This window comes from Tepidiphilus succinatimandens, from assembly GCF_006503695.1.
Lineage (GTDB): Bacteria > Pseudomonadota > Gammaproteobacteria > Burkholderiales > Rhodocyclaceae > Tepidiphilus > Tepidiphilus succinatimandens.
Window position 1 is genome coordinate 57,672 of record NZ_SBIK01000009.1, and the last position, 50,590, is coordinate 108,261.

46 protein-coding genes and 1 pseudogene (1 of these 47 running past the window's edge) are annotated in these 50,590 nt (G+C 67.2%); 16 read left to right on the forward strand and 31 right to left on the reverse strand.

Annotation, left to right across the window (positions count from 1 at the left end):
* A protein-coding gene (locus EPD82_RS06850; protein WP_141056220.1) for a DUF2062 domain-containing protein crosses the window boundary here: on the forward strand, positions 1–564 show its 3' portion. The gene continues 6 nt to the left of window position 1, outside the view; 564 of the gene's 570 nt are visible here — the last part of the coding sequence; the start codon falls outside the window, past its left edge; the stop codon is at positions 562–564.
* Positions 565–588: 24 nt separating this feature from the next.
* On the opposite strand, the gene EPD82_RS06855 is transcribed toward EPD82_RS06850, so the two are convergent.
* The gene (locus tag EPD82_RS06855; protein WP_055422829.1) at positions 589–1,293 is read right to left on the reverse strand and encodes an ABC transporter ATP-binding protein; all 705 of its coding nucleotides are present in this window, start codon (positions 1,291–1,293) and stop codon (positions 589–591) included.
* Positions 1,286–2,536, reverse strand: a complete 1,251-nt coding sequence (locus tag EPD82_RS06860) for a lipoprotein-releasing ABC transporter permease subunit (protein ID WP_141056221.1) — start codon at positions 2,534–2,536, stop codon at positions 1,286–1,288. Before EPD82_RS06860 ends, EPD82_RS06855 begins: the two co-directional genes overlap by 8 nt.
* Positions 2,537–2,587: 51 nt before the next feature.
* On the opposite strand from EPD82_RS06860, the gene EPD82_RS06865 reads away from it, so the two are divergent.
* The 5 genes from EPD82_RS06865 (at position 2,588) to EPD82_RS06885 (ending at position 9,907) form a co-directional block, all read left to right on the forward strand.
* A complete protein-coding gene (locus tag EPD82_RS06865) occupies positions 2,588–3,625 on the forward strand; it encodes a hypothetical protein (RefSeq protein WP_055422831.1) in 1,038 nt (345 codons plus the stop codon).
* Positions 3,622–5,340, forward strand: coding sequence for a single-stranded-DNA-specific exonuclease RecJ (recJ, locus tag EPD82_RS06870; RefSeq protein WP_141056222.1), 1,719 nt, complete (start codon positions 3,622–3,624; stop codon positions 5,338–5,340). Before EPD82_RS06865 ends, recJ begins: the two co-directional genes overlap by 4 nt.
* A gap of 39 nt (positions 5,341–5,379) precedes the next feature.
* Positions 5,380–6,484 (forward strand): peptide chain release factor 2 gene (gene prfB, locus EPD82_RS06875; protein ID WP_141056223.1). Its coding sequence is split into 2 segments (ribosomal slippage): positions 5,380–5,460 and positions 5,462–6,484, totalling 1,104 coding nucleotides; the frame shifts between segments, so codons are not numbered across the junction.
* A 17-nt stretch (positions 6,485–6,501) separates the two neighbouring features.
* Positions 6,502–7,329, forward strand: coding sequence for a type I methionyl aminopeptidase (map, locus tag EPD82_RS06880; protein ID WP_141056224.1), 828 nt, complete (start codon positions 6,502–6,504; stop codon positions 7,327–7,329).
* Positions 7,313–9,907 (forward strand): [protein-PII] uridylyltransferase, encoded by a 2,595-nt coding sequence (locus EPD82_RS06885; protein ID WP_141056225.1) that lies wholly within the window; start codon positions 7,313–7,315, stop codon positions 9,905–9,907. Before map ends, EPD82_RS06885 begins: the two co-directional genes overlap by 17 nt.
* On the opposite strand, the gene EPD82_RS06890 is transcribed toward EPD82_RS06885, so the two are convergent.
* From EPD82_RS06890 to EPD82_RS06915, 6 genes are read right to left on the reverse strand one after another with little or no spacing between them, the layout of a single operon-like run.
* The gene (locus tag EPD82_RS06890; RefSeq protein ID WP_055422834.1) at positions 9,892–10,728 is read right to left on the reverse strand and encodes an undecaprenyl-diphosphate phosphatase; all 837 of its coding nucleotides are present in this window, start codon (positions 10,726–10,728) and stop codon (positions 9,892–9,894) included. The genes EPD82_RS06885 and EPD82_RS06890 overlap by 16 nt on opposite strands.
* Positions 10,729–10,759: 31 nt before the next feature.
* A complete protein-coding gene (locus EPD82_RS06895) occupies positions 10,760–11,149 on the reverse strand; it encodes a diacylglycerol kinase (RefSeq protein ID WP_055422835.1) in 390 nt (129 codons plus the stop codon).
* A 9-nt stretch (positions 11,150–11,158) separates the two neighbouring features.
* Positions 11,159–12,466 carry a 23S rRNA (uracil(1939)-C(5))-methyltransferase RlmD gene (rlmD, locus tag EPD82_RS06900; RefSeq protein ID WP_141056226.1) on the reverse strand — a complete coding sequence of 436 codons (1,308 nt, stop codon included), beginning with the start codon at positions 12,464–12,466 and terminating at the stop codon, positions 11,159–11,161.
* A 4-nt stretch (positions 12,467–12,470) separates the two neighbouring features.
* Complete coding sequence (gene bamC, locus EPD82_RS06905) at positions 12,471–13,616, reverse strand: outer membrane protein assembly factor BamC (protein WP_141056227.1); 1,146 nt, start codon at positions 13,614–13,616, stop codon at positions 12,471–12,473.
* Positions 13,617–13,634: 18 nt separating this feature from the next.
* On the reverse strand, positions 13,635–14,525 hold the full coding sequence (gene dapA / locus EPD82_RS06910; RefSeq protein WP_055422838.1) for a 4-hydroxy-tetrahydrodipicolinate synthase: 891 nt from the start codon (positions 14,523–14,525) through the stop codon (positions 13,635–13,637).
* A 51-nt stretch (positions 14,526–14,576) separates the two neighbouring features.
* Positions 14,577–15,503, reverse strand: a complete 927-nt coding sequence (locus tag EPD82_RS06915) for a histone deacetylase family protein (RefSeq protein WP_055422839.1) — start codon at positions 15,501–15,503, stop codon at positions 14,577–14,579.
* A gap of 109 nt (positions 15,504–15,612) precedes the next feature.
* Between EPD82_RS06915 and EPD82_RS06920 the strand changes: the two genes are divergently transcribed.
* From EPD82_RS06920 to EPD82_RS06930, 3 genes are read left to right on the forward strand one after another with little or no spacing between them, the layout of a single operon-like run.
* On the forward strand, positions 15,613–16,539 hold the full coding sequence (locus EPD82_RS06920) for an AAA family ATPase (RefSeq protein WP_141056228.1): 927 nt from the start codon (positions 15,613–15,615) through the stop codon (positions 16,537–16,539).
* Entirely contained in the window at positions 16,536–17,519 is a 984-nt protein-coding gene (locus EPD82_RS06925; RefSeq protein WP_141056229.1) for a DUF58 domain-containing protein, read from the forward strand. The genes EPD82_RS06920 and EPD82_RS06925 overlap by 4 nt, the downstream gene beginning before the upstream one ends.
* A complete protein-coding gene (locus EPD82_RS06930; protein WP_141056230.1) occupies positions 17,516–19,543 on the forward strand; it encodes a transglutaminase TgpA family protein in 2,028 nt (675 codons plus the stop codon). The genes EPD82_RS06925 and EPD82_RS06930 overlap by 4 nt, the downstream gene beginning before the upstream one ends.
* Here the strand turns inward: EPD82_RS06930 and rpoS are convergent.
* From rpoS to pilM, 19 genes are all read right to left on the reverse strand, one after another.
* Positions 19,525–20,493 carry an RNA polymerase sigma factor RpoS gene (gene rpoS / locus EPD82_RS06935; RefSeq protein ID WP_141056231.1) on the reverse strand — a complete coding sequence of 323 codons (969 nt, stop codon included), beginning with the start codon at positions 20,491–20,493 and terminating at the stop codon, positions 19,525–19,527. The genes EPD82_RS06930 and rpoS overlap by 19 nt on opposite strands.
* A gap of 14 nt (positions 20,494–20,507) precedes the next feature.
* Positions 20,508–21,368 carry a M23 family metallopeptidase gene (locus EPD82_RS06940; RefSeq protein ID WP_141056232.1) on the reverse strand — a complete coding sequence of 287 codons (861 nt, stop codon included), beginning with the start codon at positions 21,366–21,368 and terminating at the stop codon, positions 20,508–20,510.
* A 23-nt stretch (positions 21,369–21,391) separates the two neighbouring features.
* Entirely contained in the window at positions 21,392–22,048 is a 657-nt protein-coding gene (locus EPD82_RS06945) for a protein-L-isoaspartate(D-aspartate) O-methyltransferase (RefSeq protein ID WP_055422844.1), read from the reverse strand.
* The gene (gene surE / locus EPD82_RS06950) at positions 22,045–22,803 is read right to left on the reverse strand and encodes a 5'/3'-nucleotidase SurE (RefSeq protein ID WP_055422845.1); all 759 of its coding nucleotides are present in this window, start codon (positions 22,801–22,803) and stop codon (positions 22,045–22,047) included. Before surE ends, EPD82_RS06945 begins: the two co-directional genes overlap by 4 nt.
* 57 nt (positions 22,804–22,860) lie before the next feature.
* A complete protein-coding gene (locus EPD82_RS06955) occupies positions 22,861–23,244 on the reverse strand; it encodes a sirohydrochlorin chelatase (protein ID WP_141056233.1) in 384 nt (127 codons plus the stop codon).
* The gene (locus tag EPD82_RS06960; protein ID WP_141056234.1) at positions 23,241–23,993 is read right to left on the reverse strand and encodes a tRNA threonylcarbamoyladenosine dehydratase; all 753 of its coding nucleotides are present in this window, start codon (positions 23,991–23,993) and stop codon (positions 23,241–23,243) included. The genes EPD82_RS06955 and EPD82_RS06960 overlap by 4 nt, the downstream gene beginning before the upstream one ends.
* Positions 23,990–24,949 (reverse strand): MBL fold metallo-hydrolase, encoded by a 960-nt coding sequence (locus tag EPD82_RS06965; RefSeq protein ID WP_141056235.1) that lies wholly within the window; start codon positions 24,947–24,949, stop codon positions 23,990–23,992. Before EPD82_RS06965 ends, EPD82_RS06960 begins: the two co-directional genes overlap by 4 nt.
* 177 nt (positions 24,950–25,126) lie before the next feature.
* A complete protein-coding gene (gene ssb, locus EPD82_RS06970; RefSeq protein ID WP_141056236.1) occupies positions 25,127–25,603 on the reverse strand; it encodes a single-stranded DNA-binding protein in 477 nt (158 codons plus the stop codon).
* Between the two features lie 13 nt (positions 25,604–25,616).
* Positions 25,617–26,816, reverse strand: coding sequence for an MFS transporter (locus tag EPD82_RS06975; RefSeq protein ID WP_055422850.1), 1,200 nt, complete (start codon positions 26,814–26,816; stop codon positions 25,617–25,619).
* Positions 26,817–26,891: 75 nt separating this feature from the next.
* A complete protein-coding gene (locus EPD82_RS06980; RefSeq protein ID WP_055422851.1) occupies positions 26,892–28,358 on the reverse strand; it encodes a glutamate synthase subunit beta in 1,467 nt (488 codons plus the stop codon).
* A 23-nt stretch (positions 28,359–28,381) separates the two neighbouring features.
* Complete coding sequence (locus EPD82_RS06985; RefSeq protein ID WP_141056237.1) at positions 28,382–33,061, reverse strand: glutamate synthase-related protein; 4,680 nt, start codon at positions 33,059–33,061, stop codon at positions 28,382–28,384.
* Between the two features lie 219 nt (positions 33,062–33,280).
* Positions 33,281–34,399, reverse strand: a complete 1,119-nt coding sequence (locus EPD82_RS06990; protein WP_055422853.1) for a deoxyguanosinetriphosphate triphosphohydrolase — start codon at positions 34,397–34,399, stop codon at positions 33,281–33,283.
* A gap of 1 nt (position 34,400) precedes the next feature.
* Positions 34,401–35,480 (reverse strand): 3-dehydroquinate synthase, encoded by a 1,080-nt coding sequence (gene aroB / locus EPD82_RS06995; protein ID WP_055422854.1) that lies wholly within the window; start codon positions 35,478–35,480, stop codon positions 34,401–34,403.
* Positions 35,473–36,033 (reverse strand): shikimate kinase, encoded by a 561-nt coding sequence (locus EPD82_RS07000; protein ID WP_088178253.1) that lies wholly within the window; start codon positions 36,031–36,033, stop codon positions 35,473–35,475. The genes aroB and EPD82_RS07000 overlap by 8 nt, the downstream gene beginning before the upstream one ends.
* 118 nt (positions 36,034–36,151) lie before the next feature.
* Positions 36,152–38,311: a type IV pilus secretin PilQ gene (locus tag EPD82_RS07005; RefSeq protein ID WP_141056238.1), complete on the reverse strand. Its 2,160-nt coding sequence runs from the start codon at positions 38,309–38,311 to the stop codon at positions 36,152–36,154.
* Positions 38,308–38,850, reverse strand: a complete 543-nt coding sequence (locus EPD82_RS07010; RefSeq protein ID WP_055422856.1) for a pilus assembly protein PilP — start codon at positions 38,848–38,850, stop codon at positions 38,308–38,310. Before EPD82_RS07010 ends, EPD82_RS07005 begins: the two co-directional genes overlap by 4 nt.
* The gene (locus tag EPD82_RS07015; RefSeq protein WP_055422857.1) at positions 38,847–39,515 is read right to left on the reverse strand and encodes a type IV pilus inner membrane component PilO; all 669 of its coding nucleotides are present in this window, start codon (positions 39,513–39,515) and stop codon (positions 38,847–38,849) included. The genes EPD82_RS07010 and EPD82_RS07015 overlap by 4 nt, the downstream gene beginning before the upstream one ends.
* On the reverse strand, positions 39,512–40,102 hold the full coding sequence (locus EPD82_RS07020) for a PilN domain-containing protein (protein WP_055422858.1): 591 nt from the start codon (positions 40,100–40,102) through the stop codon (positions 39,512–39,514). Before EPD82_RS07020 ends, EPD82_RS07015 begins: the two co-directional genes overlap by 4 nt.
* On the reverse strand, positions 40,099–41,169 hold the full coding sequence (gene pilM, locus EPD82_RS07025; protein WP_028874316.1) for a type IV pilus assembly protein PilM: 1,071 nt from the start codon (positions 41,167–41,169) through the stop codon (positions 40,099–40,101). Before pilM ends, EPD82_RS07020 begins: the two co-directional genes overlap by 4 nt.
* A 120-nt stretch (positions 41,170–41,289) precedes the next feature.
* On the opposite strand from pilM, the gene EPD82_RS07030 reads away from it, so the two are divergent.
* Genes EPD82_RS07030 through EPD82_RS07055 form a run of 6 tightly spaced genes read left to right on the forward strand, consistent with a single transcriptional unit; the run spans position 41,290 to position 47,462 of the window.
* Complete coding sequence (locus tag EPD82_RS07030; protein ID WP_141056239.1) at positions 41,290–43,680, forward strand: penicillin-binding protein 1A; 2,391 nt, start codon at positions 41,290–41,292, stop codon at positions 43,678–43,680.
* 14 nt (positions 43,681–43,694) lie between these two features.
* The gene (locus EPD82_RS07035) at positions 43,695–44,261 is read left to right on the forward strand and encodes a YqgE/AlgH family protein (protein WP_055422860.1); all 567 of its coding nucleotides are present in this window, start codon (positions 43,695–43,697) and stop codon (positions 44,259–44,261) included.
* Positions 44,245–44,721, forward strand: a complete 477-nt coding sequence (gene ruvX, locus EPD82_RS07040; protein WP_141056240.1) for a Holliday junction resolvase RuvX — start codon at positions 44,245–44,247, stop codon at positions 44,719–44,721. Before EPD82_RS07035 ends, ruvX begins: the two co-directional genes overlap by 17 nt.
* On the forward strand, positions 44,718–45,242 hold the full coding sequence (pyrR, locus tag EPD82_RS07045) for a bifunctional pyr operon transcriptional regulator/uracil phosphoribosyltransferase PyrR (RefSeq protein WP_141056241.1): 525 nt from the start codon (positions 44,718–44,720) through the stop codon (positions 45,240–45,242). Before ruvX ends, pyrR begins: the two co-directional genes overlap by 4 nt.
* Complete coding sequence (locus tag EPD82_RS07050) at positions 45,220–46,191, forward strand: aspartate carbamoyltransferase catalytic subunit (protein ID WP_055422863.1); 972 nt, start codon at positions 45,220–45,222, stop codon at positions 46,189–46,191. The genes pyrR and EPD82_RS07050 overlap by 23 nt, the downstream gene beginning before the upstream one ends.
* Positions 46,188–47,462 carry a dihydroorotase gene (locus tag EPD82_RS07055; RefSeq protein WP_141056242.1) on the forward strand — a complete coding sequence of 425 codons (1,275 nt, stop codon included), beginning with the start codon at positions 46,188–46,190 and terminating at the stop codon, positions 47,460–47,462. Before EPD82_RS07050 ends, EPD82_RS07055 begins: the two co-directional genes overlap by 4 nt.
* On the opposite strand, the gene EPD82_RS07060 is transcribed toward EPD82_RS07055, so the two are convergent.
* The 4 genes from EPD82_RS07060 to EPD82_RS07075 are packed head-to-tail and all read right to left on the reverse strand — an operon-like array spanning position 47,459 to position 49,885.
* Positions 47,459–47,761: a DUF167 domain-containing protein gene (locus EPD82_RS07060; protein WP_141056243.1), complete on the reverse strand. Its 303-nt coding sequence runs from the start codon at positions 47,759–47,761 to the stop codon at positions 47,459–47,461. The two genes, EPD82_RS07055 and EPD82_RS07060, sit on opposite strands and share 4 nt — an antisense overlap.
* On the reverse strand, positions 47,758–48,351 hold the full coding sequence (locus EPD82_RS07065; RefSeq protein WP_141056244.1) for a YggT family protein: 594 nt from the start codon (positions 48,349–48,351) through the stop codon (positions 47,758–47,760). Before EPD82_RS07065 ends, EPD82_RS07060 begins: the two co-directional genes overlap by 4 nt.
* Entirely contained in the window at positions 48,351–49,169 is an 819-nt protein-coding gene (gene proC, locus EPD82_RS07070) for a pyrroline-5-carboxylate reductase (protein ID WP_055422867.1), read from the reverse strand. The genes EPD82_RS07065 and proC overlap by 1 nt, the downstream gene beginning before the upstream one ends.
* The gene (locus EPD82_RS07075; RefSeq protein WP_141056245.1) at positions 49,166–49,885 is read right to left on the reverse strand and encodes a YggS family pyridoxal phosphate-dependent enzyme; all 720 of its coding nucleotides are present in this window, start codon (positions 49,883–49,885) and stop codon (positions 49,166–49,168) included. The genes proC and EPD82_RS07075 overlap by 4 nt, the downstream gene beginning before the upstream one ends.
* 72 nt (positions 49,886–49,957) lie before the next feature.
* Here EPD82_RS07075 and EPD82_RS07080 point away from each other — a divergent pair.
* A pseudogene (locus tag EPD82_RS07080) lies at positions 49,958–50,473 on the forward strand (type IV pilus twitching motility protein PilT); the annotation flags it as partial.
* Positions 50,474–50,590: the final 117 nt, after the last annotated feature.

Sequence of the window (50,590 nt, forward strand, 5' to 3'; positions counted from 1 at the left end):
CGCTGGTTCAAACGCATTCTGCCCAATCACGAAGTCGTACGCGACAACCGCTGGCTGAGACCGTTTCGCAACACCCTGCTCCACCCGCGCCTATGGCACATCAACCGCCGCTCGGTATCGGCGGGTGTGGCCATCGGCCTGTGGTGCGGTCTCATCCCCGGGCCGTTCCAGATGCTCACGGCCGCGCTCCTGTGCGTGCTCTTTCGCGCCAATCTACCGGTTGCCGTATTCACCACCCTCTATACGAACCCCCTCACCATCCCGGTCATCTATTTCGTCGCCTACCAGATCGGCAGTTTTCTGCTCGGACGAGAAAACGGCGGCTTTCAGCCCGCGCCCGAATGGGGTGAGCAAAGCCTGAGAGAATGGATGGATCAGGCGTTCGCCTGGGTGGCCTCCTTGGGGACGCCGCTCTTTCTCGGCCTCTTCGTGCTGGCAAGCACGCTTGCCATTGCAGGCTATTTCCTCGTGCGCGCCTGGTGGCGATGGCATCTCGTGCACCAGTGGCGCCGGCGTCGGAGCCGACGTCGCATGGCGACGACTTCCCTTGCACCTAAAAAGTAGCAGGGATGAGCTGACATCACTACATCATACTGCTACCAGCCGCCCCGCTTCCAGCACGAGCCGGCGGTCGAGCCGGGAGGCGAGCCGCTCGTCGTGGGTGACGACCACGAGCGCCATGCCGCGCGTGCGGGTGAGCGAGAGCAGCAATTCGAAGACGCGCTCGGCGTTCGCCCGGTCGAGGTTGCCGGTGGGTTCGTCGGCGAGCAGGCAGGGCGGCTCGGTGACGAGCGCCCGGGCGATCGCCACGCGCTGGCGCTCCCCGCCCGAGAGCTGGGACGGGAAGTGCGCCAGCCGCGCTTCCAGCCCCACCTCGGTCAGCAGCGCCCGCGCTCGCTCCAGCGCCTCGGCCCTGGGCCGGCGCCGGATCATCCACGGCAGCGCCACGTTCTCGAGCGCAGTGAATTCTGGCAGCAGATGGTGGAACTGATAGACGAAGCCGAGCATGGCGTTGCGCAGCCGGCCGCGGGCGGCTTCGTCGAGCGCGAACACCGCCTGCCCCGACCAGCCCACTTCGCCGCTACTGGGCCGGTCGAGCCCGCCCAGCAGGTGCAGCAAGGTGCTCTTGCCCGAACCGGAAGCCCCGACGATGGCCACACGCTCGCCGGCCATCACCGTCAGATCCACGCCGTCGAGGATGGTGAGCGGCGCGCCCGCGTCGAGGTATACCTTGCTCAGCGCCCGCGCCTCCAGTACCGGCGTTTCGGCCCCCCTGGCCGTCGTCTCACTCATGGCGCAGCGCCTCGGCTGGCTGCAGGCGCGAAGCGCGCCAGCTGGGATAGAGGGTGGCGAGCAGCGTGAGCACGAACGAGCCGGTGAGCACGCGCAGCACGTCGGCAGCGAGCACCTTCGAGGGTAGCTCGCTCAGGAAATAGATCTCCTTGTTCCACAGGGTCGCCCCGGTGAGATGCTCCAGCGCCGGCACCACCACGTCGAGGTGATGGGCGATCGTCAGCCCCAGCGCGAGCCCCGCCGCCAGCCCCAGCACGCCGATGGTGGTGCCCTGCACGACGAAGATCCCCATGATGGAAGCCGGGCTCGCGCCCAGGGTGCGCAGAATGGCGATGTCGGCGGTCTTGTCCTGCACTGCCATCACCAGCGTGGAGACGATGTTGAACGCGGCCACCGCCACGATGAGAAAGAGGATGAGCGTCATCATGGTCTTCTCCAGCTGCACGGCGCGGAAGAAATTGGCATGCGTCTGCGTCCAGTCGCGCAGCCACAGGCCGGCGGGCAGCGTCGGGGCGAGTTGGCGCACCACAGCCGGGGCGGCGAAGAGGTCGCGCACTTTCAGGCGCACCCCCGAGACCGCCTCTCCGTAGCGATAGAGCGCCTGGGCATCGCGCAGATGCACCAGCACCAGACCCGAATCGTATTCATACATCCCCGATTCGAAGAGTCCGACCACGCGGAAGGCGCGCACCCGTGGCATGACACCGGCCAGCGTGGCCGTGGCCGTGGGTGCGATCAGCGTTACTTCGTCCCCCAGACCCACGGCCAGGCGCCGCGCCAGATCCGTGCCCAGCACGATCCCGTAGGAATGCGGCTGCAAGGCCTCCAGGCTGCCGGCGCGCAAATAGTCGGCGAACTGTGCGACGCCGCGCTCGAGCGAGGGCTCGATGCCCCGCACCCCCACGCCCTGCACGCGGCCGTTGCCGCTCACCATCGCCTGTTCCTGGATGAAGGGCGCGGCGCCGAGTACCTCCGGATGCCGTCGCACCCGGTCGAGCACCGCCGGCCATTCTTCGAGCATGCCACTCTGGGCCGTGACCTCGATGTGCGAGGCCACCCCCAGGATGCGATGGCGCAGTTCGTCCTGAAAGCCGTTCATCACCGACAACACCACGATGAGGGCGGCCACGCCCAGCATCAGGCCCAGCATGGAGACCAGCGAGATGAACGACACAAAGGCGTTGCGCCCGCGCGTGCCGCGTTGCCGGCGGGTATAGCGCCAGCCGATGAACCATTCGTACATCGTCCCTTTTCCGTTTTCCGTGGCGTGCGCCGTCGACGGTACAATCGCCGCATGAGTCCGACCGTCGTCCTCCCCGGCCTGCTCTGGCCCAACGCCGGCGCGCACGGCCTGCTCGACGGCCTCCCGCAGCCCACGCTCGAACGATGGCTCGCCGTGGGCGCCTGCCGTCGCGAATCGCCGCGATCATACCGCGAAACGCTCGCCGCCGTGCTGGGACCGGCGCCGGCGCCGCTGGCCGAACTGCGCCGCCGCGGTGAAGAAGAGAAAGCGCCGCCTGCCGCCGGAGGGTCCCTGCTGTGCGCCGACCCAGTGATGCTGACGCTCGCACGCGACCGCATCGTCGTCACCGAACCGGGCGAAGCCGGGCTGAGCCCCGAAGAAGCCGCTGCCCTCGCTCCGGCCCTCTCCGCCTGGCTCACGCAGATCGCTCCGGACTGGATCCTCGGGTTCGATTTCGTTGCGCCGCAGCGCGGCTACCTGCGGCTCGCCGCTCCCGTCGAGGGCGTGCGCTTCGCCCCGCTCGACGAAGCCTCCGGCCGCTCGCTCGACGCCCTCTTGCCCCAAGGGGAAGACGCCCGGCGCTGGCGGCGGCTGATGAACGAGCTGCAAATCTGGCTGCACGCCCACCCCATCAATGCCGAGCGCCGCCGCCGGGGATGGCCCACCGTCGATTCGCTGTGGCTCTGGGGCAACGAACGGCCGGCGGCGAACGCCGTCCCTCCCCGCCGCGTGCTGGGAGCACGCACGCTCGATCCGCTTGCGCGCGGCTGGGCGGGCGCCGCTGGCCACGACCTCGTACTCGCCGAGCGCGATGCGGGCCAGGAATTCGACGTGGCGCTCCTCGATGCCGCCGAGAACCCCTGCCGCCGGCTCGATCTCACCGGCTGGCGCACGGTCCTCGCCGCCCTCGAGCGCGACTGGCTCGCCGCGCTCGATGCCCGCCTGCCACGCCTTTCGCTCTTGCTGCCGGGCGACAAGGCGAGCCTGCGCCTGGAGATCACCCCATGGCGCCGCCGTCTCGCACCCCTGAGCCGCCTTGTTCGCCGCCCGCGCACACTCGCGCGGCTGCTGGAGGAAACCGCCCCATGACCCCTCGCCCCATCGTCCGCTCCACGCCTCGCCGCGCCCTGGAGCGGCTGCTCGCAGCCGGCATCGACCCCTTGCTCGCGCGCCTCTACGCCGCCCGCGGCATCGAGCACCCCGCCGAGACCGACACGGCGCTCGCGCGCCTCTTGCCCCCCGAGGCGATGAAAGGCACGCGCGAGGCGGCAGAGCTCTTGGCCGAGGCGATCGACGCGCAGGCGCGCATCGTAGTCATCGGCGACTACGACTGCGACGGCGCCACTGCCACCGCCGTGGCGGTGCGTGCCCTGCGCGCCATGGGGGCGCACGTCGATTTTCTCGTGCCCAACCGCTTCACCTATGGCTACGGGCTCTCGCCCGAGATCGTGGCGCTCGCGGCCGAACGCTTCGCGCCGGACGTGCTCATCACCGTCGATAATGGCATCGCCAGCGTCGAAGGGGCCGCGGCCGCCCGCGCGCTCGGCATGAGCCTCGTCATCACCGATCACCATCTTCCCGGCGACGTCCTCCCCGAGGCCGATGCCATCGTCAACCCGAATCAGCCCGGCTGCGACTTCCCCAGCAAGGCGATCGCCGGCGTGGGCGTCGTCTTCTACGTGATGCTGGCGCTGCGCGCCGAGCTGCGCCGCCGCGGCACCTTCTCCACCCGCCCCGAACCCAATCTCGCTCAACTGCTCGATCTCGTCGCTCTGGGGACGGTCGCCGACGTCGTACGGCTCGATCACAACAACCGCATTCTGGTGGCCCAGGGGCTGGCGCGCATCCGCGCCGGCCGGATGCAGCCGGGCATACGCGCCCTCTTCCAGGTGGCCAGGCGCGATCCCGCCCGCGCCACCGCCCAGGACCTGGGATTCTTCCTCGGCCCCCGCCTCAACGCCGCCGGGCGGCTGGAAGACATGAGCCTGGGCATCGCCTGCCTCATCGAAGACGACCCAAGCCGCGCATTGGAACTCGCGCAGCGGCTCGAGGACATCAACCGCGAACGGCGCGGGATCGAAGCGCAGATGCGCGAGCAGGCCGAACTCGCGCTCGATGCCCTCACGCTCGAGGGGCGCGCCACGCTCACGCTCTTTCATCCCGAATGGCACCAGGGCGTGATCGGCATCGTCGCCGGACGCATCAAGGAGCGCCACCATCGCCCCGTCTTCGCCTTCGCCCCGGGCGATGAAGATCTGCTCAAGGGCTCCGGCCGTTCCGTGCCCGGGCTGCACCTGCGCGATGCGCTCGACTGGATCAGCAAGAAACACCCGGGGCTCTTGCTGCGCTTCGGCGGGCACGCCATGGCCGCTGGCGTGACGCTGCGCGCCGCCGACCTCGCCCGCTTCGAGCAGGCTTTCGAAGAGGCGGCGCAGACGATCGGCACCGAGGCGCTGGGCGTGGCGGAGCTGCCCACCGACGGCTCGCTCCCCCTCGAAGCGCTCACGCTCACCACCGTCGGCCGGCTCGAGGGCGAAGTCTGGGGACAGGGCTTTCCCGCCCCCCTCTTTCTCGACACCTTCACCGTGCTCGAGCAGCGCCTCCTCAAGGAAGCGCACCTGCAGCTCAAGCTGCACCGCGACCGCCAGCCGTGCGAGGCGATTTTCTTCGGCCATGCCGAACCGCTGCCGGCCCAGGTCGAACTCGCCTACCGGCCGGTACGCGACGCCTGGAACGGCGTCGAGCGCTTGCGGTTGCAGATCGAACTCGCCCGCCCGGCCGGGGTCGAACCGGACAGCGTATAATTCCCGAGCAAAATTTTCAACCATTTTTCAGGAGCAACGATGGACGCCCAAGCGATCAACGAACTCGAAGCCCGCATCCACGGCCTGGCCGAGCGCGGTGCCGACTTACGGAGGTATCTTTGACTACGCCGAGAAGAAAAGCCGGCTCGAAGAAGTCAACCGCGCCCTCGAAGACCCGGCGGTGTGGAACGACCCCGAGCAGGCGCAGAAACTCGGCAAGGAAAAGCGCGCGCTCGAAGACGTCGTCCTGACGCTCGAAGAGGTGGCCGACTCGGCCCAGGCGCTCGCCGAGCTCTTCGAGCTCGCCAAGGAAGAGGGCGACGAAACCTCGCTCGAGCAGCTCATCCCCGAAGTCGAAGCGGTCGAAGCCAGGCTGCACGAACTCGAGCTGCGCCGGATGTTCTCCGACCCCATGGATCCGGGCAACTGCTTCATCGAGATCCAGGCCGGAGCCGGCGGTACCGAAGCGCAGGACTGGGCGGCGATGCTCGAACGCATGTACCTGCGCTACTGCGAGCGCAAGGGCTTCCAGACCGAGCTGCTCGAAGAATCCGAGGGGGAAGTGGCCGGCATCAAGGGAGCGACCATCAAGGTCTCCGGCCCCTATGCCTACGGGCACCTGCGCACCGAGACCGGCATCCACCGGCTGGTACGCAAGAGCCCGTTCGACTCCAACGCCCGGCGTCACACCAGCTTCGCCTCGGTCTTCGTCTACCCCGAAGTCGACGACTCCATCGAGATCGAGATCAACCCGGCGGATCTGCGCATCGACACCTACCGCGCCTCGGGCGCCGGCGGGCAGCACGTCAACCGCACCGATTCGGCCGTGCGCATCACGCACCTGCCCACGGGCATCGTCGTGCAGTGCCAGAACGACCGCTCGCAGCACAAGAACAAGGCCGCGGCCATGTCCATGCTGCGTGCCCGGCTCTACGAACACGAGCTGCGCAAGCGCCGCGAGGAACAGCAAAAGCTCGAAGAGAGCAAGAGCGACATCGGCTGGGGGCACCAGATCCGCTCCTACGTGCTCGACCAGTCGCGCATCAAGGACCTGCGCACCGGCTATGAGGTGGGCAACACCCAGGCCGTGCTCGACGGCGATCTCGACGGCTTCATCGAAGCCTCGCTCAAACAGGGCGTCTGACCGGAAGCGAACGAACGATGGCGATCTATACCAATCCCGAAGACCTGGAAAAAATGCGCGTCGCTTCGCGGCTGGCCGCCCAAGTGCTCGACTACATCGCCCCCTACGTGCAGCCGGGCGTGACCACCGAGGAGCTCGACCGGCTCTGTCACGACTACATGGTCAACGTCCAGGGCACCATCCCCGCGCCGCTCAACTACACCGGCGGCGGCAGCCGGCCCTACCCCAAGTCGATCTGCACCTCGGTCAACCACGTCGTCTGCCACGGCATCCCCGCGCCGAAGAAACTGAAGAAAGGCGACATCCTCAACATCGACATCACCGTCATCAAGGACGGCTGGCACGGCGACACCAGCCGCATGTTCGTCGTGGGCGGCGAGACGAGCATCCTCGCCAAGCGCCTGGTGGAGGTGACGTTCGAATGCATGTGGCTGGGTATCGCCCAAGTGCGGCCCGGGGCGCGCCTGGGCGACATCGGCGCCGCCATCCAGCACCATGCCGAACGCCACGGCTTCTCCGTGGTGCGCGAATACTGCGGCCACGGCGTGGGGCGCAAGTTCCACGAAGACCCGCAGGTGCTGCACTACGGCAAAGCCGGCACCGGCATCGAGCTCAAGCCCGGCATGATCTTCACCATCGAACCGATGATCAACGCCGGCCGCGCGGCCACCTCGGTGCTGCCCGACGGCTGGACCGTCATCACCAAGGATCGCAGCCTCTCGGCGCAATGGGAACACGCGGTGCTGGTCACCCACACCGGCGTGGAAGTACTCACCGTCTCGCCCGGCTGCCCGCCGCCGCCCGAGATCGTGCGCGAGCGCTTCGGCCATGGCTTCATCGGCTGAACACCTCGCCCCGCTCAAGGACGAACTCGCCACGGGGCGCGAAGCGTTCGCGCGCGCCTTCCTCGAAGGCTCCCTCTCGCCGGCGCGCTATCTCGCGCGCCACGCGCACCTGGTCGACGAAACCCTGCGCCGCCTGCTCGAAACCCATCCCTTGCCGCGCGGCGCGGCGCTCCTGGCCGTGGGCGGCTACGGCCGCGGCGAGCTCTATCCCCACTCCGACATCGACGTCCTGATCCTGCTGGCCCAAGCGGCGGATGCCGAAGACGAGGCCCGGGTGCACGCCCTCGTCGCCGCGCTGTGGGACGTGGGGCTGCAGGTGGGCGCGAGCGTGCGCACCCTCGAACAGTCGCTCGCGCTCGCCGACGAGGACATCACGGTAGCCACGAACCTGCTCGAATCGCGTCTGGTGGCCGGATCGCGCGTGCTCTATCGCACGTTCCGCGAACGCTATCGTACCTGGCTCGACCCGCGCGCCTTCTATGAAGCCAAGCGCCAGGAACAAGAGCAGCGCCACGCCCGCATGCTCGGCTCCCCTTTCGCGCTGGAGCCCAACTGCAAGGAACACCCCGGCGGGCTGCGCGACCTGCAGCTGCTCGTGTGGATCGCCCGGGCGCTCGGCTACCGCGGCGGCTGGTCGGCGCTCGCCGCCAAAGGTCTGCTCACTCCCACCGAAGCGCAGGCGTTGTCGCGCTGCCAGAGCTTCCTCGCCCGCGTGCGCATCCATCTGCATCTACTCTCGCGCCGCGCCGAAGACCGGCTGCTCTTCGACCACCAAGAGCAGCTCGCCCAGCGCCTGGGCATCGCCGGGCGCGACGGGCGGCGCCCCGCCGAAGTCTTCATGCGCCGCTACTACCTCACCGCCAAGCAGGTGCTGCAGGTCAACGCCATCCTCATGGCCACCTTCGCCGAAGCGCTCTTTCCCGAACGTCAGCGCCTGCCTTTCCCCATCAACGAGCGCTTCCAGCAGCGCGGCGACCGGCTCGACGTGGTGAGCGAGGAGGTCTTCGTGCGCCACCCGGAAGCCCTCCTCGAAGTCTTCCTGCTGCTCGCGCAACGAAGCGAGCTCACCGACTTCACCGCCCGCACCCTGCGGCTGCTGTGGGCGCACCGCGAGCTCATCGACGACGCCTATCACCTCGAACCGCGCCACCAGGCGCTCTTTCTCGACCTGCTGCGCCAGCGCCGCGGCATCGTGCACGGCCTGCGGCGGATGAACCAATTCGGTATCCTCTCCCGCTATATCCCCCCCTGGCGGCGCATCATCTGCCAGATGCAGTACGACCTCTACCACGCCTATACCGTGGATACCCACACGCTGATGGTCGTGCGCAACCTGCGCTGCTTCACCATGGGAGAACACGCGCACGAATACCCCGCGATGAATGCGCTCATGTTCGAGTTCGGGCAGCCTTGGCTGCTCTACCTCGCGGCGCTCTTCCACGACATCGGCAAGGGGCGGGGTGGAGATCATTGCGTGATCGGCGCGGAAGAGGCCGAACGATTCTGCCGCGAACACCGGCTCGCCGAGCCGGACGCCGAGCTCGCCGTCTGGCTGGTGCGCCATCACCTGGAAATGTCGCGCACCGCGCAGAAAGAAGACATCAGCGATCCGGAGGTCGTGGCGCGCTTCGCCGCCCTGGTGGGAGATGAACGCCGCCTCATTGCCCTCTACCTCCTCACCCACGCCGATATCCGCGGCACCAGCCCCAAAGTGTGGACGCCGTGGAAAGAGCGCCTGCTGCAGGATCTGTTCGAAGCCACGCGCCGCCATCTGCGCCAGCGCCGCCAGGGCCTCGCGCACGATCCGCTCACCGCCCGGCTCGAAGATGCCCGCCGGCTGCTGCGCTTCCATGGTCTGCGCCCCGAGGCCGAAACCCCTTTCTGGCGCACGCTGGATACCGCCTACTTCCTGCGCCATTCCGCCGAAGAGATCGCCTGGCACACCCGCATCCTCTACGGCCGTTTCCAACAGGAAGAACCCGTGGTGCGCGCGCGGCTGCTGCCCGACGGCGAGGGCAGCGGCATCCAGCTCATGGTCTATACGCGCGACGCTCCCGAGCTGCTCTTGCGGCTCATCGCCGGTCTCGCCCAGTTGGGGCTGGACGTGTGGGAGGCGAAGATCCACACCACGCACGCCGGCTATGCGCTCGACAGCTTCGTGTTGCGTGCCCCGGACGATCTGCCGGCGCGCGAACTACTGCCCCTGCTCGAGTACGAACTGCCGCGCCGGCTGATGCAGGAAGGCCCCCCGCCTGAACCCGATCTCGGCGGACGGCGCCTGCCGCGCCTCGTGCGCCACTTTCCTTTTCCGCCGCAGATCCATCTGCGTCCGGACGAGCGCGGTCAGCACTACGTGCTGAGCGTGACCGCCGTCGACCAGCCGGGACTGCTCTACAAGATCGTGCGCACGCTCGCGCGCCACGGCATCGCCATCGACATGGCGCGCATCGACACCCTGGGCGAGCGGGCCGAAGACACCTTCCTCATCCGCGGCGAGATGCTCGAAGCGCCCGAGCGGCGCAACGCCCTGGCGGCCGAGCTCGCCCGCGCGATCGCCCTGCCTCAAACGGCGAAATAAGCCCAGACGACGAGCGCGAGCGCCAGCCGGTACCACGCGAAGCCGACGAACGAGTGCCGCGCGACGAAACCGAGCAGAAAGCGCACCGCCGCCAAGGCCGAAACGAAGGCCACGGCGAAACCCAGCGCGATCGCCGTCAGATCGTCACGGCTCAAGGCCGACCAGCTCTTGGCCAGATCGTAGAGCACCGCCGCGAACATGGTCGGAATCGCCAGGAAGAAAGAGAATTCGGTGGCCGCCTGGCGCGATAGGCCGAACGCCATCCCGCCGATGATCGTCGCTCCGGAACGTGAGGTTCCGGGAATGAGCGCCAGACTCTGCGCGAATCCCACCTTCAAGGCATCGGCGGGCCGCATGTCGTCGACGGACTGGATGCGCAGCGCCGGGCGCCAGCGCTCCACCACGAAGATGAGCACCGCCCCCAGCGCCAAGGCGAGCGCCACCGTCAGCGGCGAGAAGAGGTAGGTCTTGATCGCCTTGTGCGCGACGAGGCCGATGAGCGCCGCCGGCAAAAAGGCGACGAACAGATTGAGGACGAAACGCCGCGCCGCCGGATCGTGCCCCAGGCCCTGGGTCACCCGCCAGAGCCGATCGCGGTAATACCAGCACACGGCCAGGATCGCCCCCAGCTGAATGGCCACGTTGAAGACCTTGCTCGCCTCGTCCGTATGCCCCAGCAGATCCTGCACGATGATGAGATGTCCCGTCGAAGAGATCGGCAAAAATTCGGTCGCCCCTTCCACCATCCCCAAGACGGCTGCTTCCCACCAAGATATCCCTGACACCGGTAAGATCCCCCATGAATGGCCGCGCTCCGGCATGCGGTAAGGCTCCCCAAGCCGCCGGCGCGCCTCAATCGAACACCCTCATCCACAGCACCCCGCCCCACACGAGCGCAGCGCACGCGATCGACAGCAAGACCGCCGCGCTGCCCAGATCCTTGGCCCGCCCCACGAGGGGATGGGCGTCGGGATGCACCAGATCGCACACTGCCTCGATCGCCGAATTGAGCAATTCGACCACCAGCACCGCCAAGGTCACGGCAACCAGCAGCGCCCGCTCGGCCGGGCTGCGACCCAAAAGCCAAGCTGCCGGCACAGCGAGCAAAAAGACGATCACCTCCTGACGGAACGCCACCTCGTGGCGCCAGGCGGCGCGCAAGCCGCGCCAGGAATAGACGAAGGCGACGAAGGCATGCCGCCATCCCCCCTCGTTCTTGCGCCGCGCCGCCTCCTGCTGCACCGCCCGCCCTCAGCCGGCCCGCTCGAAGCGCGCGATCGACTCGACGTGCGCCGTGTGCGGAAACATGTTCGCCACCCCGGCCGATTCCAGCCGATAGCCCTTCTCATGCACCAGCACCGCCGCGTCGCGCGCGAGCGTGGCCGGGTTGCACGAGACATAGACGATACGGCGCGGCCCATGAACCGGATCGATCGCCTTGACGAGCTCGATCGCCCCGTCGCGCGGCGGATCGACCAGCCACTTGTCGAACGCCCCGAGCGCGGCGAGGCTGTCGGGCGTGACGGTGAAGAGGTTGGCGGCATCGAAGCGGCAACGTTCGGCCAGGCCGTTTTTTTGCGCATTCTCGAGGGCCCGCGCCACCAGAGCTTCCGACCCCTCGATGCCCAGCACCTGCGCGCCGCGGCGGGCGATCGGCAGGCTGAAGTTGCCCAGCCCACAGAAGAAATCGGCGATGCGCTCCCCGGGGCGTGGCTCGAGCAGGTCGATCGCGCGGCGCACCAGCAAGCGGTTGACGGCGACGTTCACCTGGGTGAAATCGGTCGGTGCGAAGAAGAGCGTCAGGCCGAACTCCGGCAGCCGGTAGGCGAGCGGCCGTCCCTCGCCGATGAAGAGCGGAACGATCGAATCCGGCCCGCCGGGCTGCAGCCACACCTGCACTCCGTGACGCTCGCCAAAGGCGGCGAGTGCTTCGAGGTCGGTCGGCAGCAACGGCACCAGATGGCGGAAGACGAGGACGGTGGTTCCGTCGTCGCCCACCGCCACTTCGAGCTGGGGAATGCGGTCGGGGCAGGAAAGCTCGCCGATGAGGGTGCGCAGCGCCGGCAGCAGGGCCGAGACGTGCGGCGGCAGGATCTCGCAGCGCGTCATGTCGGCGATGTAGCTGCTCTTGCGCTCGCGAAACCCTACGAGCACGCCGCCTTTCTTCGGCACCAGGCGCACCCCGATGCGCGCGCGGCTGCGGTAGCCCCAGTAAGGCCCGTGGATGGGCGCGAGCAGACGCTCGGCGCGCAGCCGGCCGATGTGCCACAGCGCGTCTTCCAGCACCCGCTGCTTGGCCGCCACCTGCGCCGCCGGCTCGAAGTGCTGCAGGGCGCAGCCCCCGCACACCCCGAAGTGCGGGCAGCGCGGCGCCGCGCGCTGGCTGGAGGGGCGGATCACCCGCACGAGCCGCCCCAGCTCGTAGCTCGGGCGGCGCCGCAGCACGGCGAACTCGACCAGCTCGCCGGGCAGCGCCCCTTCGATGAAGACGGCCTTGCCCTCGACGTGCGCCACGCCGCGGCCCTCGAGATCGAGCGATTCGATGCGGACCCGATCCACGGTCTTACTTCAGCTCTTCGTAGAGCAGTTCGAGGATCTGCTTGGCTGTCTTCGAGGTATCCGGCTGGCTGTCGGGCGTGAGCACCTGCACCACCGCCGTATCCCCTTGCCCCCGCACCCGCACGCGGTACTGCGAATTCTGCTGCGGCTTGTCGCTGCCCTTCCAGAACGCGAGGCGCGAGAACCACCCCTGGCTCTCGCCGGTGTCGGCATCCGGATCGAGGTAGCGCACGACGTAGATGCCGTCGGCCGGATCGCGGTCTTCGACCGTGAAGCCGATGCGGTCGAGCGCAAGACCCGTGCGCCGCCACGCCCGGTCGAAGTTGTCCTCGACCACCAAACGGGCGAGGTTGCCGTCGGTTTCGAGCCGCGCGCGCTGATTGGGCTGGGCCTGCACCAGCATCTGCTGCGCCTGCTCCTCCTTCACGCCGAGATAGACCATGAGGCGGCGCAGCATCTCGGCCTCCAGATCGGGATCGGGCGGTCGCGGCTGCCAGATCGTGCGATCCTTGGCCTCGGTGGGATAGATTTCCTGCATGCCGCGGTGCGAAATGTAGACCTCGATCTCGCCGGGGCGCTTGCCCGGTTCGATGCGCATGCGGAACTTGTCGCGCTCGGGCGTGGAGTAGAGGCTGTCGACGAGCTTGCCGAGCGTGTTGCGGATGAAGTCCTGCGGAATCTTCGCCCGGTTCTCCGCCCAGTCGGTCTCGAGCACGCCGATGTCGGGCCGATCGACCGCCAGCGAAAAGCCCATGGTGAGCCAGAAATCGCGCAGCTTGGGCCAGATCGCATCGGGCGTGCCCTCGACCACGAGCCAGCGCTGCGTGCCGGCGCGCTCGATGCGCATACCCGCCTTCGGCTCGACCAGCACCTCGCGCTGCGAGGCCTCCTTGGGCGCGTTGCGCTCGGCGACGTAGGCCGAGAACGTGGCCCCGCCCTTGCCGGAGGTGGTCGGCACGACGAAGCGGTCTTCCTTGGCCGGAGAGATGAGATCGGGCGGCACCTCGAGCGGTGCCACCTTCTGCTCACTGCGGTAATCGATCTTCTTGCCTTCGAGCAGCTCGCTGCTGCTGCTGCAACCAGAGAGCACGCCGACGGCCGCCAGCGCCGCGAGCGAGCCGGCCAGTTCGCGTGGGAGGAAATGCTTCATGCAGTCGTTTCCAGGAGATCAAAGCGGGAGCGTGATACCGGCGCGCGCCAGGGCGGCGCGAACGCGGTCATGATAGACGGAAGACAGGGGCGTGAGCGGCAGGCGGATGCCGTCGGCGATGCGGCCCATGCGTGCCAACGCCCATTTCACGGCAATGGGGTTGGCCTCGCAGAAAAGGTCGCGGTGCAGGCCGACCAGCCGCCGGTTGAGCTCGCGCGCGCGAAGAGCGTCGCCTGCCACCGCCGCGGCGCACATCTCGTGCATCAGCCGCGGCGCGACGTTGGCGGTGACCGAAATCGTGCCGTGGCCGCCAAGCAGCATGAAGGCCATCGCCGTCATGTCGTCGCCGGAGTAGAGCAGGAACCCTTCGGGGGCGCGGTCGATGAGATCGCAGGCCCGGTCGAGATTGCCGGTGGCATCCTTGATGCCGACGATGTTGGGAATCTGCGCCAGGCGCAGCGTGGTGTCGTTGGCCAGGTCGGCCACCGTGCGCCCCGGCACGTTGTAGAGGATCATCGGCAGGTCCACCGCCTCGGCGATGGCGCGGAAATGCCGGTAGAGCCCTTCTTGCGTCGGGCGGTTGTAATAGGGCACGACCGAGAGGTGCGCCGTGGCCCCGGCCTCCTTCGCCGCCTGGGCGAGGTAGATCGCCTCGCGCGTCGCGTTGGCCCCCGTGCCGGCGATGATGGAAATGCGCCCGGCGGCATGCGCCACCGCCACGCGGATGAGCTCGACGTGCTCTTCGAACGAGACGGTGGGCGATTCGCCGGTGGTGCCGACCACCACGATGCCGTCGGTTCCTTCAGCCACGTGCCAATCGATCAGGGCCTTGAAGCGCTCCCAGTCGAGACTGCCGTCTTCATGCATGGGGGTGACGATGGCGACCAGGGAGCCAGTGATGCGGTTCATGCGTGCGATTCCTGAAAAGGTGGCACAAAGCGTGTATTGTACGTCCGGGTTTCAGCTTTCGGCGAGGGCCTTGATGTGGGCCACCGCAGAGCGCGCGAGCGAAGAGAGATTGTAGCCGCCCTCGAGCGTGGAGACGATGCGCCGATGGCCACATTCCTTCGCCAGATCCATGAGCTGCTGCGTCACCCAGAAGTAATCGTTCTCCACCAGGCCGAGCCCGCCCATGTCGTCCTCGTAGTGCGAATCGAAGCCGGCGGAGATGAAAAGCATCTGCGGCTGGTGCTCGCGCAAGGCGGGGAGCCAGATGTCCCACACGATTTGACGGAAGGCATCTCCCCGGGTTCCCGCCGGCACCGGAATATTGACCATGTGCCGGGGCGGATCGTCGGTGCCGCAATAAGGGTAGAACGGATGCTGGAAGATGCTCACCATCATCGCCCGGGGGTCGTCGCGGAAGATGTCCTCGGTGCCGTTGCCGTGATGCACGTCGAAATCGACGATGGCCACCCGCTCGAGCCCATGCGTCTCCAGCGCGTGCAGGGCGGCCACGGCCACGTTGTTGAAGAAGCAAAAGCCCATGGCCTTGCTGCGTTCGGCATGATGGCCGGGCGGACGCACGAGGCAGAAGGCGTTCTCCACCTCGCCCTTCATCACCAGATCGACCGCGAACACGCCGGCCCCGGCCGCGCGCAGCGCCGCGCGCAGGGTGTGCGGATTCATGGCCGTGTCCGGGTCGAGGTGCACCAAGCCTTTTTCCGGGGCGCTGGCAAAGAGCGCATCGAGATATTCGGCGGTGTGCGCGCGCAGCAGATGCTCGCGCTCGGCCAGGGGAGCATCGTAGTAGACGAGATACTGGTCGAGGCCGGTGGCGATCAATCGATCCTGGATCGCCGCCAGCCGCTCGGGACATTCGGGGTGATAAGAGCCCATCTCGTGCAAGGCGCACTCGCGATGGGTGATCAGGGCGGTCATCGTCATGTCGGGGATCCCCTCCTTGGGCGGGCGGGCTCCTTGGGCCGTCTCCTCCGTCGCGCCCGTCCGTATCGGCTATTATCGGGTCTTTCTTCCTGGCTGACAATCTCCAGCGATGAGCCCTTCATTCGAGCGCCTGGGCGCGATACGCCAAGCATTGGAAAACGTACTACTGGGGAAAGGGACGACGGTGCGCCTGGCGCTCGCCGGGCTACTCGCCGGCGGACACCTGCTCCTCGAAGACCTGCCCGGCGTCGGCAAGACGACCTTGGCGCAGGCCCTCGCCCGGGTCTTCGGACTCGATTTCGGGCGCGTCCAGGGCACGAACGACCTCCTGCCTTCCGACCTACTGGGATTGTCGGTCTACGACGAAGCGCGGCGCGAACTGCGTTTCGTGCCCGGGCCTATCTTCCACCAGGTGCTGCTCGCCGACGAGCTCAACCGCGCCTCCCCCAAGACGCAGAGCGCCCTGCTCGAGGCCATGGCCGAGCGCCAGGTCACCGTCGACGGCATCTCGCACCCCCTGCCCGAGCCGTTCTGCGTGATCGCCACGCAGAACCCCCTCGAACAGGTGGGCACTTACCCCCTGCCGGAGAGCGAACTCGATCGTTTCCTGCTGCGCCTGGAGATCGGCTATCCGCCGCCCCAGGTGGAGAAACGGCTGCTCGCCGGCGAAGGAGGTACTGCCGCACTGTCGGCCCTGCGCCCGTTGGCAGACCCCAAGGAGCTGCGCGTCTGGCACGCCGAGGTGCGTTCCCTGGCCGTGCGCGAGGCGCTCCTCGACTACGTGCTCGCGCTCGTGCAGGAGACCCGCACGCATCCCGGCGTGCGGCTCGGCCTGAGCCCGCGCGGCGGGCTTGCCCTGCTCGCTGCGGCTCGCGCCCACGCCTTCCTCGCCGGCCGGGAGTTCGTGCTGCCGGAAGACGTGCAGGCCGTGTTCGTCGCCGCCACCGCGCACCGCCTGGTGCTACACCGCGGCGGAGCGCGCGAGGATGCCAAGGAGACGGCGGCCCGCATCCTCTCCACGGTGCCGGTGCCGTGACCGGACGCGCCGTCCCGAGCTGGAGAAAGCGACTCGAACGCTGGCAGCGCCGCCGCGCCGCCACGCCCGGGGGCACGTTCACCGTCACGAACCGTACCCTCTACATTCTTCCCACCGCCGCTGGGGCCGGTTACGCCCTCACTCTGCTCGTGCTCTGGCTGCTGGCCATCAACTACTCGCTCTCTCTCGGCCACGCCCTCGTCTTCTGGCTCGCCGCCGTGGCGGTCATGGCGATCCCGGCCACGGCCGCCAGCCTGCGCGGCGTGGCGATCGACGTCGGTGAGCCCGAAGCGGTCTTCGCCGGAGAGCGCCTGCGCTGGCCGGTGATGCTGCGCTCCGAGGTGGCGCGTTTCCGCCCGCTAGAGCTCACGGCGCCGGAAGCGCACGCCTTCGCCTGGCTCACCCCCACCGAGGGGTCCGTTCGCGTCTTCCTCGAGCAGGACACCGAACGGCGCGGCCTCGTACGTCTCGGGCGCCTCGTCGTCGCCACACGCCACCCCTTCGGCTGGTTTCGCGCCTGGACGGTGCTCTGGCCCACGACGAGCGCATGGGTCTATCCCCGGCCCGAGCCCGACGCTCCCCCCTGGCCCGCAACCGCATCCTTGGCCGAGGAGGCGGGCGCGATGTCCGCGGGGGTCCGGCCGGGAGAGGAGGACTTCGCCGATCTTCGCCCCTGGCGGGCCGGCGAACCGCTGCGGCGCGTGCTCTGGAAGATCGTCGCCCGCGGTGGGCCGCGCATGCTGCCCCGGCGTGAAGGGCCAGCCGCCGGCACCGTGCTCCTGCGCTGGAACGACACCGCGGGCGCGGACAACGTGGAAGCGCGCCTCTCGCGCCTGTGCGCCTGGGTACTCGGTGCCCATCGCCAGGGTCTGGCCTTTGGCGTGGAATTGCCCGACGGCCTCATGCCTCCGGATCGGGGCGAATCCCATCTGCACGCCGTGCTGCGCCGCCTCGCCCTCTTCCCCCCGGAGGCGGCATGAACGCGACGGCGCCGATCGCACCGCTGCTGCGCGGACTGAAGCTGCTGACAGGGCCCCTTGCCGGCACGGCCGCCGCGCCGCTCGCCCTCGCACTCATGCTGGCCCTGGGAAGCCAGTTCAACGAATTTCCCCTCGGCATCCAGGCCGGTATCGCCGTCCTCGCCGTCGTCTGGTTCCTGCGCCGCCGCCAAGAGACCGGACCGCTCACCGGCTGGCGTCTGTGGCTGGCAGGTCTTGCCTGCGCACTCGGCGTACGCTGGCAGTACGGCTACTGGTTCGGCCAGGAACCGGGCGTTGCCCTCGTCGCCCTGCTGGTGTGGCTGAAATGGCTCGAAACGCGTAGCGAACGGGATGAGCGCATGGTCGCCGCGCTCGCCCTCTTCCTCCTCACGGCAGTCTTTTTGCGCGGACAGACGCCGCTGCACGCGCTGGCGGTGTTCGCTGGGGCCGGACTCGTGCTGCTTGCCTGCGCTCGGCTCACGCTCTCCTCCTTCCAGAGGCTGCCGACCGACCAGCCGGCGCGCGACGCCGCTCGAACGATGGCCTGGGCGATTCCGCTCGCGCTGCTCCTCTTCGTGCTGGTGCCGCGCGTCCCCGGGCCGCTGTGGGGGCTGCCCGCCGATGCCCGCGCCGGCAAAACGGGCTTGTCGGAGACGCTGGAAGCAGGCAGCATCGCCCAACTCGCCCGCTCCGACGAGATCGCCTTCGTCGTCGAAGTCCAGGAAGGGGAACTACCTGCCGCACGCTACTGGCGCGGCCCGGTGCTCGAAGTCTACGACGGCCGCAGCTGGAAGCCTTCCCCCTGGCGCGCGCCGAACCCGGCGCTCGAAGCCACGCAGGGGTCGGCCAAGGTACGCTACCGCAGCCTGCAGGAGCCGTCCGATCTGCCATGGATATTTACCCTGGAGCGTACCCACGCCCTGAGCGGCGCGGTGGAAGTAGAGCGCACTTCGACCGGATCCTGGCGCGCCCGCCGGCCGCTGCTGCAGCGCACGCGCTTCACGGGCGAGGCGCGCTTCGGCGAGCCGCTGCCCGAGGCCTTGACGTCGACCGCGATCCGCGCCTTGACCTTCCTGCCGCCGCAGGCGAATCCCCGCACCCGCGAAGCGGGCGAAGCCATCGCCCGGGAACACCTCCAACCCGAAGCCCGGCTGGAAGCCATCGCCGACTTCTTCCGCAAACGGCAGCTGCGCTATACCCTGACGCCACCGCCGGTGGCGCGCGACAGCGCCGATGCCGTCCTCTTCGACACCCACGCAGGCTTCTGCGAGCACTTCGCCGATGCCTTCGCCGTGATGGCCCGCGCCGCGGGGCTTCCTGCCCGCATCGTGCTCGGCTACCTCGGCGGCGAGCGCAATCCGGCCAACGGCACCTGGATCATCCGCCAGGCGGATGCGCACTCCTGGGTGGAAGTCTGGCTCGCGCCTCACGGCTGGGTGCGCGTCGATCCGACCACCTTTGCCCAACCCGAGCGCGCCGAGCGGGGCCTGGGGGAAGTGCTGCTCGAACGCGAGGGGTTGCCGCTACTCTTGCGCCCCGAATGGCGCTGGGCCTGGCGCCTGCGTGCCCAGCTCGAAGCCTGGGAATACGGCTGGAACGTGTGGGTGGCGGGGTTCGATGCCGAGCGCCAGCATCGCCTGTGGCGCAGTCTGGGCTGGAGGCCGGACCGCGCCCTCGGCTGGGCGCTCGCCGCCACGGGAATGGCGCTCGCGCTCGCGGCCCTGCTCGCCTGGTGGCTGCAACGGCCACCGACATCGCGCGACCCCCTGGAGCGGCAGTGGCACCGCTTCTGTCGCCTGATGGCGCGCCGCGGCCTGGCGCGCGCCCCGGCCGAGGGACCGCTCGATTACGGCAGGCGGCTGATGCGGCACTTTCCCCAGGCGAGCGGAGAAATCGAGGCCCTGCTTCGCCCCTATCTCCAAGCGCGCTACGGCGGCGGTCTGGCAACGGAGGAAGCCGCCGCGGCGATGCGGCGCGCCCTACACCAGCTGCGCCGCCGCCTGCGTCAGGAAAAAAGCGCCTGACCGTCGAGCCCCGATTCGCGCGCCATGTGGCGCAGCCGGCGCAGCGATTCGAGCTGGATCTGGCGCACCCGCTCGCGGGTGAGCCCCATCTCGTCGGAGAGATTTTCTAGCGTCTGCGGCAGGATGCCGCGCAAGCCGTAGCGATGCACGACGACGAAACGATGTTTCGGCGGCAAGGCATCGAGCCAGCGCTGCACCAGCGCTTCGAGCTCGGCGTTGTAGATCTGATCTTCCGGGCTGAGGCTGGATTCGTCGGCCACCAGCTCGACGAGCGAGCGCGCCGTATCGCGGTCGATCTGCGCATCGAGCGAAGCCGTGGGTTCCAGCAACGCGAGCAGTTCGTGCACTTCCTCGACGGGACGTCCGAGGCGCTCGGCAAGCGACTGGGGCGTCTCGCCGCCGTTTTCCGTGGCCTCCGCCCGGCGCGCGTGATAGAGCCGGTTGATGCGCTTCATCACGTGGATCGGCAGGCGGATCGTGCGACCCTGGTTCATGATCGCCCGCTCGATGTTCTGCCGGATCCACCAGGTGGCGTAGGTAGAAAAACGGAAACCGCGGGAAGGATCGAACTTCTCGAGCGCGTGGATCAGCCCCAGATTGCCCTCCTCGATCAGATCGAGAAAAGGCAGCCCGCGGTGCTGGTAGTGCTTGGCGATGCTCACCACCAGGCGCAAGTTGCGCTCGATCATGGTGCGGCGCGCCTGCTCGTCCCCTTCCTTGGCCAGTTGCGCCAGCCGCCGCTCCTCCTCGGCCGAGAGCAAAGGAAAGCTGCCGATTTCATTGAGGTAGCGCTGCGTGACGTCCGAGAAGAGCTCGTCGTCGACGGCTGATTCTTCGTCGAACGCGGCGATCTCCGGCGGTACCTCCTCGGCCTCGTCCTCGCTGTCCCACCACGTCGCTTCCCCGTCGGCAGAAATCGCTTCGATCGCGGTGAAGTCTTTCTCCTCCATGGCGCATCGCCTCCTCAGCGTGGGGGTAAGAGTTTGAGCGGATCGATGGCCTGGCCGGCCTTGCGGATCTGGAAATGCAGTTTGGGTTGTTTTATGTCCTTGCCGGTCTGGCCCACGGCCGCGATCACCTCGCCGCGCTTGACCTGCTGGCCTTCCTTGACGAGGACCTTGCTGTTGTGGGCATACACCGAGACGTAATCGTTGGGATGCTGGATGATGACGATGAGCCCGTAGCCCTCGATCCCTTCGCCGGTATAGGAGACCGTGCCATCGAGGGCCGCGCGCACCGGATCGCCCACCTTGCCGCCGATGTCGATTCCTTTGACGGTGGTGCCATTGAAGCGGGTGAGGATCGGTCCATCGGCCGGCCACTGCCAGCCCTCGCTCGCAGCGCCCGGCGCTTGTTCCTCCGCTTTCGGGGCGACGGGTGCGGGAACCGCCTCCGCCCCCGTGCGCCCCCCTTTGGGCGAGGTGACCACGGGCGCCGCGCTCACCGTTTCGGGCCCGCCTTCGACCGGCACCGGCACCACCTGCACCCCCGTCCCCGGGCTCGCCGCCACCGAGGTTCCCTCGCGGATCTTCAGACGCTGACCGACGACGATGCGGTTCGGATCGGAGAGCTGGTTGAGGGAGATCAGCTCCGCCGTCGTCACGCCGTATTGCCGGGCGATGCCACGCAAAGTCTCGCCTGGTTGAACGACGTGATAGACCGTCTCGGTGGCCGCCTCCGGCGCCTTCGCGGCCGGAGCCGACGCACTCGACGGGCTTGCCGTGGAGCGATCGGCCACTGGGGCCTTGACCGCGCTCGAACAGCCGGCCAGAGCCACCGTCCATCCCAAGAGGAACGCCACGCGGCGGTTCCACGCTTTCGTCATCTCACGGCTCCTTCGGCATTCATTCAACCCACTCCACCCAGCAAGGGCACGAAACGCACCGGGTCGTGCTCGACGATCACGAGTCCGGCAGAGGTTCGATCGACTACCCGCAGCGTTTGCGCCGCATCGCCCACCGGCATCACCAAGCGCCCGCCCTCGGCGAGCTGCTCGATGAGCGCCGCAGGAACGACGGGCGCGGCCGCGGCGACGATGATCGAGTCGAACGGCGCCACTTCCGGCAGGCCCAGCATACCGTCGCCGTGTTTCAGGCGCACGTGCGCCAAGCGAAACGGGCGAAGGTTTTTCCGCGCGAGTTCGAAGAGCGCGCGGATGCGCTCGATGCCATAGACTTCCGGTGCGAGCTGCGCGAGCAGCGCCGTCTGATACCCGCAGCCCACGCCCACTTCCAGCGTGCGCCCCGCCTCGCGCCCGGCGAGCAGCAGCTCGAGCATGCGCGCCACCACATAGGGCTGGGAAATCGTCTGCTGAAAGCCGATCGGCAAGGCGATGTCGTCGTAGGCGCGCAGCTGCAGGCCCTCCTCGACGAAATGGTGACGCGGCACGCGGCGCATCGCCTCCAGCACCCGCTCGTCGCGGATGCCTTCATGGCGCAGCTTCTCGAGCAGGCGCTCGAGCGCGCGCGCCGAGATCGCATCGAGGCGTGCCGGCGCCGTGCTCATGGCGCCCCCGTCTCCTGCAGCCAGCGCTCGACCTCCGGCAGCAGCTCGTAGTGCGTCAAATCCATCTGCAGGGGAGTGATCGAGACGTAGCCTTCGGCCACGGCGTGGAAATCCGTCCCCTCGCCGGCCTCGGCAGCTCTGCCCGCCGGACCGATCCAGTAGACCGTCTCGCCGCGCGGGTTCTGCGCCGGAATCACCGCCTCGGCCTTGTGCCGCCGCCCCAGCCGCGTCACCCGGTACCCCTTCAGTTGCGGCAGCGGCAGATCGGGGATATTGACATTGAGCAGCACCGCCCGCTGCGACAGCGGTCGGGACATGAGCCGTTCGACCAAGCGGCGTGTGACATAGGCCGCGGTGGAGAAATCCTGCGGCGACTTGCTCACCAGCGACACCGCCAGCGACGGCACCCCCAGCAGATAGCCTTCGGTCGCCGCCGCCACCGTACCGGAATAGACGGTGTCGTCGCCCATGTTGGCGCCGATGTTGATGCCCGAGATGACCATGTCCGGCTGCAGGTCGAGCATGCCGGTCACCGCGAGGTGCACGCAGTCGCTCGGCGTGCCATTGACGAAATAAAACCCGTTGGGCGCGCGCCGCACGATGAGCGGACGATCGAGCGTGAGGGAATTGCTCGCCCCGCTGCGGTCGCGCTCGGGCGCCACCACCGTCACCTCGCCCAGGGTGCGCAGGGCATGCGCGAGCGCCTCGAGGCCGGGAGAGAAATAACCGTCGTCGTTGCTGAGCAGGAAACGCATGGATCGTTCGCGGGCTATCGTTCGTGTGTCGATATTACCACAGCGACACCACACGTTTCATGCACCCTCCGCGATCCATTCCAAAACGGTATCGGCCATCGCCCGGCGTACCGCTTCCGCTTCCCCCAGCGCAGGGAGGACCTCGATCGAGACGTCCGGGTGCGCCGAGCGCACGCAGGCAAGCAGCTGCGGCAGGTCCTCGCGCAGATGACCGCCGACGGCGATGAACACCGGCACCAGCGCCACGCGCCGATGGCCGCGCGCAAGCGCCGCCTCCACCGCCTCCGGCAGGCTCGGAGAAAGGAACTCGAGGAACGCCGGCTGCACGTACGCCTCGGGCAGGGTCTGCCGCAGCCGTTGTGCCAAGGCAAGCACCGGTTCCGCCCACCGGGGATCGCGCGCCCCATGCGCGAAGAGGATCACCGCCGGGGCCGTATTCATCTCCCCTCCTGCAGCAAGCGGGCGACCACCCGCTCGGCGACGATCAGGCCCATGGCGGCGGTCATCATCATGCTCGAGCCGTAGCCGGCGCAGGCAAGCCCCGCGCGGGCATCGCATTGGGCATCGCGGCGCATCGGCTCGGAAGAGAATACCGCCGGCACGCCGAAGCGCTCCCGGCCGCGGGGAAAGCCGTACTCCCGGCGCAACAGGGCCCGCGTCTTCGCCAGCAGCGGATCTTGCAGCGTCTGCGTGAGATCGGCCACCTCGATCCGCGCCGGATCGCGCTTGCCGCCGGCCGCGCCCGTCATCACGAGGAAAATTCCCTGCGCCCGGCACTGCGCAGCCAGCGCCGCCTTGGCGCGCACCCCATCCACGGCGTCGATCACCGCGTCCATGCCGGCGATGAGCGCGGCGCAATTCTCCGGCGTGAGAAAATCGTCGATCGGCTCGCACGACAGCAGGGGGTTGACGTCGGCCAAGCGCTCCGTCATCACTTCCACCTTGGCGCGCCCCAGCGTCGAAGAGAGCGCATGCACCTGCCGGTTGCAGTTCGATTCCGCCACCACGTCGAGGTCGATGAGGCGCAAGCCCCCCACGCCACTGCGTGCGAGCGCTTCGGCCGCCCAGGAACCGACTCCGCCCACCCCGACCACCGCCACCTTGCAGCGCTGCAGTCGGGCAAGCACCCCCCGGCCATAGAGACGCTCGATGCCGCCGAAACGCCGCTCGAGATCGACGGCCTCGCTCATCCGGCGTTTGCCCGTTTCTGCCGGTCGAGCCACACTCCCAAGCCTTGGGCATTGAGCTCCATGTCCATGCGCAGGAACTCGGTGAGCGCCTCTCCGCGCAACGGCCAGCCTTGCCGCTCCGCTTCCTCCTGCATCAAGGCATCGAGCCCGCCGAGGATTTCCAGATGCCGCGTCACCCCCTCACCGCGCGCCGCCCGGGCTACCTCCACGTAGGCGTCGATCAAGCGATGCAGATCCGCAGCCAAGCGCTCCAGTTCGCGCACCCGGCCAAAGTGCGTCAAATACGCCGCCGTCGGCCCAGCGGCGAGAATGCGCTCGATCGAAGCGTGCAGTGCTTCCGGCTCGAATTCGGTAGGGGTGGTCGTCGGAATCACCGAAGCCCGCCCCGCCACGTCCAGCTCGCGGTACGAGAGGCCAAAAGTATCCCCCGTGAACACCGCCCCCGCCGCCGAATCGTGGATCACGACGTGGTGGCGCGCATGTCCCGGCGAGTGCCAGATCGTCAGGGGACGAGTGCCGAGATGGAAGGTTTGCCCGTCCTCCACGGCGATCACCCGTTCGGGCGGCACCGGCACGAGATGCCCGTACATCGCGTACGTTTCGGCTTCGCCATAGACGGCGGCGGCCGCCTGCCACAAGCGCGACGGATCGATCATGTGGCGTGCCCCGCGCGGATGCACCACCAGTCGGGCGTTGGGCAAGGCCGCCATGAGATGCCCCGTTCCGCCGGCATGATCCAGATGCACGTGCGTGAGCAGGACGTAGTCCACCGCCTGGGGAGGAACGTGGCTTGCCGCCAGCGCCTCCAGCACCCGCGGCACCGAGGCATTCACCCCCGTATCGACCACCGCTGCCCGCCCGTCCTGCACGATCAAGTGCACCGCCGCCAAACCCGGGCGAAGATAGCCCGTATCGACGGTGAGCACCCCGTCCTCGTGTGCGATCACATAGTCCACCGTTGCCCCCTTTCGCTTGGCAGGTCCAGCCCTGCCTCTTCATGGTAGCGAAAGACCCTGCTCGCCGCATCCGCCGTGTTCCCCGATCCAGCGATTCCGGCGAGTCGGCAAACGAAAATCCCGATACGGGAAATCCCTGCACCGGGACGATCGGGACCAGAAACAGCCCCCTTCTGCCTAGAAGGGGATGTCGTCTTCCTCGAATCCGTTGTCGAATCCCCCTTTGGCCGGCGACGCAGGCTGGGCGCTCTGCCGTGGCGCAGCAGCAGGCGAAGGGGCGCCCTCATCCATCGGCGCATCGGCTCCGGCGCCGGCGCCGGCGCGCGAGCCGAGCATGCGCATCACGTCGCCGCGAATCTCGGTGGTATAACGCTCCTGGCCGCTCTGATCGGTCCATTTGCGCGTGCGCAGGCTGCCCTCGATGTAGACGGAGGAACCCTTGCGCAGGTATTGCGCGGCGATCTCCGCCTGACGGCCGAAGAACACCACCCGGTGCCACTCGGTGGCTTCCTTGCGCTCGCCCGTGGCCTTGTCCTTCCAGGTCTCGGAGGTGGCCACGGAGAAGGTGCACACGGCCTCGCCGCTAGGCATGTAGCGCGTTTCGGGGTCTCGGCCGAGATTGCCGATCAGAATTACTTTGTTGACCGATGCCATCGTTTCGTCCTCTTCATGAATGATGGGAATCCCGCGGGTTCTCCGGCGGCTGCAACCCGAGGCTCAAAGCATACCATGCGAGGGCGAGCACCGCCGCCACCCAGTGGATCGCCCCCGGTGCGAGGTGCTGGGCGATCAGCCCCCCTGCCCAGCCGCCGCAAAAAAGTCCCAGAGATTGCAAAGTATTATAGACGCCGAGCACCGCCCCTTTTCGTTCCGGCGGCGCGATGCGCGACACCCAGGAAGGCTGGGTCGCCTCCAGGATGTTGAACGCGACGAAAAACCCCGTGAGCCACAGCCCGATCGTCCACACGTCGTTCGCCCACAAGGCAAATCCGAGCTGCACCACGGCGAGCAGCGCAATGGCGGCCAGATAGACCGGCTTCAGGTGGCCGCGGCGTTCGGCGAAGACGATGGCCGGCACCATCACCGCGAAAGAAACGAGCACCGCCGCCAGATAGACGCTCCAGTGGTGCTCGAGCGGCAATCCTCCTCGCGAAACCAGCGCACTGGGCACCACCACCCACATCGCCATTTGAATGAAATGCAGCAAAAATACGCCGGCATCGAGCCGCAGCAGGCGCGCGTCCTTGAGCGCCGCCCACAGCGAGGTGCTCGGGGCTGCTGCAGCAACGGCGGAGCGCACCGGAGTGGGCACGCCGCGCCAGACCATCACCGCCGCGCCGGCAGCAAGCAGCCCCGTGAGGAGGAAGATGCCGCGCATGCCCACCAGGCCGTAGAGCGCCGGCCCCAACACCAGGGAGAGGGCGAAGGTGAGCCCGATGCTCGAACCGATCAGGGCCATGGCCCGCGTGCGATGCGTCTCGGGCGTGAGATCGGCCACCAGGGCGGTGACAGCCGCCGAAATCGCCCCCGCGCCCTGCAAGGCCCGCCCCCAGGTGAGCCAGTGCAGGTCGGGTGCAAAGGCAGCCACGAGGCTGCCCAGCACGAAGAGCCCGAGTCCGGCGACGATCACCGGCTTGCGCCCGAAGCGGTCGGAGGCTGCGCCGAAAGGGATCAGCAGCACCGCCTGGGTGAGACCGTAGATGCCGATCGCCAGGCCGATCGCTGCCCGGTCCTCACCGCCCGGCAAATGCCGGGCGTACTCGGCAAACACCGGCAGGATGAGGAAAAGCCCCAGCATGCGCAGCGCGAACACCGCCGCGAGCCGCACCACCGCTGCGCGTTCGCTGCGCGAGAGTCGATCGTTCATACTCACTCCGGCAAAAAACGAAGCCGGCCACGCAGGCGGCCGGCTTCCTCGGGATTCGGAACAAATACCGCCGCCTCAGGCCGGCAGGACGCTCTCGCCCATCAGGTAGAGATCGACCGCGCGAGCCGCCTGGCGCCCTTCACGGATCGCCCAGACGATCAGCGATTGCCCCCGGCGCACGTCGCCGGCGGCGAACACCCCCGGCACGCTGGTCGCGTAGGCCCCTGGTCCTTCGGTAGGCGCAGCGGCATTGCCGCGCGCATCTTTTTCCACCCCGAAGGCTTCGAGCAGTGCCCCGAGCGGATGGGTGAAGCCCATGGCGAGCAAGACGAGATCGGCGGGGATCTCGAATTCCGAGCCCGGGATCTCTTTCATCTGTCCGCCACTCCAGTCGAGCCGCGCCAGCCGCAGCGCGCGCACGCGGCCACCGTCACCGATAAACGCCTTCGTGAGCACGGCGAACTCGCGCTTCACCTCGCCTTCGAGGTGCGAGGTCGAGGTGCGCAGCTTGTTCGGCCAGTACGGCCAGGTGAGCGCTTTGTCCTCCTGCTCGGGCGGACGCGGCATGAGCTCGAGCTGGGTCACCGACTTGGCGCCATGGCGAATCGCCGTCCCCACGCAGTCGGCGCCCGTGTCGCCGCCGCCGATCACCACCACGTGCTTGTCCTTGGCCGAGATCGGATTGGGCGCATCGCCCGCCACCTCACGGTTCTGCGGGATGAGGAACTGCAGCGCGAAGTAGACGCCTTCGAGCTCGCGCCCCGGCACCGGCAGGTCGCGCGGCACTTCCGAACCCGCGGCGAGCACCACCGCGTCGAACTCGCGGCGCAGCTCTTCGGCGGAGACGAAACTCTTGGCCGCATTCTGGATCGCAGGGGGGGTATCCGAGGCCCCGACGAGCACGCCGGTACGAAACCGCACGCCTTCGGCCTCCATCTGCGCCAGGCGCCGGTCGATGAGCCATTTCTCCAGCTTGAAGTCGGGAATGCCGTAGCGCAGCAGACCGCCGATGCGGTCGTTCTTCTCGAAGAGCGTCACCTCGTGCCCGGCGCGCGCCAGCTGCTGCGCCGCGGCCATCCCCGCCGGGCCGGAGCCGACCACCGCGACTTTCTTGCCGGTCTTGCGCTTGGGCGGATGCGGCAGCACCCAGCCGCGCTCCCAGGCGAGATCGATGAGGAAGCGCTCGATCGACTTGATGCCGACTGCATCGTCGTTGATGTTGAGCGTGCAGGCTGCCTCGCACGGTGCCGGACATACACGACCGGTGAATTCGGGGAAATTGTTCGTCGCATCGAGCGCGTTCCAGCCTTCGCGCCAGCGCTTGCGATAGACGAGATCGTTCCAGTCCGGGATGAGGTTATTCACCGGACAGCCGTTGTGGCAGAACGGGATGCCGCAGTCCATGCAGCGCGCGCCCTGGACCGTCGCCTCACCCTCCGAGAGGCGATGCACGAACTCCTTGTAATGCCGGATCCGCTCGGGAACCGGATCGTAGGCTTCCGCGACGCGGCGGTATTCGAGAAAACCTGTGGGTTTGCCCATTTCTTTGCAATCTCCAGAGAGAATCAGGCCATGCTGGCCGCACGCGCGGCAGCGAGTTCGCGCAGCGCCCGGCGATATTCATGAGGCATTACCTTGACGAACTTGGCGCGCCACAGGCTCCAGTGCGCCAGGATCTCCTTGGCGCGGCGACTGCCGGTGAGGCGCGCATGGCGCTCGATGAGCCCCTTGAGGATGAGCTCGTCGCCCATCGTCAGGTGGTCGATGCGCACAAAGCCGTGCGTCTCGAGTTCGGGGCCGAAGTCGGACTGCGCCCGCGCTTCCAGCTCCTCGGGCAGGGGCTCGAGCGCCACCTGCACCTGGTTGCATTTCTGCGCGAAGTCCCCGTCGAGGTCGAGCACGTAGGCGATGCCGCCCGACATGCCCGCGGCGAAGTTGCGCCCCGTGCGCCCGAGCACCACCACCGTGCCGCCCGTCATGTATTCGCAGCCGTGGTCTCCCACGCCTTCGACGACGGCGACCGCACCCGAATTGCGCACGGCAAAGCGCTCGCCGGCCACACCGCTGAAGTAGGCTTCGCCCTCGATCGCCCCGTAGAGCACGGTGTTGCCGACGATGATGTTCTCCGGCGCCTCGCCGCGGAAGGCCGGATCGGGGCGCACGATGACGCGCCCGCCCGAAAGCCCCTTGCCGACGTAGTCGTTGGCCTGGCCGATCAGGTCGAACGTGACGCCGCGCACGAGAAAGGCGGCGAAGCTCTGCCCGGCCGTACCGCGGAAGGTGAAGCGCACCGTATCGTTGGGCAGGCCCTCGTGGCCGTAGCGCTCGGCGATGCGGCCCGAGAGCATCGCGCCCACCGTACGGTTGACGTTGCGGATCGGCACCTCGGCGTGCACCACCTTGCGCGATTCCAGCGCCGGCCTGGCGAGTTCGAGCAAGCGCAGATCGAGCGCCTTGTCGAGCCCGTGATCCTGCGTCTCGCAGTGGCGCGTGGCCACCCCCTCCGGCGCTTCGATGCGCGCGAGCACCTTGCCGAAGTCCAGCCCCTTGGCCTTCCAGTGATCGACGGCCTCGCGCACGTCGAGCAGATCCACCCGACCGATGAGCTCGTCGAACTTGCGCACGCCGAGCTCGGCCATGAGGCGACGCACTTCCTCGGCCACGAAGAAGAAGTAGTTGATCACGTGCTCGGGCTGCCCGGAGAAACGCCGGCGCAGCTCGGGATCCTGCGTCGCCACACCCACCGGGCAGGTGTTGAGGTGACATTTGCGCATCATGATGCAGCCGGTGACCACCAGCGGTGCCGTGGCGAAGCCGAACTCGTCGGCACCGAGCAGCGCCCCGATCACCACGTCGCGCCCCGTCTTGATCTGACCGTCGACCTGCACCCGTACCCGGCCACGCAGACGGTTCATCACCAGCGTCTGCTGCGTCTCCGCCAGGCCCAGCTCCCAGGCCGAACCGGCGTGCTTGATCGAGGAGATGGGGGAAGCCCCCGTGCCTCCGTCGTGACCGGCGATCACGATGTGATCCGCCTTGGCCTTGGCCACGCCCGCGGCGACGGTACCCACCCCCACCTCGGCCACCAGTTTCACCGAGATCGAGGCCTTCGGGTTGGCGTTCTTCAGGTCGTGGATGAGCTGGGCCAGATCCTCGATCGAATAGATGTCGTGGTGCGGCGGCGGCGAAATGAGCCCGACGCCCGGCACCGAGTGGCGCAGGAAGCCGATGTACTCGGTGACCTTGTGCCCCGGCAGCTGCCCACCCTCGCCGGGTTTGGCGCCTTGCGCCATCTTGATCTGGATCTGGTCGGCGTTGACGAGGTATTCGGCCGTCACCCCGAAGCGGCCGGAGGCCACCTGCTTGATCGCCGAGCGCAGGCTGTCGCCGGGCTTGAGCTCGAGATCGCGGGCGATGCGATGCGGCCCGATCACCTCCGAGAGCCGGGTCGGTTTGGCGATCGGCTTGAAGCGCGCCGGATCCTCGCCGCCTTCACCCGTGTTGGACTTGCCGCCGATGCGGTTCATCGCCACGGCGAGCGTGGTGTGCGCCTCGGTGGAGATGGAACCGAGCGACATCGCGCCGGTGGCGAAGCGCTTGACGATCTCACTGGCCGGTTCGACCTCTTCCAGGGGGATCGGCTGCGCCGCCTTGCGGAAACGGAAGAGGCCGCGCAGGGTCATGAGACGGCGGCTCTGGTCGTTGATGATGCGGGCGTACTCCTCGTAGGTCTCGAAGCGCCCCGAGCGCGTGGCGTGCTGCAGCTTGGCGATGGCATCCGGCGTCCACATGTGCTCCTCGCCGAAGCGCCGGTAGGCATACTCGCCGCCGACGTCGAGCCGGTTCTCGAGAAAGAGGTTCTCGCCGAAGGCCGCCCGGTGCAGGCGGATCGCCTCGTCCATCAGATCGAAGACGTCCAAGCCCTCCACCTGGCTCACCGTGCCGGTGAAGTACTTGTCGCACACCGACTGCTTGATGCCCACGGCCTCGAAGATCTGCGCACCGGTGTAGGACATGTAGGTCGAGATGCCCATCTTGGACATCGTCTTCATCAAGCCCTTGCCGATGGCCTTGATGAAGTGCTTGACGTACTCCTGCTCCTGCTTCTCGTCGCCGTTGGCGAGCTCGCGCAGCGTCATGAGCGCCAGATAGGGGTGCACGGCCTCCGCTCCGTAGCCCGCGAGCACGGCGAAATGGTGCACCTCGCGCGCCGAGCCGGTCTCGACCACCAGGCCCGTGCGGGTGCGCAGCCCCTTATCGACCAGGTGCTGGTGAATGGCGGAAGTGGCGAGCAGCGCCGGAATGGCGACGTGCTCGGCATCGACCTTGCGGTCGGAGACGATGAGCAGGTTGTAGCCATTGAGCACCGCATCCTCGGCCTGGGCGCACAAGGAAGCGAGCCGCGCCTCCACCGCCTCCTTGCCCCAGGACACGGGATAGCAGATGTCGATCTCGTGGCTGCGGAAACGGTCTTTGGTGAAGCGGGCGATGTCGCGCAGCTTGGCCATCGCCTCGAAGTCGAGCACCGGCTGCGGCACTTCGAGCCGATAGGGCGGGTTGATCTCGTTGAGCTCCAGCAGGTTCGGCTTCGGGCCGATGAAGGAGACGAGCGACATCACCATCTGCTCGCGGATCGAGTCGATCGGCGGGTTGGTCACCTGCGCGAAGAGCTGACGGAAGTAATGGTAGATGGGCTTGGGCCGCGCCGAGAGCACTTCGAGCGGCGCGTCGTTGCCCATCGACCCCACCGCCTCTTCGCCGCTCTCGGCCATGGGGTCGAGGATGAACTTGAGGTCTTCCTGCGTGTAGCCGAAGGCCTGCTGCAGGTCGAGGATGGGCACGGACGACTGCGCCGAATACACGGCGGCGCTGCCGGGCGCGGGCAGGGAATCGATCTTGATGTTGATGCGCTGGATCCACTCGCGGTAGGGCTTGGCGTTGGCGAGCGTCTCCTTGAGCTCCTTGTCGTCGATGATGCGGCCCTGCTCCATGTCGATGAGAAACATCTTGCCCGGCTGCAGGCGCCACTTGCGCACGATCTTCTCTTCGGGAATGGGCAGCACGCCGGCTTCAGACGCCATGACGACGAGATCATCGTCGGTGACGAGGTAGCGCGCCGGCCGCAAGCCGTTGCGATCGAGCGTCGCCCCGATCTGGCGCCCGTCGGTGAAGGCCACCGCCGCCGGACCATCCCAAGGCTCCATCATCGCCGCGTGATACTCGTAGAAGGCGCGACGGCGCTCGTCCATGAGGGTATGCGCTTCCCAGGCCTCGGGGATGAGCATCATCATGGCGTGGGCGAGCGTATAGCCGCTCATCACCAGGAGCTCGAGCGCGTTGTCGAAGGAGGCCGAATCCGACTGTCCCGGATAGATGATGGGCCAGAGTTTTTCCAGATCCTTGCCGAGCAGGGTGGAGGAGACGCCCCGTTCGCGCGCCCGCATCCAGTTGTAGTTGCCGCGCAGGGTGTTGATCTCGCCGTTGTGCGCGATCATGCGGAACGGATGGGCGAGGTTCCACTTGGGAAAGGTATTGGTCGAGAAGCGCTGATGCACCAGCGCGAGCGCGGATTCAGTGCGCGGATCGGCGAGATCCTGGTAGTAGCGGCCGACCTGGTCGGCGAGCAGCAGCCCCTTATAGACCACGGTGCGTGCCGACATGGAGGGGACGTAGAATTCCTTGGCGTGCTCGAGGTTCAAGGCGCGGATGGCATTGGCCGAGCGGCGCCGGATCACGTAGAGCTTGCGCTCGAGCGCGTCGGTGACCATGACTTCAGGACCGCGGCCGATGAAGATCTGCCGGATCACCGGTTCGTTGGCCTTCACCGCCGGGGACATGGGCATGGTGCGATCGACGGGCACGTCGCGCCAGCCGAGCACCACCTGTCCCTCGGCGCGCACTGCCCGCTCGATCTCCTCTTCGCAGGCCAGGCGCGAGGCGGTCTCCTGCGGCAGAAAGACCATTCCCACGCCGTAGTCGCCGGCCGGCGGCAGCGTCACCCCCTGCTTGGCCATCTCTTCGCGGTAGAGCCGGTCCGGAATCTGGATGAGGATACCGGCCCCATCGCCTTGCAGGGGATCGGCCCCCACTGCACCGCGGTGATCGAGATTCTTCAGGATCTCCAGCCCCTGGGTGACGATGTCGTGGCGCTTGACGCCCTTCAGATGGGCGACGAAACCGACGCCGCAGGCGTCGTGTTCGAACTCGGGACGGTAGAGACCGGCAGATGGCGACGATTCGGACATGGTCAGGCTTTCCTCGACTCGGATCCAATGGGTGTGAAAAGAAGGGTGCGCTGATCCGGCGCAGCAAAACCGCGCCTCGCGGAGGATGGAGCACGGACGGCGAGGCTTGGCGCCGAAAAAAGCGGGCGAAACACTATACCGTCGAAGTGCCCGCCGATCAAGATCGGCAAGCGAGAAATTTGTCCCTGATCTTTGCATGGTCAAAGGCGGCGGGCAGGCTCAGAACGCCTCTTCCAGACCGAAGAGTCGACGGTGCTCGCGAACGGCGTAGCGGTCAGTCATTCCGGCGATGTAATCGGCCAGTGCGCGCCGGCCTTTTTCGGCGAAACGGCGCCGGTGCGCCTCGGGCAACAAGGAAGGATCGGCGGCATAGGCGGCGAAGAGCTCGCGGATGATGCGCTGCGCCCGGCGGTTCATGTCGACCACCCGCGGATGACGGTAGAGCTGAAGGAAGAGAAAGCGCTTGAGCAGCGCCACTTCCTCGCGCATCGTGCTCGAATGCTGCACGAGCGACGGGGCGCGGCGCACGTCCTCGACGCAGGCGGGATCGGCCTCGGCGATGCGCCTGCGGCTCTCCTCGACGAGATCGAGCACCATGAGCGAGATCATGCGGCGGATCGTCTCGTGGATGAGGCGCTTGCGCTCCAGCCCCGGGTAGCGCGCCTGAACCTCGGCGCGCGTGCGCGCAAAAATCGGCACCGACTCGAGGGAATCCAAGGTGAGGAGACCGGAGCGCAGACCGTCGTCGATGTCGTGGTTGTTATAGGCGAGTTCGTCGGCGAGATTGGCGATCTGCGCTTCCAGCGAGGGCCGCAAGTCGCGGCGAAACCGCTCGGCCACGTCCCCCAGCCGGGCCCAGTGCTCCGGCCGGCAGTGCTTCAGGATGCCCTCGCGCGTCTCGAACATGAGGTTGAGCCCGTCGAATTCGGCATACTTCTCCTCGAGCTCGTCGACGATGCGCAGCGACTGCAGGTTGTGCTCGAACCCGCCCTCCTCTTTCATGCACTCGTCGAGCGCCTCCTGTCCTGCGTGCCCGAAAGGGGTGTGCCCCAGGTCGTGCGCCAGCGTGATCGCCTCGACCAGCACGTCGTTCACCTCGAGCATCTGGGCGATCGAGCGGCCGATCTGCGCTACTTCCAGCGAATGGGTGAGCCGCGTGCGAAAGTGATCCCCGACGTGATTGACGAAGACCTGGGTCTTGTATTCCAGCCGGCGAAAGGCGCTCGAATGGACGATCCGGTCACGGTCGCGCTGGAACTCGCTGCGCGGCGCCGCGCTCGGCTCGGGGTGCCGTCGCCCGCGGCTCGCCGCTTCATGGACGGCGTAGGGCGCGAGCATCTCAGCTCCTCGCTTCGATCGCGGCGCGCAACACGGACGGCGGAACCTCTGCCGTCACCACCGCGCGGCCGATGCCCTGCAGCAGCACGAGCCGCAGGCGCCCGCCGCTCACCTTCTTGTCTCCGGCCATCCAGTGCAGCATCTCATCCACCGGCAAGCCCGGCCCCTGCACCGGCAGGCCGGCGCGGATCAAGAGCCCCTCGATGCGGGCGAGCTCGTTCTCGTCGAGCCAGCCCAGGCGCAGCGACACCTCGGCCGCCATCAGCATCCCCACGGCCACCGCCTCACCGTGCAGCCAGCCGACGTAGCCTGTCCCCGTCTCGATCGCGTGGCCGAAGGTGTGTCCCAGGTTCAGCAGCGCCCGTTCGCCGCGCTCGGTCTCGTCGGCCGCCACCACCTCGGCCTTGTTGCGACAGGAACGCTCGATGGCGAAGGCCACGGCCCCCGGCTCCAGCGCGAGCAACGCCTCCATGTGCCCCTCGAGCCACTCGAAGAAAGCAGCATCCCGGATGAGCCCGTACTTGATCACTTCGGCGAGCCCCGCGCGCAGCTCGCGCAGCGGCAGGGTCGCGAGCGTATCGGTGTCGATGAGCACGGCACGAGGCTGATGGAAAGCTCCGATCATGTTCTTGCCGCGCGGATGGTTGATCGCCGTCTTGCCGCCCACGGAAGAATCGACCTGCGCCAGGAGCGTGGTGGGCATCTGGACGAAAGGAGCCCCGCGCTGCCAGGTGGCGGCGGCGAAACCGGTCATGTCGCCGATCACTCCCCCTCCCAGGGCGATGAGGGGAGTGGTGCGCTCGGCACGGGTATCCACCAAGGTATCGTAGATTTTCTCCAGGGTCTGCCAGTTCTTGTACTGCTCCCCGTCGGGCAGCACCACCGAGTCGACGCGCACGGCGTGACGCTCCAGCATAGTCGTTACGCGCTCGAGATAGAGCGGCGCCACCGTCTCATTCGTGACGAGCACCGCGCGCGGCTGCTCCAGGTGCGGCAGCAGCAACTCATGGGCCGTAAGCACGCCGGAACCGATGAAAATAGGATAGGACCGCTCACCCAGATCGACGGCCAGCTCACGCATCCCGCTCTCCTTCCGCCACCACCGCCCCTTCCCCTTTGCCCGACCGGTAGTCGCGCACCGCCTCCTCCACCCGCGCGAGCATGGCCGCAGGCTTCAGCCGACCGCCATCGACCACGACGTCGGCCACCTCGCGGTAGAGCGGGTCGCGCTGGGCGTAGAGTTCGAAAATGCGCTGCCTCGGCTGCGGCACCTGCAGCAGCGGCCGATGGCGATCGTGCCGCAGTCGCTCCCACAGCACCTCCGGTGGCACGTGCAGATAGACCACGATGCCGCGACGGCGCAGCTGCGCCCGGTTTTCCGGCCGCAATACCACCCCGCCGCCGGTGGCGAGCACGAGGTCCTCGCGGCCGAGCAGCTCGGCAAGCATCCGCGCCTCACGCTCGCGAAATCCCTCCTCGCCCTCGACGGCGAAGATCGTAGGGATGGAGACGCCGGTTCGCGCCTCCAACTCCTGGTCGCTGTCGATGAAAGCCAGCCCGTGCCGCGCCGCATAACTGCGGCCCAAGGTCGTCTTGCCGGCCCCCATCATCCCGATGAACACGATGGGCTCCACCCGATACGCTCACATTCGTTGATCGAGGCTAGTGTACCGTAAAAAAAGCTCTGCCATACGGCGTAAAAAAACCCGCCCCTGCAGCAGGCGGGTCTTTCATGCACGAGGCGCGGCAGACTCAACGCAGGCGCAGATCCTCGGCAACGATGCGCGGCGTGAGGAACACCATCAGCTCGGTGCGCGTCGCGGAATTCGACTTGTTGCGGAAGAGATTCCCGAAGACCGGCACATCGCCCAGCCAGGGCACCTGATCGACACCGTTGGTCTCGGACTCCTGGAAGAGGCCGCCGAGGACGACGGTCCCCCCGTTGTCGACCAGGACGTCGCTCACCACTTCACGCTTGCGGATCGGCGGATTACCCTGAATGCTTCTTGAATAATCCGGCTGGTCGTCATGCACCACCACCTTCATGCGGATCCGGCCATCGGGCGTAAGCACCGGCGTGACCCGAAGTTCGAGCACCGCCTCCTTGAATTGCACGTTCGGTGTGGTCATGTTGTTGGCCGTCACCGTCGTCACGTAGGGGATCTCCTGTCCCACGGCGATACGCGCCTCGATGTTGTTCGCCGTCATGATCTTCGGGTTGGAGACGATGCGGCTCTTGCCCGTGACCTCGGCCAGGTTGAGCTCGAGGTTGAGGAAGCGCGTCGCCGAGCGGTTGAAGATCGACAGCGCGAACGTCGAGAATTGCCCGGCATCGACGTTGGTATTCTGCTGGAAGAAGGGACGGTTGATCGGTCCAATGTTGAAATAATCGGCCGAAATGATTGGCCTATTGTTCGTATTGAGCTTGGCCCCGATCTCCTTGTTGAAGTTCGACGACACTTCGAGGATGCGCGCCTCGATCACCACCTGGCGCGGCGGCACGTCGATCTGCTTCAGGAGCTCGCGCACCGCCTGTAGACGCTCTTCGACATCGGTGATGAAGAGCTTGTTGGTGCGCATGTCGAAGGTGGCCATGCCGCGGTCGGAGAGCATTTTCTTGGTATTGCTGTTGTTTCCGCCGCTGGTATTGTCATTCGAGATCATGGCGTAGATCTCGGCCGCCGAGTGGTAATTGATCTGGAAACTCTCGGTGACCAGCACCCCCTTCTCGATGCTCTGGTTGAGCGCATCCAGACGCACCTTCTCCTGCTCGGCGATCTCCTGCGCCGGCGCCACCCAGATGACGTTGCCCTGCTGACGCTTGTCGAGCTTCTTGTTCTGCAGGATGATGTCGAGGGCCTGATCCCAGGGCACGTCGACCAGGCGCAGGGTGATGGTGCCCTGCACGGTGTCGGAGACGACGATGTTGAAGCCGCTGAAGTCGGCCAGCACCTGCAGCACGGCGCGCACGTCGATGTTCTGGAAGTTGAGCGTGAGTCGCTCGCCCTTGTACTGCGGCTTGCCCACGAGCACCTTGTTGGGGTCTTCCTGAATCGGCTGGATGTCGACGACGAAGAGCGCGTCGGCCTGATAGGCGGTGTGCTGCCAGTTGCCCTTGGGCTCGATCACGAGCACGGTATCACGCCCGCGCCGCTCGAAGCGGAAACTCTGCACCGGCGTGGCGAAATCGGTCACGTCGCTGCGGCGGTAGAGCTCCTGCGGCAGCGCCGTCTCGGGGAAGACGACCTCGATGCGCTCGCCGGCACGGCGCAGGTCGGGCGCGATCTCAGGGGTGGAGAGATGCACCATCACCTTGCCCTCACCGTTCGTTCCCCGCCGGAAGTCGACCGAGAGGATCGAAGGAACGACGGCCCCACCCCCCGACGAGGCGGCTTGCCCCACCGCCTGCGTCTGGTAGGGAACGAGGGCTTCCTGCGCCTTGCTGGCCATTTGAGCGGCGGTACCGGCTTCGAGCTCGAGACCCCAGCCCGAGCCGATCTGGGCGAGGCGGTAGGTCATCGGCTGCGACAGGGCAAGGACGACCCTCAAGCGCCCGGCCGCCTCGACCGCGTAGATCCGCTCGATGCCGTTGCGCTTGATCTCCCGCGAGGGTGCTCCCAACTGGCTCTTCGCATTGGGAAAATCGATGACGATGCGCGAAGGGCTGGTGAGCGCGAAATGCGAGGGATTGGCGACGCTCCCCTCGAAGACGAAATCGACCCGCATCCCTCCCTGTCCCGATTCGACGAGGGAGACGTCTTTGAGGAGGGCGGTCTTCTCCTCGGCCATGGCCGAACGCCCGCCGACCAAAAGCAGCGTGAGGCACATTCCCAAGACGAGGATTCCCAGCCAGCGTGCGGCGGCACTCCTCTTGGGCTCGAAACCCAGGACTTCTCCAGCTTCGCGAATCATTGTTTTCCCTCCAAGTTCAATTCCACCGGCCGCTTGACCCAACGCTGTTCGGCATCCTGCACCATTTCTTCGATCTTGAGCTTGGTATCCTCGATCGCCACGACCCGACCGAAATTCTGTCCGAGATAGGAGCCCACCGAGACGGGATAGACGCCGTCCGGGGCCTCGATCAGCGCCCGGATCTCTTTGCCCCGGCGCAATACCCCTCTGAGCTTGAGCTCTTCGAGCGAGAAACGCTCGAGCGGCTCGCGCGGCCGATTCATGTCTGGCGCGGGCAAGCCCCCTCCCTTGGCCGACTTGAGCGCCGGCGGGGCCAAGCGGCCGGGATCGAAGGGGTCGGTCAAATCCTGAGCCTTGTAAGCCACTGGAGGAAACGGCTTGACTTCGGGAAGCGGCGGGACCCGCCCTTTCAGCCCCCGGGCAGATTCCTCCATCCATTGCTGGATGTCGGTCACGTCCGAAGGAGGGGCCTCGACGCACCCGGTCAGCAGGAATGCGGCCAAAACCGACGCAAACGCAGGCAGTGAAGGGAAGCTCATTTTTTCCCTCCTTTTGCCGCCGGCTTGGGTGCGGCCGCGTTGAGCTCTTCCTCGTCCAGATAACGGTAGGTGTGCAGCGTCGCCTCGAACTTCAGGCCCACGTCCTTCTGCGGCGCGAGCTTGATGTCGCCGAACGTCACCACCCGCGGCATGGAAGAGACGTCGCTGAGAAACCCGGCGATCTCGTGGAATCCCCCTTCGAGTGCGATCGCCACGGGCATCTCGACGTAGAAGTCTCGCCGCGCCTCGTCTCCCGGCCGGAACAACTCGAAACGCAACCCCCGCTTCAGCCCGAATTGATGCACGTCCTGCAACAGGGCATCCATCTCGGATTTGCTCGGGAGCTGCTTCAGCAAGGCGCCGAACTGGGCTTCGGCCGTACGCAGCTGGGCCCGGTATTCCGGCAGATTGACCGCTTGCCGTTTCTTCACCAGCCACTGGTCGCGCAACTCTTTCTCCTGCCCCTTGACACGTTCGAGCTCCTCGGCCTGTGAGGTCCAGAAAAACCACCAGGCACCGGCGACGATGAGGGCAAACAGCAGCACCATGACCGTGATTTGCGGAGCCGGCGGCCATCTGCCGGGATCTTGAGGATCCAGATCGCGGAACTGCCTGATCCAACGCAACGGATCGCGCCGCAGATCGAAGCGCACATCGACTTTCATGGTTTGCCCTCCGCCGCCGGTTTTTCCGCTCCCATCGCCTCGATCACGGGACGGTCCATGCGCAACTGCAAGGCGAACCGAACCACCCTTTGCCCGTTTCTATCGAGGCCCAAGGTCTCGATGAGCCGCACGTCGGTGAGATAAGGCGAGGCATCGAGGGAGCGCATGGTCTCGGAGACGCGCGCGTTCGACTGGGAAACGCCGCGCAAGGTCACGAGGGCGTCGCGCCGCTCCAAGGACTCGAGAAAAGTGGCTTCGGGAAGGCGCCGGGGCAGCTCGTCGAAGAGCAGCACCGGCTCGACGCGACGTGCGCGCAGGGACTCGATGACGTTCTTGCGGGCGACGATGCCATCGATGAGGGTGCGCAATTCTTTGAGCTCGGCAAGCTGCTTGTCGAGCTGGCCGATCTGCTCGGTGAGGAAGCGGTTACGCTCCTGCTGTCGCTCGATGAGCCCATTGAGGTAGAGAGAGCCGATGATGCCAACGAGCACCCCGGCCAAGGCAGCGGCGACGAGCCCGCTGTAGAACAGGCGCCGGCGCCGTTCTCGCAGCGCTTCGCGCCAGGGCAAGAGATTGATACGGGTCACTGATCGAACCTCCGCAGGGCGAGACCGGTGGCGATGACCATGCGCGGCGCGAGACTAGGGCGAAGGCGGTCACGCAGGCGCGGATGGACCTGAAAACCCTTCCAGGGGTCGGCCACTTCGACGGGAGCCGCCACCCGTTGCCGGACGGCGTCGGGGAGCATCGGCAAAGCCGCCAGGCCCCCGCCCAGGACGACCCGATCGACGTGATCCGAGGACTGGGTTGCAAAAAAATATTGCAGCGCCCGGGCGATTTCCTGGGCGAGCGTGTCACAAAAAGGAACCACCACCTGGCCGAGGAGATCGACCGGCCAGCGATGTTCTTCGGTCATCTGCTCTACTTCCTGAGCCGTTTTGCCGCTGCGGCGCATCAATTCGCGGGCGAGCTGCTGCCCTCCCACGGGCTGGGTGCGATCGAAAACGCGCCTGCCGCGATGGAAGACGAACACTTCCAAGAGGTTCGCCCCGAGATTACAATGCGCCTCGATGCGTTTCGACCTTTCTTCCTCGCTACCCCGAACCAGGGCCCGTTGCCACGCGAGCGAGGCGACATCGACCACCGCGGGTTCCACACCGACCGCATCGGCGAGCGCCACGAGCTCATCGACGCGGTCGCGCCGGGCCGCGACGATGAAGACCTCGACGGTTTCTTCGAGATGGCCCGGCCCCGTGATCTCCCAGTCGAGCGCGACCTCTTCGAGCGGGAAGGGGACGAAACGCGCCGCCTCCATCAGGACGAGCTCTTCGAATTCGCGTTCGCTCTCCAGGGCGGCCAGCGTCACCGTCTTCATCATCACGACGGCATCTGGCAAGGCGAAGGCGAGCCGCTTCGCCCCCCCGTGGTGCTGGGAAATCGCGGCGCGCAAGGCCTGCGCCACCCCATCGAAGTTGACCAGCGCGTTGTCGACCATTGCCCCTTCGGCAAGTGGCACGATGACGCTTTGTTCGATGAGCGGAACTTCGATGCTGCCAGACAATTCCAATGTTTTGACCGCGGAAGCCGAAAGGTCGACCCCGATCAGCCCACTTCCGCTACCGCTCCCCCACCCCAGCAACTTGTCCCAGATCATCCGATGGCCCCCTGTCCGGCATCATGCCTCACGGTCGCGCGGCAATTATAATCGGCATATCCATCCAAGGACAACGCCCTTTCACTCGGTATAATCAAAAAACTTTCTACGGACACCCTCATGTCTCGGGTCAAAACCTCGATACTCGCCCTATTCGCCTTGGGAATCGCCGCCTGTGGCATTCTTGCAACGACCATCGTCCTCGCCTGGCAGCAGCTGCCCACGCTCGATCAGCTCATCGACTATCAGCCGAAGATCCCCTTGCGCGTCTACTCCGCCGAAGGCGAACCCCTGGCGGAGTTCGGCGAAGAGAAGCGTGTCGTCTTAAACGTCAATGTCATACCAGATCACCTCAAGCAGGCCATCCTCGCCGCCGAGGACGAGCGCTTCTACGAGCACCCCGGCATCGACGTGCAAGGCATCGTTCGCGCCGCCTTCGTCAATTTCGTGCGTGGCGGCAAGGCTCAGGGCGCCTCAACCATCACCATGCAGGTGGCGCGCAATTTCTACCTCTCGCGCGAAAAAACCTTCAACCGCAAGTTCTACGAGATCCTGCTCGCCCTCAAGATCGAGCGCGAACTGAGCAAGGATCAGATCCTCGAGCTCTACCTCAACCAGATCTACCTCGGCCAACGCGCCTACGGCTTCGCCGCCGCAGCGCAGACCTATTTCGGCAAGCCGGTGCAGGCGCTCACGCTGGCCGAGGCGGCGCTGCTCGCGGGGCTGCCCAAGGCGCCCTCGCAGCTCAATCCCATCCGCAACCCCGAGGCGGCGAAGAAACGCCGCGAGTATGTGCTCTCGCGCATGCTGGAAGCAGGTTTCATCACGCAAGAGCAATACGCCGCGGCGGTGGCCGAACCGATCGTGCTCGCCCAGGACCGCTATCGCAACGATCCGACCGCGATCAACGGCAACGGCGTCGGCCAGTACGTGGCCGAGATGGCGCGCCTCTTCGCGCTGGAGCGTTTCGGGGACGCTGCCTACACCGCCGGCATCCAGATCTTCACGACGATCCGCCTGGCCGACCAGCGCGCCGCCGAGGCCGCCGTGCGCCACGGGCTTCTGGCCTACGACCGGCGCCATGGCTACCGCGGCCCCGAAGGCATGCTCGACGCCAAAGCGGTGGCCGAGCGCGATTGGGATACCTTGGATGCCCAGCTGTCGTCCTACCCCGATTTCCCCGAGGCGCTCGCCGCCGTCGTGCTGGAAGCGAGCGATCGCAGGCTCGTCGTCTGGCGCCATGGCAAGACCGTGGAATTCACCGACAAGGCGCTCGACTTCGTGCGCCGCAGCCTCGGCGCCAAGGCCCCCGAAGAACAGCGTCTGCGGCCCGGCGCCGTCGTGCGTCTGCGTCCTCTGCCCAATGAGCGCTGGGAACTCACCCAGCTACCCGAAGCGCAGGCGGCGCTCGTCTCGCTCGATGCCGACACCGGGGCGGTGCGCGCCCTCGTGGGCGGCTACGATTTCGGCCTGACGAAATTCAACCACGCCACCCAAGGGCAGCGCCAGCCCGGCTCCTCCTTCAAACCCTTCATCTATTCCGCTGCTCTGGAAAAAGGCTGGGGTCCGGGCAGTTGGGTGGAAGATGCGCCCCTTTTCTTTTCCGCCGAGCTCACCGGCAGCAAGGACTGGGAGCCGAAAAACTACGACGATCGCTACGAAGGCTGGATGCGCCTGCGCGACGCCGTGGCCAAGTCCAAGAACGTGGTCGCGATCCGCGTGCTCAACGACATCACGCCGGCCTACGCCCAACAATGGATCACCCGTTTCGGGCTCGATCCGGCGAAACACCCCGCCTACCTGACGATGGCCCTTGGGGCCGGCAGCGCCAACCCCTGGGAAATGGCGCGGGCCTATGCCGTGTTCGCCAACGGCGGCTACCTCGTCGAGCCTTATTTCATCCAGGAGATCCGCGACGCCCAAGGCAATCTGCTCCTGCGCGTGCAGCCAAAGGTCGCAGGGCAAGACGCGCCCCGCGTACTCTCCGAGCGCAACGCCTGGATGATGGACTCGCTGCTGCGCACCGTGGTCGAGCGCGGCACGGCCGCGGCGGCGCGCGCCCGGCTCAAGCGCTCAGACCTGGCCGGCAAGACCGGCACCACCAACAACCAGGTCGACACCTGGTTTGCCGGCTATCAGCCCAAGATCGTCGCCGTGAGCTGGCTCGGTTTCAGCCAGCCGCGCTCGCTCGGACGGGCCGAGACGGGGGGGCGCGCCGCGTTGCCCATCTGGATCGAGTACATGGAGACGGCACTGCAAGGCCAACCCGAGGTCAAACGCCCCATGCCAGAAGGGATCTCCACGGTGCAGCTCGACGACAAGACCGAGTATCATTACAGCGAATACCCGCCTCCCTCGCCGTATCCACCCTCATCTGAACCCGTCGAAGAAGCTCCTCCGCCAAACGACATGACGGAAGACCCTTTCTATGATTTGATCCAGCAGCGGCGGCAAGGTACGCCCGACGCCGCTCCTCGTGCCCCCGTGCTCGATCGTCCCTTTCTGAATTGAGCTAGAATTCGCCCATGAGCCGATCCCGCGTAAGCCTCAAGCATCATTTCCTGATCGCCATGCCCGACATGGCCGATCCCAATTTCGCCCAGACGGTGGTGTATCTCGCCGAGCACTCCGAAGAAGGGGCGATGGGCGTGATCATCAATCGTCCCACCGAGATCACGCTCGGCACCCTCTACGAGCGCATTGACTTGTCGCCCCCCGTTCCCGCAATTGCCGCCCGGCCGGTCTTCTTCGGCGGCCCAGTGGCGACCGAGCGCGGGTTCGTGCTGCACCGCCCGGGCGGAAGCTGGCACGGCACCACGGTGCTGCCGCATGGTCTCGCGCTCACCAGTTCCCGCGACGTGCTGCAGGCGATCGGCGAAGGCAAGGATCCGCACGACTTCCTCGTCGTCCTGGGGCACGCCGGCTGGGCCCCGGGTCAGCTCGAACAGGAACTCGCGCAAAACGCCTGGCTCACCGTCCCGGCCGACCCCGAACTCATCTTCGGCGTGGCGCCGGAGCAACGCTATGAAGCGGCGCTCGCGCTCCTGGGCGTAGCGCTTCATCACCTCGTCATCCATGCCGGACACGGTTGAAGCCGCCCTGCCGCGGCGCGGAACGGTGCTCGCCTTCGATTATGGCCTTACCCGCACCGGTCTCGCCCAGGGGGATCTCGAATTGCGCCTGGCGGTGCCGCTCACCACGCTTCCCTCGCGCGACGAATCCGCGTTCTTCGCCGCCATCGCCGCGCTGATCGAGGAGTGGCAGCCCGTGCTGCTCGTCGTCGGCCGCCCCGGCGAAGCGCAAGACCACGAGCATGGGCAGCGCTGCGAGCGCTTCGCCCGCCGCCTCCACGGCCGCCATAGGCTGCCCGTGGTGCTGGTCGATGAAGCCTTCTCTTCCTGTGTGGCCGAACGCCAACTCGTGGAAGCCGGCCGCCGCGACTGGCGCCACCGCAAACCGGTGCGCGATGCGCTCGCTGCGCGCATGATCCTGCAAAGTTTCTTCGATGGCGCGCCCTGGCGCGACGCCGTCGCCCCCAAGGAACCCGCATGAACCTACTCCCTGAGGCGGAAACCCTCTATGCGAGGCTGCGCGAACGGCTCGCTCCCGACATCGACCGGTTCGACGCGCTGGTGGGCATCCACTCCGGTGGCGTCTGGCTCGCCGAGCGGCTGCAGCGCGAGCTCGCCCCTGCCAAGGCGCTCGGCAGCATCGATATTTCATTTTACCGCGACGACCTCGCGCAGCGCGGCCTGGGCCGCTCGCGCGTGCGCGCCTCGCACATCCCTTTCCCTGTACAGGATGCGCGGATCCTGCTCGTCGATGACGTGCTCTATACTGGCCGCACCGTGCGCGCGGCGATCAACGAGCTCTTCGACTACGGCCGCCCCGCGCGCGTGGAGCTTGCCGTACTCGTCGATCGCGGCGAACGGGAACTTCCGATTTGCGCGCGTTACGTGGCCCATACCCTGCCCCAGCCGCTGCCTGCCGACGAGCGGCTCGAACTCGCCCGCAATGAAGCGGGCCTCTTCACCCTCCGGACCCTGCGCGATGAGCCACCCACAACTCGATGAACATGGCCGCTTGCAGCATCTCCTGAGCCTCGACGGGCTGCCGCGCGAGGTGCTGCTGCAGATCCTCGACATGGCCGAGCCTTTCCTCGAAGTCACCGAACGCGAAGTGAAGAAAGTGCCACTGCTGCGCGGCAAGAGCGTCTTCAACCTCTTCTTCGAGAATTCCACCCGCACGCGCACCACTTTCGAGATCGCCGCCAAGCGGCTATCGGCCGACGTCATCAACCTCAACGTCAGCACGAGCTCCACCACCAAGGGTGAGTCGCTGCTCGACACCATCGACAACCTCTGCGCGATGAACGCCGACATGTTCGTCGTCCGCCACGCGAGCAGCGGCGCGCCCTTCCTCATCGCCCGTCACCTGCGAGAGCGCGGCCTCGAGCACATCCACGTGGTCAATGCCGGCGACGGACGCTACGCCCACCCCACGCAGGGGCTGCTCGACATGTACACCATCCGGCACTACAAGAAAGATTTCTCCCGGCTGACGGTGGCCATCGTCGGCGACGTGCTCCACTCGCGCGTGGCCCGCTCCGAGATCGCCGCGCTCACCACTCTGGGCGTGGGCGAGCTGCGTGTGATCGGCCCCAAGACGCTGCTGCCCGTAGGGCTCGAACAGTTCGGCGCCCGAGTCTTCCACGACCTGCGCCAGGGCTTGCGCGACGTCGACGTCGTCATGATGCTGCGGCTCCAGAACGAGCGCATGAAAGGGGCCTTGCTGCCCTCGAAGGAAGAGTACCACCAACGCTTCGGGCTCACGCCCGAGAAACTCGCGCTCGCCAAGCCCGACGCCATCGTCATGCACCCGGGGCCGCTCAACCGCGGCATCGAGATCGACTCGGCGGTGGCCGACGGCCCCCGGTCGGTGATCCTGCCGCAAGTCACCTTCGGTATCGCCGTGCGCATGGCGGTGATGAGCCTGCTCGCCGGACAAGGAGCCCAAGCATGAGAGTGCGCATCCGCGGCGCCCGCCTCGTCGATCCCCGTCGTCGCCAAGAAGAGCTCGCCGACCTGCTGATCGCCGACGGGCGCATCGTCGGCCGCGGCCCGGCGCCGGATTTCCACGCCGATCACACCATCGAGGCCGAAGGGTTGGTCGTCTGCCCCGGCCTCATCGATACCTTCGCCCGGCTGCGCGAACCCGGTTTCGAATATCGCGCCACGCTCGCCTCCGAGCTCAAGGCCGCCGTGCGCGGCGGCATCACGCGCGTCGTCACCCCGCCCGACACCGACCCCCCGCTCGACGAAGCCGGCCTCGTCGAGATGCTGCGTTTCCGCTCCGAAGCGCTGGGGCTCGCCCACGTGCACCCGGTAGGCGCTCTCACATTGGGACTCAAGGGCGAGCGCCTCTCGGAGATGGCGCTCCTTGCCGAAGTCGGCTGCGTCGCCCTGGGTCAGGCCGACGTGCCCATCGCCGACAGCCTGTCGCTCTTTCGTGCCTTCCAGTACGCCGCGACCTTCGATCTCCCCGTATGGCTCACCGCCTCCGACCCTTGGCTCGCGGCAGCCGGCTGCGCGCACGACGGGGAAGTGGCTGCCCGCCTGGGCCTGCCAGGCATTCCCGCCTGCGCCGAGACGATCGCCTTGGCGCGGCTTCTGGAACTCGCCCGCGCTACCGGCGTGCGGCTGCACGTGCAGCATCTCTCGAGCGCCGCTTCGCTGCCGCTGCTCGCCCAGGCGAAAGCCTCGGGGCTGCCCGTGAGCGCCAGCGTCTCGGCGCTGCACCTTGCCTGCAGCGAACACGACATCGGGCACTTCGACACCCACACACACGTGATCCCCCCGTTGCGCAGCCAGGCCGACCGCGCGGCGCTCGCCCAGGCCGTGGCCGAAGGACTGATCGACGTGATCGATTCGAACCACACCCCGGTCGACGACGACGCCAAGGCCGTCCCCTTTGCCGAGAGCGAACCCGGTGCGACTGGGCTGGAGCTGCTGCTGCCGCTCACGCTAGCCTGGGGGCGCGAGCGCGGGCTCGACCTCGCCGCGGCGCTCGCTCCCATCACCGACCATCCTGCCCGGCTCCTCGGCCAGGAAAACGCGGGCCATCTGGGAGAAGGTGCGGTGGCCGACCTCTGCCTCTTCGACCCCGAGGCCCGCTGGCAGGTCACACCCGAGTCGCTTGCAAGCCTGGGGAAGAACACGCCGCTCTTGGGGCAAACGGTGCAGGGGCGCGTGGTCGCCACCCTGGTGGCCGGCCGCCCGGTCTTCAGCCGCTAAAGCAGAGTTGCAAGCCGCGCCGCCACCGCCTGCGGATCGGAGGTGGCGATGCGCACGCGCTTGGCACGGCCCGTCTCTCCCTGCACGATCGCGATGGCCGCACGCGGCACGCCGCAGAATTCGGCCAGAAAGCGCACGAGCGCCTCGTTCGCCTTCCCGTCCACGGCGGGAGCGGCCACGCGCAGTTTCAGCGCTCCGCCATGGCGTCCCGCCCACTGGCTGCGTTTGGCGCCCGGCTGCACGTGCAGCCTCACCACCACCGCCTCGGGCTCGAGGCGGATGGGCGACGCTTCATTCATCCCAGCCCGCCGCCCAGCAGCAGCCGCACCAAGAGAAAGCGCAACTGCCCGCCGGCGATCGCCAGCACCTGCAACAGCAGCAGAAAGACGAGAGGACTCAGGTCGATGCCGGCGATCACGGGCACGACGCGCCGGATCGGTTCGAGCCAGGGGGCCACGATCGCCTCGGCGATCGCCGCGGCCGGAGCGCGCGGATTGACCCAGCTCAGGACCGCCGCGAAGAGCACCGCGAAAAAGAGCAGATATCCCAGCACGTAGAAGCTCTCGAGTAGCCCGCCCAGTACCACCAGACCGATGAGCCCGCCGAGCGGCAAGAGCGCGAGCTGGCCGAAGAGCGCCATCTTCAGCAGCACGAAGAGCGACTGCGTCGCCCAGACCAATCCCAGGCTCACTGCGTCCCAGCGCATGCGTGGCTTCAAGATGCGGCGCAGCGGCAACACCGCCCAATCGGTGAGCGCGAGCACGAAACGCCCCAGCGGTGTGTAGAAGGAAATGCGCTGCGCCTGCATCAGCACCCGCAGCCAGAGCACGGCGGTGAAGGCCTGCGCCAAGGTGCCGAGCACCAGATCGAAGAGCTGCTGGCCCATCATCACGGCGCCTCGCCCAGCTGCCGCGCGAGTTCCTGGCTGCGCGCATGGGCGGCGAACACCGCCTCGCGCACAGTCTCGGCAAAGCCCCGCTCGGTGAGGCGCGCGAGCGCCGCCTCCGTCGTTCCTCCCTTGGAGGTCACGTTCTCGCGCAGGCGCGACAGCGGCTCCTCGCTCTCCTGGGCGAGTCGCACCGCGCCCGCGGCGGTGGCCTGCGCCAAACGGCGGGCAGTGGCAGCGTCGAACCCCAGCGCTTCGCCTGCCGCCTGCAAGGCTTCGAGAAAGGCGAAGACATAGGCCGGGCCGCTGCCGGAAAGGGCGGTGATCGCGTCGATTTTTCCTTCCTCCTCGACCCAGAGCACCTCGCCCACCGCCGCCATGATGCGCTCGGCCTCCTCGCGCCCCAGCGCATCGACGCTCGGGTCGGCGTAGAGCCCCGTGACTCCCGCCCCCACCAGGGCAGGCGTATTGGGCATGGCACGCACGAGCCGCCGGTGCCCGCCGAGCCAGCGCCCGATCACGCCAAGCGGCAAGCCCGCGGCGATGCTCAGCACCAGGATCCGCCCCAGACGGCCGGCGAGCGGAGTCACCGCCTCACGCAAATGCTGGGGCTTGACTGCCAGCACGATCACGTCGGTCTCGAACCAGGCATCGTCGAGCACCGTCTGCGCCGCCACGCCGAAGCGCGCTTCCAGCGCCCGGCAGCGCACCGCGTCGGGATCCATCACCTGGACTGCGCGCGCACTCGCCACCTGGCGCGCCAACAAACCGCCGATCAGGGCCTCGGCCATGCGGCCGCCGCCAAGAAAACTGATTCTCATGGTTTCTTCCTCTCCCCGAAAATCGCCGTCCCCAGGCGCACGTGCGTCGCTCCCTCCTCGATGGCGAGGGTGAAATCGCCCGACATGCCCATCGAGAGCACGTCGAGCTCGAGCCCCTGTGCGCGCAGCTCTTCCAGGCAACGGCGCAGCATACGGAAACGCGCACGCAGCACAGCCTCGTCGGAAGTCGGCTCCGGAATGCACATCAGACCGCGCAGGCGCAGACCAGGCAATGCCGCCACCGCCTGCGCGAGCGCCGGCACCTCGGCCGGTGCCACGCCGGACTTGCTCGCTTCGCCGCTCACATTGACCTGCAGCAGCACCTGCAGCGGCCCCAAGGCGGCCGGGCGCTGCGTCGCCAGCCGCTCGGCCACTTTCAGGCGATCGACGGAATGCACCCAGGCGAAGTGTTCGGCGATGGCCCGCGTCTTGTTGCTCTGGATGGGACCGATGAAATGCCACTCGAGCGGCAGGACCGAGAGCGCCTCGACCTTAGCCACGCCTTCCTGTACGTAGTTCTCGCCGAAGACCCGCTGCCCGCAGGCAAAGGCCGCGCGCACGGCTTCCGGCGGCTGAGTTTTCGACACCGCCACGATCGTCACCGAACCGGGAGGACGCCCGGCACGAACCTCGGTCTCGGCCACGCGCGCGCGCAGCGCCTCGAGCCGGCGGCACAAAAGTTCCTCGCGGCGCGACGAATCCGCTACAATCGTCATTCCGAAGCCATACTCGAAGTCTAAGATTGAACCGAGTATAGCATCGCCGCCGTCCGCCTCCCAGGAGATCGTATGGACATCACCGAACTGCTCGCCTTCTCCGTCAAGAACAAGGCTTCCGACCTGCACCTGTCGGCCGGCCTGCCGCCGATGCTGCGCATCAACGGCGACATCCGGCGCATCAACCTGCCTGTGCTCACCGATGCCGACGTCAAGGCGCTCGTCTACGACATCATGAACGATGCGCAGCGCAAGAACTTCGAGGAACATCTGGAGGCGGACTTCTCCTTCGAAGTACCCGGCATCGCCCGCTTCCGGGTCAACGCCTTCCTGCAGGACCGGGGCATGGGGGCGGCTTTCCGTACCATCCCGAGCAAGGTGCTCACGCTCGAAGAGCTCGCCGCGCCGCCCGTGTTCAAGACCATCTGCGATCAGCCCCGCGGCATCGTGCTCGTCACCGGCCCCACCGGCTCGGGAAAATCGACCACGCTGGCAGCGATGCTCGATCACATCAACACGCATCAGCCGGTCCATATCCTCACCATCGAGGACCCGATCGAGTTCGTCCACGAGCCGAAGAAAGCGCTGTAGCGAACAAATAAACTGTCCGGACTTGTAGCACGAGGTTTGTCCGGTTTTCATTAGGTATGGAAGGAGGTGCCTAATGAGACGGACGCAGTTGCTACAGGAGGTACGGAAGATGCG

Coding starts and splice junctions, on each gene's coding strand:
- EPD82_RS06855 (WP_055422829.1), bottom strand. CDS start 1,293: ATGAGTGAGACGACGGCCAGGGGGGCCGAAACGCCGGTACTGGAGGCG.
- EPD82_RS06860 (WP_141056221.1), bottom strand. CDS start 2,536: ATGTACGAATGGTTCATCGGCTGGCGCTATACCCGCCGGCAACGCGGC.
- EPD82_RS06865 (WP_055422831.1), top strand. CDS start 2,588: ATGAGTCCGACCGTCGTCCTCCCCGGCCTGCTCTGGCCCAACGCCGGC.
- recJ (WP_141056222.1), top strand. CDS start 3,622: ATGACCCCTCGCCCCATCGTCCGCTCCACGCCTCGCCGCGCCCTGGAG.
- map (WP_141056224.1), top strand. CDS start 6,502: ATGGCGATCTATACCAATCCCGAAGACCTGGAAAAAATGCGCGTCGCT.
- EPD82_RS06885 (WP_141056225.1), top strand. CDS start 7,313: ATGGCTTCATCGGCTGAACACCTCGCCCCGCTCAAGGACGAACTCGCC.
- EPD82_RS06890 (WP_055422834.1), bottom strand. CDS start 10,728: ATGCCGGAGCGCGGCCATTCATGGGGGATCTTACCGGTGTCAGGGATA.
- bamC (WP_141056227.1), bottom strand. CDS start 13,616: ATGAAGCATTTCCTCCCACGCGAACTGGCCGGCTCGCTCGCGGCGCTG.
- dapA (WP_055422838.1), bottom strand. CDS start 14,525: ATGAACCGCATCACTGGCTCCCTGGTCGCCATCGTCACCCCCATGCAT.
- EPD82_RS06915 (WP_055422839.1), bottom strand. CDS start 15,503: ATGACGATGACCGCCCTGATCACCCATCGCGAGTGCGCCTTGCACGAG.
- EPD82_RS06920 (WP_141056228.1), top strand. CDS start 15,613: ATGAGCCCTTCATTCGAGCGCCTGGGCGCGATACGCCAAGCATTGGAA.
- EPD82_RS06930 (WP_141056230.1), top strand. CDS start 17,516: ATGAACGCGACGGCGCCGATCGCACCGCTGCTGCGCGGACTGAAGCTG.
- rpoS (WP_141056231.1), bottom strand. CDS start 20,493: ATGGAGGAGAAAGACTTCACCGCGATCGAAGCGATTTCTGCCGACGGG.
- EPD82_RS06940 (WP_141056232.1), bottom strand. CDS start 21,368: ATGACGAAAGCGTGGAACCGCCGCGTGGCGTTCCTCTTGGGATGGACG.
- EPD82_RS06945 (WP_055422844.1), bottom strand. CDS start 22,048: ATGAGCACGGCGCCGGCACGCCTCGATGCGATCTCGGCGCGCGCGCTC.
- surE (WP_055422845.1), bottom strand. CDS start 22,803: ATGCGTTTCCTGCTCAGCAACGACGACGGTTATTTCTCTCCCGGCCTC.
- EPD82_RS06955 (WP_141056233.1), bottom strand. CDS start 23,244: ATGAATACGGCCCCGGCGGTGATCCTCTTCGCGCATGGGGCGCGCGAT.
- EPD82_RS06960 (WP_141056234.1), bottom strand. CDS start 23,993: ATGAGCGAGGCCGTCGATCTCGAGCGGCGTTTCGGCGGCATCGAGCGT.
- ssb (WP_141056236.1), bottom strand. CDS start 25,603: ATGGCATCGGTCAACAAAGTAATTCTGATCGGCAATCTCGGCCGAGAC.
- EPD82_RS06975 (WP_055422850.1), bottom strand. CDS start 26,816: ATGAACGATCGACTCTCGCGCAGCGAACGCGCAGCGGTGGTGCGGCTC.
- EPD82_RS06980 (WP_055422851.1), bottom strand. CDS start 28,358: ATGGGCAAACCCACAGGTTTTCTCGAATACCGCCGCGTCGCGGAAGCC.
- EPD82_RS06985 (WP_141056237.1), bottom strand. CDS start 33,061: ATGTCCGAATCGTCGCCATCTGCCGGTCTCTACCGTCCCGAGTTCGAA.
- EPD82_RS06990 (WP_055422853.1), bottom strand. CDS start 34,399: ATGCTCGCGCCCTACGCCGTCCATGAAGCGGCGAGCCGCGGGCGACGG.
- aroB (WP_055422854.1), bottom strand. CDS start 35,480: ATGCGTGAGCTGGCCGTCGATCTGGGTGAGCGGTCCTATCCTATTTTC.
- EPD82_RS07005 (WP_141056238.1), bottom strand. CDS start 38,311: ATGATTCGCGAAGCTGGAGAAGTCCTGGGTTTCGAGCCCAAGAGGAGT.
- EPD82_RS07010 (WP_055422856.1), bottom strand. CDS start 38,850: ATGAGCTTCCCTTCACTGCCTGCGTTTGCGTCGGTTTTGGCCGCATTC.
- EPD82_RS07015 (WP_055422857.1), bottom strand. CDS start 39,515: ATGAAAGTCGATGTGCGCTTCGATCTGCGGCGCGATCCGTTGCGTTGG.
- pilM (WP_028874316.1), bottom strand. CDS start 41,169: ATGATCTGGGACAAGTTGCTGGGGTGGGGGAGCGGTAGCGGAAGTGGG.
- EPD82_RS07030 (WP_141056239.1), top strand. CDS start 41,290: ATGTCTCGGGTCAAAACCTCGATACTCGCCCTATTCGCCTTGGGAATC.
- EPD82_RS07035 (WP_055422860.1), top strand. CDS start 43,695: ATGAGCCGATCCCGCGTAAGCCTCAAGCATCATTTCCTGATCGCCATG.
- ruvX (WP_141056240.1), top strand. CDS start 44,245: ATGCCGGACACGGTTGAAGCCGCCCTGCCGCGGCGCGGAACGGTGCTC.
- pyrR (WP_141056241.1), top strand. CDS start 44,718: ATGAACCTACTCCCTGAGGCGGAAACCCTCTATGCGAGGCTGCGCGAA.
- EPD82_RS07050 (WP_055422863.1), top strand. CDS start 45,220: ATGAGCCACCCACAACTCGATGAACATGGCCGCTTGCAGCATCTCCTG.
- EPD82_RS07055 (WP_141056242.1), top strand. CDS start 46,188: ATGAGAGTGCGCATCCGCGGCGCCCGCCTCGTCGATCCCCGTCGTCGC.
- EPD82_RS07060 (WP_141056243.1), bottom strand. CDS start 47,761: ATGAATGAAGCGTCGCCCATCCGCCTCGAGCCCGAGGCGGTGGTGGTG.
- EPD82_RS07065 (WP_141056244.1), bottom strand. CDS start 48,351: ATGATGGGCCAGCAGCTCTTCGATCTGGTGCTCGGCACCTTGGCGCAG.
- proC (WP_055422867.1), bottom strand. CDS start 49,169: ATGAGAATCAGTTTTCTTGGCGGCGGCCGCATGGCCGAGGCCCTGATC.
- EPD82_RS07075 (WP_141056245.1), bottom strand. CDS start 49,885: ATGACGATTGTAGCGGATTCGTCGCGCCGCGAGGAACTTTTGTGCCGC.